Origin of the sequence: cf. Phormidesmis sp. LEGE 11477, assembly GCF_015207105.1 — a bacterium.
In the GTDB taxonomy this organism is placed as follows: domain Bacteria; phylum Cyanobacteriota; class Cyanobacteriia; order Phormidesmidales; family Phormidesmidaceae; genus Phormidesmis.
The window spans coordinates 1-57,671 of record NZ_JADEXO010000016.1 but is presented as its reverse complement, the minus strand read 5'-3'; the positions used below and the strand labels follow the sequence as shown (position 1 = coordinate 57,671).

The window sequence follows — 57,671 nt, the reverse complement described above, 5'->3', positions numbered from 1 at the left end:
AGAATCTCTGAGAGAATGGCCGCATTTTCTTAAGGAAAGCTAAATTCTCTGTTCTGTTCGCAGAAAAGCTGGAATATTTTCTGATAGCTGTGAACATGCCACACGATCTTTTCTGAGAACTGGGTATGTTCGTAGTCAAGAGCATCTGCCAACTATACTGTGTAACTACTATGAACTGTCCAATATGTCGTACAGATTCGCTTGAGGAAATTAGTCTAGACGTTGGTTTGCTAGCACGCAAGTGTAATCAGTGTTCTGGACACTGGCTCTCTTCTGAGCACTATTGGACGTGGCTAGATTCGCAGAAGTCTGATGCTTCTGGTGAAAGTCACAACTCAGGAAGTCATCATGCAGAAATTCATCATGCAGAAAGCTACAGCGCTAAGCCTACACTTGTCACATTAAACAGTGGGCTGTTGCCTGTTGCTGATAATGAGACGGCAAATTTCTGTGCTGACTGTGCTCGCCTGATGCGAAAAGCCAGAGTTGGTAAGGGTCTAAGCTTCTATATTGATCGCTGTAGCTACTGCCACGGCGTATGGCTAGACCAAAACGAGTGGGAAAATCTGAAAACGATGAATATGCATCATCGGATTCCATATGTCTTTTCAGATTCCTGGCAGTACAGCATTCGTCACGAGCAGCTTAGCCAGCATAAAGTTTCTCCTAACCTGCAAAATAGAACACCGGCCACAGTACAAACCAGGAAGCAAAAAGCATCTGCATAGCGATCGCTATCGGTTCAGTCTGTCTATCAAGTTGGCATCGCCTCTGAGGTCGGCGGTTCGCTTGGTTTGCTGCCAAATATCTGGGGTGCCGCGATAGATTTCTAAAGCCGCGATCGCATCTGTTGCATCTTGAGAATTGCCGCGCTCTAGCAAGGTTAGCAAAAACGCGATCGCCTCTTCTGTTCTAATTGTCGCGATCGCCAGTAAAAAGATACTACGCAGCTCAGCGGTACGAGTTCGTTGCCACTGACGTTTGATCGCGGCAAAAGCTTCGGGGATACGGGCTTCTCCTAATGCGATCGCTGCTAGCTCTTGTTCTGCTTCACTACCAGACTCCAATCTCTCTAAAACCATAGAAGACTGATCGCTCGAAAGCTGAAGCAGCGCCACAAAGCATTCAGACATTACCTGCGGCTCATGATCACCAACGTGAACCTTTAGCCGCAGCAATGGAATACCTGCTGGGTTTTGACTGTAGCCAATCGCACGAGCAGCTCCGGCTCTAGCATCATGTTCGTCATCGGCCAGTAAGTCCGCTAATTCATTAAGCACATAGGGATAGTTAGCTTGGACTAAACCCAATGCACACAGGCTGCGTAGCGGTGGGGCTGTATCGATAGTGCCACCATAGACGGGTTCTAGCTGAACATGGCGAATGCCGGATAAAAAGAGATCGGTATCGGGCCGTTCTAGCTGGTAAAGGGTGTTTGCGATCGCCCACTTTGCCCTACAGCCGGGGTCCGTCTTTGCACCTTTATCAAGCAGCTTTTGGAAGGCCGCGATCAGATCGGGGATGAGCTGGGTAAGACGGTGGCGGATGATGAGTTTGGTTGTCGGGGGGAATGCGATCGCCTGCTTTCCTTTCAGAATCCGCTGTAATGCAACAACATCACCTTCAGCCAACGTCTCTAATCTTTGAATTGTTCTAATCTGTTCTAAAGCAAGTTCTAACTTTTTTAACTTTGCCACCTACCTACCTCAAACCAGCACATATATTTTAGGAAGTAAGTTTGGCGATCGCTCATACCTTTGACACACTCGGATTACATCGAGTTGAAGCCAACCTAACCCAAGGAATGATATCAATGATATCGTTTTGATATCATTTTTCCATAGTCCATCTGTCTAAGAAATACTGCTATGGCTAATTTGATTGTCCGAAACATCGACGACGCTATTGTCAAAGCACTGAAGCAACGAGCTAGTCGCCACGGTGTTAGTGCAGAAGCCGAGCACCGCAAGATCCTAGAACAAGTCTTACTTCAACCTGCTAAAAAATCCTTTGCTGAAGTGCTCAGCTCGATTCCTAACGTAGGTAACGATTCAGACTTTGAACGAGTGCAAGATGACACAGTGCATGATGTACTTGCTTGACACCAATGTCGTCAGCGAATTACGCAAACGACGCAAAGCTAACTTTGGTGTTCAGCAGTTTTTTCACAACGCTATCGAACAAGATGCCCGACTCTACATCAGTGTGATTACCCTCGGTGAACTGTGCCGAGGCGTTGAACTCAAGTAGTGAAAACTAGCAGTTGTTTTCTATAACAGACTTTGTAGCTGTTCGGCTGTACATTGTCGAACGTTCTCGATCACGATGAGTGCGCCTGCGGTTTTCAACTTCTCTGCATAATTCGCTTTATATATCTCACTCTTTTGGGCATGAGGTGGCAAAATTCCAATGGCTAACCATTCTCTCTCTGGAAACTGTTGTTTTGCAGCTACGATAGTTTTCATATCTGCTGCGGTATCACCCGCGTAGATAACTGGTAAGTTCTCGCCTAGAGACTGTCTGGTCTCTACAGCTCGCACAGCCATCATCAGCCCAGTGGGATCTGGCTTGCTAGGGGCATCTTCCATCGCCACCAAGATAGGATCTTTCAGGCCAATTCGTCTTTGCAGCACAAAGTTTGCAGACCCTTGAGTGGCCCCACTGAAGAAAGCGTAGGGAACGCCAGATTGGGAGAGGGTGGCTAGATAGTTTTTGTCTACCAGCAGCGGCTCGCTAGAGATATATCCAGTCCACTGATCGGCATCTTCGGTATCGGGGCCGCGATAGCGTTTTTGAAAATAGTCAGTGATCTCTTCATAGCTAGCTGTCGGTTTTGGCTGCTGCTGCTGCGCGTAGTAGCGAGAGATCATCTCTTCTGACGCTTTCCAGTCGTTGTTCCAAATGCCTTCACTTTTGAGCTGGTCGATATCTTCTATGGTGGGGCGATAGTGACCGTTGGTGTAGTGTTCTACGGTATCTGCGATCGCCCGCCGATAAGATCCGCCGACATCTCTAATCACACCATCAATATCAAAAACAGCTATAGCAGTTGGCTTCATAGGATTCACCTAATGACGAAAAGCGTATGGGGGCAAAGCTTGTTAGCGATCCTGACCAGCTTACTATTTGCGGGTAGCTTTGTTGCTGGCAAGTATACAACTGATGAAATGGGTCCGCTGCTGATTACGCTGCTGCGCTATATCGTTGCCAGTGCATTTTTGGGCCTGTTGGTATGGCAAAGAAAAGATATTGGCCTACGGATCGGCGCGGCGTCTATTGCAGATAAGATCTGTTTGTTTTTGTTAGGGAGTACTGGCGTTGTCGGCTATCACTTCTTTTTCTTTTCTAGCTTGCGTTACACAGCGGTTGCAAACTCAGCCATTATCAACGCATTTAACCCGGTTGTGACTGGCTTTCTAGCAGCGGTAATTCTGCAAGAGACGCTGGCAATCAAAAACTATATAGGGGGTGCGATCGCCATCTTAGGTGTCCTCGTGTTGTTGACCGACGGCAACCTCAGTGCGCTACTACAGCTTCAGTTCAACAGTGGCGACTTGCTGATGCTGTGTGCAGTTCTGTGCTGGGCCTGCTATTCCATTTTGCTACGGCACTTGGGCCAGCGATACAGCGGGCTAGCGATGAGCTACTACGGCGCACTTTTTGGCGTGGCTCAGCTTACGCTTTTGGTGCTGCCAGAATTAAGCACAGCCGGGATGCCTACGCTCTCTGCGCCCGCTATCTGGGGTGTGGTGTATATGGGCATTGGCGCTTCTGGTATCGGCTATCTGTTATTTACTATCAGCACCAGACGCATCGGGCCGACCAAATCTACGAGTATTGTCTACAGCGGCGTACCTGTTTGGGTGGCTTTGCTAGCCTGGTTGTTCTTTGCTGAACCGGTTACGCCCTGGATGATCGTCAGTATGATATTGATCTTGCTGGGACTACGAACAGTTTTGCAGCCTGCTAAAGCTGAATAGCAAAGGTAAACAGCATAGGCTTTGACAGTAGAATCCGGCTTAGGATCGAGGATTAAATAAAAGGTACATCTATACGCTGGCAGGTTTTGACTTCGACTCCGCTCAGCCATCGGACAGGGCTGATACCGAACCTTGAGCGGAGTCGTTGGCGTAGCCTTCTCGCAGAGTAGGGTGGCTGGAAAGCTCAATCAGTTGTTAAATTCTCATTCCTTAGCCAGCGAGCCAGCAGGCCAGCGGAAAGATGAGATATTCTACGAAGAAAAGTTTCCAGATGAACTGGTAGAAGGCTGGATAAGAAATATCTTTTTGGACGGGGGTCGGATCGAGATCTACTCGGCGGCTGAGCCACCAAAAAGAGAGAATGCCGATGCTCTGAGCAGTGATTAGAAATAGCGCATTGATACCAGGCAGAAAAGGCGCGGCCACGATCAAGCCGCCGTAGCAGGCAGTGAGCACCCAGCGAGCGAGATTGAAGACTTTTTTCTGGCCTAGCTGCAAGGTATAGGTAGAGATATTGAACTGACGATCGCCTTCTAGATCGGGAATGTCTTTGAAGATGGCGATCGCAAAGCTAAAGACCAAGACAAACAAGGTGAGTGCCCATACCCGAGCAGGCACTGTCGCTCCTAACCCTAGCTGTGTGGCAAAGTAAAGATATAGCCCCAAATTCACAATCGCGCCTCGCACTACCAAGATGCAAAACGAGGCCCAAAAAGGGAAGCGTTTTAGCCGAATCGGGGGTAGGGAATAGCAAGTGCCAATCACTAGGCTAAGGCCAATCGTCAGCATCAGATAGATATTTTGTGAGATCAGGGCTAGGGCAATTGCGATCGCCCCAGTCAAACCCACTAGCTTCTGCGCGTGTCGCTTGGTAAATTCGCCCGACGCGATCGGCAAATGGGGTTTGTTGATCCGATCGATGGCGATATCTTCTACCTGGTTGAGCCCAACAATATAGACATTCCCACCCAGACAGGCGATCCAGGCGAGTAGCCAGCTAGTAATGATTGCGGCTGTTGATGGAAAAGACGAAGACGCAGAACTAGAGGGCGCGATCGCAATTAGCAACAGTGCGAGCGTGCTAAGACTAGTGCCAACGATGGTATGCGGACGAGAAAACTGCCAGAAAGCCCGCAGCCATGCCACCGGATTTTTCAGGGGATGCAGCGGCTGCTTGAGATCTGTTGGCGGGGCAGACACAGAAGATTTGACCATGATCAAAAAAATGTTCAAAAAAGCGGGTGAGTATTTGGCTGCAAATTTTTACAGCTAGCTGGTTTTACTGGCGGCGGCTGTGGCTGATCTGCCAGCTGAGGAAGACTACTGGCAGCAGGCCGACAAGGAGAATAGTCAGTGCTGGTGCGGCGGCTTCTCTTAGGCGTTCATCAGAAGCATACTGATACACTCGCACTGCCAACGTATCAAAGTTAAACGGACGCATGACCAGTGTCGCTGGCAGCTCTTTCATCACATCGACAAACACGAGCATGACCGCTGTTAGTAAGCTGCTAGTCATCAGCGGCGTATGTATTTTGATCAATGTCTTAGTCGGCGAGTAGCCTAAACTGCGAGCAGCGTTGTCTAAATTGGGCTGAATTTTGTCTAAGCCAGATTCGACCGAGCTGAGCGCGACAGCCAGAAAGCGAACAAGATAGGCGAAGACTAGCGCTGTGATAGTGCCACTAAGCAGCAGACCTGGAGAGATATTCAAAGCGGACTTTGCCCAGGCGGCGATCGCCTTATCCAAGCTCGTCACCGGAATCAAGATGCCTACCGCAATCACTGCCCCTGGAATGCCATAGCCCATAGCCGAAAGCCTCACGCCCAGACGAATAGGCCCACTACCGCCCAGCCGTTGACCATAGGCCAGCACCAACGAGAGCATCAGCGCGATCGCAGCGGTTAGACCCGACAGCATCAAGCTGTTGGCCGATAGCTCACCAAAGCGATTATCCAGCGCGCCTTCCCAGTTCTTCTGTACCAGCCGCACCAGCAGCCCCCCTGGCAGCAGCAGCCCCAGCCCAATCGGTAGAAAACAAGCCAGAAATGCCAGCGCCTCTCGCCCACCGGTCAGCCGATAGACCGTCGGCGTTTGCATACTATTGCTGGCCTGGTAATACTTTGCCTGTCTTCTAGACCACCGCTCTAACAAAATTAGCGCCAGCACGAACAGCATTAGCATCGCCGATAGCTGAGCGGCAGCGACCCGCTCTCCCATGCCAAACCAGGTGCGATAGATGCCCGTCGTAAAGGTCGGGACACTAAAATACTGCACCGTGCCAAAGTCGTTCAGGGTTTCCATCAGCGCTAGCGACAGTCCGGCCATAATTGCCGGGCGAGCTAACGGCATGGCCACTTTGAAGAAGCTGCGCCAGGGGCCACATCCGAGTGAGCGGCTAGCTTCGAGGGCGCAGACGGACTGCTCTAAAAAAGCGACGCGAGCCAACATATAGACATAGGGATAAAGCGTCAGGGTAAACATGATGATCGCCCCGCCGATAGAGCGGACGTTGGGAAACCAATAGTCTCCTGCTACCTGCCAGCCAAAAAGCGATCGCACCCCCGTTTGAACTGGGCCGTAATATTCCAGCCAGTCGGTATAGGTATAGGCTAATAAATAGGCTGGCGCAGCGAGGGGCAACAGCAGCGCCCACTCGAAAATTCGCCCTCCCCTGAACTGACACATCGTCACTAGCCAGGCAGTCCCAACCCCGACTGTCAGCACGCCAATCGCAACCCCGACCATCAGCATCAAAGAGTTTGTGATGTAGGTCGTCAGAACGGTTTCTGCTAGGTGAGCCCAGATATCGCCGGTATCGGCAAAGATACTGCCTAGCACCACGAGTATCGGCAAGAATACTAGCGTAGCGGTGATCCAAGTTGCGATCGCCCAGCCGCTAGGTAAGGCATCCTTCCATCGTCTGGATCGAAGTTTAGAGGGCAGGTTAGCTTTGGGTGAAGACAAAAATAAGCGCAAACGAGACATGCTTTAGGCAAAAGGCAGCTATTAACAGTCTAGGTCACAGCTATCCATCGGTCTGGCCCGATCGCGTCACCAATCTAGGAAAGCTAGCCTATGATTGCACTGTCCTTTCAGTACCGCCCCTTCAGTTGAAACAGGCTCCTATTAGATGGCCTACAAAGTGGCTATGTTAACAATCCTAAACAAATACTTAGTACTCCTTCCTAAGGGATCTTTTGTAGGAAAATCCTCTGGCTTCAGCGAAATCGAGGGGTCCTACAGTTATCTAAAGGTAATCGACGACAATCCTATTTAGGTGTATTTCTCAATAAGCTACTATTGTTGCAAATACGCCGTCGATTCGCTATTATTCTCATTAGTTAGACGTTATTGATTCTCTCTAAGGACGGTCTGAGTCATGGTTGCATACACACCAACTGCCTTAAAAGCCGAGCTGCACGAACGTGGGTGGCGCATGACCCCTCAGCGTGAAACCATTCTCAGAACGTTTCAGAATTTGCCGGAGGGGCGGCACCTGAGCGCTGAAGATTTGCGCGACCTACTCAGAGAAGAAGGTGATCCTATTGGCCTTTCGACGATATATCGCAATTTGAAGCTAATGGCTCGCATGGGCATTTTGCGAGAGCTAGAGCTGGCTGAAGATCAAAAGCGCTACGAAATCAATCGACCTGCCCCTCATCATCATCATCATTTGATCTGTGTGCGCTGCAACAAGACGATCGAATTCAAAAACGATTCTGTTCTAAAAGTAGGGGCTAAAACAGCTCAAAAATCTGGCTACCAGCTTTTGGACTGCCAGCTCTCTATTCATGCCGTCTGTCCTACCTGCCAGCGTTCTATTCTGCCAATCTAGCGATCGCCAAAGCACCACATCATAGAAACGCCTATTCACTTGGCCAAGAGAATCAATATCCGAAAGCAGCCCTGTACAGAGATCGCCTTCTGTCGCAGGGCCTTTTTATTAGCAAGAGTCTATTTTTGTGTCAGTTACCGATAGCTATTCTAATTTATCCTCTAATTTAGTTGCTAGTTTCCCTCGACTACGTATGGCATCTGATATCCATAAAATTATTAGAGGGTGACTGAAGCTTCTCATTGATATTTCAATGAAAATAGCTGAACACCTCTTATCAAGCGAGACTTAGCCGATAAAAGTACAGCTATTATTTGAAAGACTGGTGTCGGCAACAATGAAATGTGGCGATTTCATCGCCTAAATAACTATCAATGACTTGACCTTTTGCGTCATCCTAAATAAGAATGATTACTAGTTCAGGCGGATTGGTCATGCCTTTTTTGTCGGATGCAGCCCTCAAGGAAGAATTGAATGCAAGGGGGTATCGCTCAACCCCCCAAAGAAAAAAAGTTTTGAGCATATTTATGGAGCTGACGCAGGGTGAACATCTTAGCGCCGAGGACTTGCACACCCTTTTGGAAGAAGACGGAGAGCGCATCAGTCTCTCTACGGTCTATCGCACACTACACCTGATGGTTTATATGGGATTGCTACGCGAACTAGAACTAGCTGAAGGACACAAGCACTACGAACTCAACCGCCCTCTGCGAGACCACCACCACATTGTGTGCGTGCATTGCAATCAGACGATAGAGTTTGCCGAAAATTCGGTCTCGCAAATCGGCGAAAAAACGGCAAAGTCAGCAGGCTACCATGTGCTTGACTGTCAGTTAACGCTGTATGGAATCTGTGAAAACTGCACGACACAGCATCGAAGGTCATAATTCAGCCCCAAGAACGCGCATATGTTAGCTTATACAGCTTTTATCTCTTGCTGGCTGTTCGAACTGCCCTCGGAGATTGCTGATAGCTGGTATCAATAGTAAGAATTCATCCTTGGGCAAGCTGTAGCACTAGCGATCTTTTGCCTTTACGCTTTACTGAGACCAAAAGCCCTGATGCCAGGCGGAACGCAGAGAATATTCCGTCTAGCTAATGAGAACTTTTCTTGATAATTAAATAGTAAGCTATACTTCTTGTAATTGTTTATTGAGTATTACTCTCAACAAGGAGATAGACCCATGCATCGAAAGACCGAGGCGCTATGGTTGTCTGTGAGCCCACATCTCAAATGTTTTGATCAGCGGCTGTTGAGTCGACTGTCCAAGGGCAGAAATGTGCGGCGCTGGCAGTATTGCCAAACGATCGACGAGCCCTGTTCGGCGGCGGCTGTGGTCGAGTCGCTGCATGAGTATCTGCGATCGCGTCCGCTCCAATCAAACGGTCAGCCTGCGCCCAAAGTCCACTTAATGGGCCACGGAGTCAGTGGTGCAATCGGCTTACTCTATGCCCGGCAGTATCCGCAACATGTTGCTTCACTGACGCTGCTCTCGGTTGGTGCTGCGCCCGCCATCAACTGGCAGGCGCATTACTACGCACTTAGGCGGCTAATCCCCTGTAGTCGTGAAATCATCCTAGGTCAGCTCGTCCGACTGCTGTTTGGCGAGCAGGCCCCTAGATTTGCCACAGCGCTTACCCATCTACTGGCCAAAGACTTGGACAGTAATTTGACCCTCCATTCCTTGACCGATAGCATCCATATCGAATCGGGTGGAGCAGAGGTTCCTCTTTTGATCTGCAACGGGGCCGAAGACGAGATCACAGTTCCCTATCGAGCTCACCCTTGGCAAAAGTGGCTAAAGTCGGACGATTTGCTTTGGCGCTGCCCTGAAGGTCGATACTTCTTCCACTTTCATCACTGCCAGAGCGTTGCCAAAATCATCAGCAACTATTGGGCTCAGCTTCCTGATCAGCTGGCTACTCTAAGAGCCGATCAATCTGATAGTTCAAGAACTGATAGTTCAAGAACTGATAGTTCCACGACACAGGTAACGCGCCTCCGAGAACAGATTCCAGGAGATCTTGCCGCAGAAAGTTGTTCTATCACTCGTCACTCATGTACTCGCCAATAAGCCAAACGCTATTTAAAATGACCCGGTCAGCTACCTATGCTCAAAACCGCACCTCGACTACCTCACGGCCAAAAGATCTCATCTATTCATTCTCACTTTGGTTCGATCGATAACTCGGCTCAACTGCTTTCCCCACGCCTAGTTAGATTCAAACGTCAAGAGCAGCTAAACTTTGTAAACCATAGCCTGTGGAAGATTCATCGGGGATACATTCGCACGCTGACCTGCGACTCTCAAGGGGAGCCTGTACCCACTGGATTCTGGACCGTAGGAGACATCATTGGCTATCCAATTTCTCAAACTTATCCCTACATCGCCCAGTGCTTGACAACTGTAGAGGCTGAGTACCTAGATGTAGGCTATAGATTGTCTCGAGAGACGCTGCTGCTGCAAGTTCGACAGTCCCATACGCTACTGAGAATCGCCCACTGCAAGCAGGCCGAACAGCGCTTGCTACAGCTAATTTGCTGGCTAGCAGAACGCTTTGGCCATGCTGTAAAAAATAGTCGTCAGATCAGCCTGAAGCTGACTCATCAAGAAATTGCAGAGTCCATCGGGATCACTAGAGTAACAGTAACCCGACTGCTCAAGACCTTAGAGCGAAAACGTCATATTGTCTGGAATTCCCAGGAAAGGCTGGTGTCTCAAGCAACCTTCGAGCAGTGCTATGTTTCACTCAGCAGTCATTACAGATAAGCCCTATTCCCTAAACCGCGAGTAGACACCTACTAACAGAAAAATACTACCCGGCAAGGATAATCATTCTTTGCAGATCAAAATCTTTGTGACTATGCTTTGTGGCTTCACTCTGCGCTCTAATCTACTGGATTGGAATCAGATATCTATCGAATACAGGTAATGTAGGTTGCTGTCGCAGAGCGTAAAGATATCAAATAGGTCTTATATTTCCTGAATTATATTCTTGACATTGATTGTCAATTGATTGTATAACCATATCAATGGCAATATTCCATGATAAAGAGCGCTGTAACGTTGGGACTTCGCCCTTGTGGCAATCCCCTTACGAAGTTTTATCTGTGATTATGTTGTTGTTTTTTAGTTGCTCACTACGCTTTTGGAGATTTCTAAATTCCCTTTCATAGGAGCCTGTTTAAACCTAGAAATAAAAAAAGCAGAAGCCTTTTCCCAAGACCTCTGCTATGTTGTTTGATTCGATGATCTGTAGATTCGAGCTTTAGATTTTCAGAAGACTGTTCAAAGTGACTAATTAAAATGCTTTCAGCTCGGGTATGCCTACCTGGAAGAGCATTTGTAGTCAGATAACTTACAGTCAAGGAGATTCTCAAATCACTAGCACAAACTCGTGATTTCTGCCGTTCTAGTTTAAGAAGTTGATGAGTGTATCAGGCGCTAGGAAGTGATCGAGGTGGTAGGCACGCTCTTCTGTTTTTAGAAGAATGCCCTCGTAGAGGTAGCGAGTTGCTCTATCACCTAAGCTCTCAGCCTGAGCTGCATTGCGGCGCAGCACCTTAATGATCTCCTGCTCAGCTTTTAGGTCATTGACTACCATCTGACGGCAGCCAAAGATGCCATCGGGCTCTTGCTCAAAGCAGCAGATTTCAGCTAGTTTTGCGTAGCTGGCGACAGGAACGCCTCCTAATCCGTCTAACCGCTCGCCGATGTCATGCACATGCTCTCTAGTCGCAGTGTAGCCTTCTTCGAAGAAATTATGTAGCTGTAGAAACTCTGCGCCTTCTACAACAAAGTGATGCTTTTGATACTGAATGTAGAGCCCTTGAATACTAGCTAGCGCAACATTTAGCCCTTCACACACCGGTTCGGTGACAGACTTTTCTAGCAGAATTGGGTTGTCAGCAACTTGGCCGAATGGCGTAATAACGGCAGATGAAATTGCCATAGTGTCTTATCCTCTGAGGTTGATTCTGATGAAACAAAAAGATGCCGCTGACATTAGATGAAACGCTGCGGCATACGTCTTAGTTACTGAAGTATAGCTTATTCTCAATAACCTGAAACCCTTTATTTTACAGGGGTTTAGCCCAGATTGGTTGATATGCATTCTCAATAGAGCTGTAAAGGTGAAAACGCTTAAAACCTACTCATACGCTGTGTTAAGGCAGTGTCTTGAACGTTTCAATACTTGTTAGTTAATAATGTTTGCTACGTTGCTATTGAAAGTACCTTGCAGTTACTCTATTCAACTTGATAGCTATAAATTATTTATGGTTTCGAGTGCCTACTAAACTCGCTTATTAGAAGTTTTTCGCATCAATATGGTAGGCGAAGCGATATGACCAACCAATGCTAAGTACTTTAGCTTGATAGTGCTTAAGGCACCGATCTTTTAAAAACGTTGCCAAACAGCATCCTTTCCTATTTAAGAAAAGGCTTTTATTCCGACTTCTATTCGATAGCTAGTTATCGCGATACTTCTACAGGAGGTTTTTGTTCAATGCCACTACCTAGTTCTACAGAATCAGCCGATTCATTGATCAATTCGGCAGTAGATTCGAGCAGTTTGACAGATTCTGATCATGTATCAGTCACCTGTGAGGATCGCTGGCAGGTTTACCATCGCTTACAGGATCTAGGTATTACATGTCGTTGCGGTGGGTTTAAGCCGCTGCAAGTAGAGGTGAAAACGCCGACGGAGGCGCTACAGCTATGGAATATTCTCAGACGAGTTTCCTCTGCGCGCCCAGTGCTAATAGCGTCACTTGATCAGTGCTGGAAAATGCCAGGCTTTGAGAGATAGGCCCACTAGGCGACAGGCGGTAGCTTAGGCGGTAATACTGTCAGTGATACTAACGCTGTATAGATCAGGGCAAAATAAGTTTCAAACCGAGCAATGTGCTCGAACCTACAGGTTCGATACCAGTTTCGCCAGTAGGTGACAATGGCTATCTTTATCAATGCGATCGCAAACACCAAGGCCGTAAGCGAGGAAAGCCAGCCCAGCGCATAGAGTCCAATCACAAGCGCGATCGCACATCCATGATAGATAAACCCCGCCTGCAGCGAACTGGTCTTCACCTTTCGCAGCTTCACGCTGAAGACCGCCCCCGAGAAGAACAAGCTATTCAATATCCATAGGCCCACAGCCTGAGGCGTGATCGTTCCTGTTGTCGCGCCAAAGACAAACAGCGTAGATAGACAGATCGCGCTGAACATCACGATTTCGTTGACGACAGCCTTCTGATTGCGTCGAACAACAGATAGAACATCTATGGCCAGGGCCAAAACAGCCGCGCCACATATCCAGAAGAGAATAGGGTGCTGAAATGAAAGATAAAGCGCCAGCGCCAGCGCTGAGCCACCGTATAACCCAGCCCAGAACAGATAGCGCGGTCGCCACTGACGGCGGCGTTTGATCTGTACTACCAAAGGATGTTCTGACTGAAGCCCTAGAAAGCCAGCCAAACAAGCTAGGCTAGTGTCACCCGTCCAGGCTTGAGCTAGCGAAGCGCCAGTCAGCACAGCGCCTAGTAAAACCAACAGAACACCGTGCTCTGGGGAAAACGTCGGCTGGTACCAGCGCTTCTTTGAGGGACTATTGTCAAGTGGTAAAGCTGAAACTGTAGATAGCGTTTTGAGAGAAACCTGAGCCGTCACCATTGTGTCAATTGTTAGAGTGCCAATCGTTAGAACAATCCATTTTTCATAGCGACCACAAGCAGAGATAGGCTACATAGCACCACGGCTGTCGAAGTACAGCCGTGGTGTGACAGCGTCTAAAGACTCATCTCTTGCTTGATCTGCGTAGTCCACGCTTGGATGCGATCTGCTGATTGGTCGTCTTGGTTGTCGTCATCGAGCGCTAGTCCGCAGAATTTGCCGTCGCGAATGGCCATTGACTCATTGTGCTCATAGCCATCAATAGGCCAATAGCCGACGGTTTTACCTCCTAGCCCCGAAATCTTCTCCTCCAGCTGTCCCATCGCGTCCATGAAGTTGTCGGCATAGCCGATTTGGTCGCCCGTGCCAAAGTATGCGACGGTTTTGTCGCTGAAATCGACATCATCTAAGTCATCAAAGACAGCTTCCCAGTCATCTTGCAAGTCGCCAATATTCCAGGTAGGACAGGCGATGATTAGATAGTCGTACTCCGCTAGGCTCGCGGCCTCTGTATCTGCGATGTCCTGGAGATCTACAACAGATTCTCCCCCTAGGGCTGCTTGAACCTGTTCAGCGGCATCAGCCGTTTTTCCTGTGGTCGAACCGTAAAACAAACCTACTTTACTCATGATCTTCCTTCTAATTTCTATACTCTCTAGTCCAACTACGCCGACAGCACTCATCTCAACGTTGGTATTGTTCAACTCGACCGCCGGCTAGTAAATAGAAAAGGTTCACTGCTGACTCAAGCAGTGAACCATACTGTCTCGAGAGGACATCTTTGATAAACAACAACCAGTTGAATGAGTCAAACAATCTTATGTATAAACTTAGAGCAAATAGTCGCTAATGAAAACCATTCTTTATTAATAATCTGAGAGCTGACGTCGTCAAAAGGACGAGTTTAAGGCGAGAGCTAGCTTGCTAACTGAATTTCGGGCTTGATGAATATTCTTTTCGGTTGGTATAACCGATCACAAATGCTGCCTAGTTACAGCGGCAGTGCAGTATTTAGATGACTGCACTGCCCGATGGAGAAAGGTCTTCGCCAATGACGATCAGTTGGCGATCGTTTGACGAAGATAGCTTGGCTATTGAGTATCTTCTTGAGACTAGCTATAGGCAGACCATTGAGATATATGATAATTAGTCTCATCAGTCGCGCTATAACAGCGATTACACCTCTCAGCCACTCTATGGTTCGCACTTAGCTTAAGCCCTATCGAGAAGCTGTATCCCCGTCACATGTGGCGTTAGGCGCATAGAGGTCCGCATTATCAGCTAATGTCATCAGCGGCTTGCTATCTTTTCAGTGGGGTCGCTCCATCAAGGCTGCCTGCAGAGGAATGTGGCTATAGCAAAGAAGCAACAATCTTTTTGGCAGACTTCGGCGTTACTTTTCTATGTGTCTCTTTAGATGCCTTTTTGCTGCTGCTAGCTGGTAAAACAACGACGGTTGGCCCTGTTTTACAGCACTTGAGACAGCCAGTTGATTTAACGATCACGTTCTCAGCAGCTTCGGCCTTAGCGATCGCATCTTCTATGGCAGCGCTTACCTTCTGACTTCCCTTCTTACGGCAGCTAGACTTCTGGCAAACTAAAACTCTAGCAGGCTTGGCCTTAGCGCTTGCAAGCGACTTGGACGGTGCAGACTGCGATCGCGTCTCTACCTTTTCCTTGATTTTAGCTACCTTCCGAAGTGAAATCTTCTTTATGGTGTCAGCCTTCCATACGATCTTTCCGGTTTTTTTATCCGGTTTGCCTCGGCCAGCAATTTTGATCCAGTCCTGAGCTTCGATAGAGTCAGATGCTGCTTCTCGAATATCTTTATCCAGCCTGATCTGATAGCTTTTAGTCTTATTGACGGGTGCGCCTTTCTCAGCGGCGACTACCTGCACAAAAGCGGACTGGTAGGGGGACTTTTTCCCTGGCACAAAAGCTAGGAACTGCCCTACCCAAGAGAAACGAGTTTTTTTTGAAGCGGCCATACTTTCTGCGAAATACAACAGGCTAACGTTTGGTCAGTCCTTCGAGCTTACCAGCTACTTCCTCTGACTACCTCTACAGATAGAGATGCTTTTTAATTTGAAATCTTGAGTATTACTTATGCCTTGTATAGACTCTAAGGCTATCTATCCCGAGGCTGTCTATATGGGCTATATGGAGAGATCTCAAGCGTGTGAAGAGAAAGATTGGCTTCGTCTAATCAAGGACTGGCCTCTAATCAAAAGCGCCTCAACGCAGATTGCTACATAGGCTCTTGCTAAAGGCCAGCAGCAACTTCATAGATGGCTGATGTAACAGCGCTTAGCTCTTCTGGTCGAATAATGTAGGGTGGCATCGTGTAGAGTAACCTGCCAAAGGGCCGTAACCAGACCCCTCTATCTACAAACTGTGGTTGTACTGTCGCCATATCTACTGGCCTACGCAGCTCTACGGCTGCGATCGCACCCAAAACCCGCACATCCTTCACGGCCTCTAGCTCCCGGCATCCCTCTAGCTCTGCGGTTAACTGCGCCTCAATCGCTGCAATTTTTGATTGCCAGTCGTAGCTTTCTAACAGCTCCAAATTTGCTAGCGACACCGCACAAGCTAACGGATTGCCCATAAACGTTGGCCCGTGCATAAACACGCCTGCCTCCCCAGCCGCAAAAGTCTCGCTGATGTGCGGGGTCGTTAGCGTTGCTGCTAGTGACATAAACCCACCTGACAAGGCTTTGCCCACGCACATAATGTCTGGACAGATGGCTGCATATTCACAGGCAAATAGCTTGCCAGAGCGGCCAAATCCCGTGGCAATCTCATCTAGAATTAGCAGCACGTTATGCTGCTTGCACAGCTCGCTAGCTCTGCGTACATACTCAGGATGGTAAAAGCGGACGCCTCCCGCATTTTGAACAACGGGTTCAAAGATGGCTGCGGCGATGCGATCGCTATTTTCTTCTAAAAGCGCTGCAAAACTAGTAATATCTGCTTCTTGCCAGTCTTCGTGAAATCGAATCTGAGGCGCGTCGGCAAAATATTGCTGCGTCAGCATCCCGCTAAACAAATGATGCATCCCATTCACCGGATCGCAGGCTGACATCGCGGCAAACGTATCGCCATGGTAGCCATTGCGAATAGTCAGAAATCGATTTTTGTTAGCTTGACCTCGGCTGTGCCAGTACTGCACCGCCATCTTCATTGCTACCTCAACCGCTACAGAGCCAGAATCGCTAAAGAAAACATGCTGTAGGTCAGTAGGCGTAATCTCAATTAGCTTTTGCGCCAGATCTATGGCCGGGCGATGAGTTAAGCCACCAAACATGACGTGCGACATCCGCTCAATTTGAGTATGCGCGGCGGCGTTGAGCTGGGGGTGGTTATAGCCGTGGATACAGGTCCACCAAGAAGAAACGCCGTCGATCAGCGATTGCCCATCTTCTAATTCGATTCGCACGCCCTTCGCTGAGCGCACTGGAAACACTGGCAGCGGATTTGGCATCGCCGCATACGGATGCCATACATACTGACGGTCTATGGCGATAAGTTCTTCTATGTAACCTATGTCTTCTGGGGTTGTTGTTTTCAAGGAATTATGAAACAATTATGAAAATGAAACGATTATGAAAAGTCGGACATTGCAGGCTAAGGTGCCTTGGCTGGGTCTTCATGGTTCTTTCAGGCGTAACTTGTTTGGATTCTTTATGAAAAGATCTCTATCGCTATCAATAGGCAAAAAAGCTACTCGCCAGCTAGGTGCAGGCTCGCTGGCGGCTGCCTTGTTTTTAGTCGGCTGTAGTGCTGCTCAAAATGCTGCCACAAACGATGTAGTCGATAGTCAGACAACCAGTCAAGTGGATAGCCCGGCTGTCGGTCAAGACGATGGCAAAAAGGTCGTACTCACTACCTTTACTATCTTGGCAGATATGGCCCAGAACGTAGCAGGCGATGCTCTAAAAGTAGAGTCTATCACTCGTATCGGCGCAGAGATTCATGGCTACGAGCCGACACCTAGCGACATCGTTAAAGCGCAGGATGCTGACTTGCTTTTGTACAACGGTATGAACTTGGAGCGGTGGTTTGAGCAATTTCTAGGCAACGTGAAAGATGTGCCGTCGGCGGTGCTGACAGAAGGTATTGAGCCCATTCCTATTGCTATAGGCCCGTACGCTGACAAGCCCAATCCCCATGCCTGGATGTCACCGCAAAATGCGCTGGTCTACGTCGAAAATATTCGTCAGGCGTTTGTGGAGCTAGATCCTGAAAATGCAGAAATTTACAACGCCAATGCCGCTGCCTACAGTGAACAGATCGATGCTATCGGCAAAGCGCTAGAGAGCGATCTTGAGCAAGTGCCCGAAAGCCAGCGCTACCTAGTGAGCTGTGAAGGTGCATTTTCTTATCTCGCGCGCGACTACGACATGAGCGAGATCTATATGTGGCCGATTAACGCCGAACAGCAGTTTACCCCTAAGCAGGTGCAAGGTGTGATCGATGCCGTCAAAGAAAACGATGTGCCTACCATTTTTTGTGAAAGCACCGTCAATGACGAAGGCCAAAAGCAGGTCGCTCAGACGACAGGAGCACGATTTGGCGGTAATCTCTATGTCGACTCGCTCTCTACTGAAGAAGGGCCGGTGCCCACTTTCCTAGACTTATTGGAATACGACGCTCGCACTATTACCAACGGTCTATTAGCCGGTAGCAATGCCAACTAGCTATCTCTGGCTGAGCCGCTATTCCTAGCTCAACTAACTAGCTCAACTAATAAGCCAAGCCGCTAGCTGGTGAAAATGAATTAGGCAATGAGCTGGGAAACTGAAGTGCCAAAACCCAAGCGCCAAAACCCAAGCGCCAGAACCCAAGTGCCAGAACCCAAACGCCAAAAAAGTAGTTTAGCAGGACTGAAAGATTAATGACGATGACAGCTTCTTCGCTTGATATCACCGTAGATGACATCAGCGTGACTTACAGCAACGCCAAACTGGCGCTCTACAACGCAAGCTGTATGGTGATGCCGGGTACGATTACTGCCTTAGTCGGTCCTAACGGTAGCGGTAAGTCTACTTTGTTCAAGTCGATCATGGGTTTTTTGCAGCCCAGCCAGGGGAAAATTCGCGTGGGTGGATTTCCTGTTCAAAAAGTGCAAAAGCGGCAGCTCATGGCCTATGTCCCCCAGTCGGACGAGGTGGACTGGAATTTTCCGGTAAGCGTTTTTGAAGTGGTGATGATGGGCCGATACGGCTACATGAACATCTTTCGCACGCCCAGGCAGAAAGACCGCCGGATTGTGATGGAAAGCTTGGAGCGAGTTGGCTTAGTGGATTTTCGTAACCACCAGATCGGCGAGCTTTCGGGCGGGCAAAAGAAGCGGGCTTTTCTAGCGAGGGCGCTAGCTCAAGAGGGCAAGGTGATTCTTTTAGATGAGCCCTTTACTGGCGTAGATGTGAAAACCGAGAAACGGATCATTGATTTGCTGCTGCAGCTAAAGCAAGAGGGTCACACTATCTTGGTCTCTACTCACGATCTCGCTTCTGTGTCTACTTTTTGCGATCGCACCATCTTGCTCAACCAAACCATCCTAGCGAGCGGCACCACCCAGGAGGTCTTCACCGAAGACAACCTAACGATGGCCTTCGGCGGCTTACCGATCAGCAGCCTGCGCCAAATGACTGGCCAAATGACTGGCCAAAGCAGTCACATAGTCAATCGCCAAACTAGCCAAAATGCCGAGGTCGAGGCGTGATCGATGTACTCACAACGGCCTGGAATTGGATTGCTGAACCCTTACAGTATGGGTTTTTGCGGCAGGCGATTTGGGTCAGCGCTTTTGTCGGTCTAGTTTGCGCGGTGCTCTCTTGCTACGTGACGCTCAAGGGCTGGTCACTGATGGGCGATGCGGTCTCTCATGCAGTCGTTCCGGGGGTTGTAATCTCCTACGCACTGGGCATTCCGTTTGCAGTAGGCGCGTTTGCTTTTGGTTTTGGCGCAACGGTAGCGATCGGCTATATCAAATCAAAAACGCGATTAAAAGAGGACGCCGTGATTGGCGTTGTCTTTACCGGATTTTTTGCCTTTGGTCTAGTGCTAGTGACCAAGATTCCGAGCAATATCGATCTGTTTCATATTTTGTTTGGCAACGTGCTGGGGATTTCTCGACAAGACATTATTCAAACCCTGATAGCAGGCACCCTCACCCTGGCCGTGATTTTGTTACGCCGTAAAGATTTGCTGCTGTTCTGCTTTGACCCTAATCACGCGAAAGCCATCGGCCTCAACACCCAGATGATGTACTATACGCTGCTGTCGGTGCTGGCGCTGACTATCGTCACTGCTTTGCAGACCGCAGGCATCATTATGGTAGTGGCCATGCTAGTAACACCTGGTGCCACCGCCTACCTACTGACCGATAGATTTGATCGGATGCTGATGATTTCTGTGGCTGCTAGTGTCTCTGCCTGTGTCTTGGGTACCTACTTCAGCTATCACTTCGACGTTTCAACCGGCGGCAGCATTGTGGTGCTACTGACGGTTTTCTTTGTGCTAGCGATGGTCTTTGCGCCAAAGTACGGACTTTTTGCTCAAAGATTCCGACAGCGCGTCTATAAGAAGCAGTTGGACGAGATGTCATCACCCCCCTGACTCGCTATAGGCTAGCAAGACGATAGTTGGGCGGCATGTGTCGAAGTATAGAAGGCGTAGCCGCAGGCGACACAATATAATAGGCACACTTGTGGCTTTTGGTTAGAGGGTGGCTTTTGATCGAGGTACTTGTTGAGGAGTCGTAGGTGCGCGTTTATTTATTGCGTTGGCTCTAGAACTTGTGAATTTTTCTAATCGCTCGGAACGGAAGAAATCGGCTGTCAAATCGGCAGCAATTTTACAGGGAGCTAAGCAAGAGTTTTTAGCCAACGGCTATGCGGCGACCAGTATGGACCGGGTGGCGGCGGCGGCTGGCGTTTCAAAAGCAACGGTCTACAGCCATTTTCAAGATAAGACGGGGCTGTTTTCTGCGCTAATACAGCAGATGGCGGAAGAAAAGTTTCGCTCATCTTCTTTTGATATCCGCCGCGAAAACGCATTATCAGGTGAGCCAAGAAAGGTACTCACTCACTTGGCGAAGGATTTTTTAGATGAGGCGGCCTGTGATTCTCAATTTTGCGAGTTTATGCGGCTAATCATCGGTGAGTCGGGCCGATTCCCGGAGCTATCAGAACCCTATATTCAAAACGTTGCAAAACCAATTCTAGATGAGCTTACTCGCTATCTATCTTCTTGTTCGGAGTTAGGGCTAAGCGATCCGACTGCTTCGGCGCGAATGTTTGTAGGCACGCTGGTGTACTTCGTCATGCTGCAAAGGATGCTGGGTGCTGCCGCTACGATGCCGATAGAGAGCGATCGCATGATCAAAACCTTGGTAGATTCGATTGCCCCGCTGCCTAGCTGACGTTTGTTCATTTTCACACCACGACATTCACGTCAATATACGCCCCTGCATTTTTGGGCAACATTTCAGTAGCTCTGATATCTGCTGCTACAAGGGAATCGATGCAATGGGTGTGATGCCATTTGGAACACTATTCGATGGATTGACGGCGCTAGCCTGCTGGGGCTTAGCCGCAAGTACGTATCGAATCATCTTTAGTCGCATCAGCCTTGATACCCGGAGCTTATCTACCGCGCCAAGCTATCAGTCAGCTTCTCAATCGGTTTTGGCTGCTAAATCGACTCAAAAAACGGACATAAAACTAAGTCGTTCCAATCCGCCAACTGCAGCTACTTTTCGAGAGGCCATAGAGCACACTGCTAGTGGACTGCTCCTTTGCGACGCACAGCAAGAAGATCTGCCTGTCGTCTATGTGAGTCCTAGCTTTGAACTGCTTACTGACTATAGTGCAGCAGAGATATTGGACCGTAGCTATTGGTCTTTACCGACAAAGAAAGCGGAACAGGGCGGCCTAGATGCTATCCGCGAAGCGGTGTCTAGCAGTACCCGCTGCAAGGTCTTACTACAGGGTCTGCGTAAAGACGGCCAGTCTTTTTGGAGTGAAGTTGCGTTCTCACCTATTTTAAACATCGAAGGCCAGGTGACTCACTATGTCAGTACTCATGTTGACATTTCCCATTATCTAGACACCTTTAGAGCCCTTCAAAAAAGCGAAGCTCGGTATCAATATCTGTATGAAGAAACGCCAGCGATGCTGCATTCTATAGACGCGGATGGCCTCATTGTCGGCACTAGCAACTACTGGTTAGAAAAGCTGGGATACAGAAAAGAAGAGGTGATTGGTCAACCTTTACTAGCCTTTGTCGCAGACGGCTGCAAGCGCGAGGTTAGTCAAGTGGTCACGACAATGAAAAAAGACAGCTTAGATCGCGATCGCTTCTGTCAGTTCATTAAAAAGGACGGCACCTACCTAGATGTGTTGCTCTCTACTACCGCCGAGTGCGATGAAGGTCTTTGCAATGCTGGGAGTACGCTAGGTGTGCTAGTAGATATTACCGAACGCCGGAAAGCCCAGAACAAACTACATCGTAATAGTGCATTGCTGCGGGCTATCAACAATTTGCCACCTACCGGCATCTTTGTAATGGACTGTCATACCAATGAGGCGCTCTTCGTCAACTCCGAATTCTATCGGATCTGGCAGCTAGAGCACCTACAGCCAGAAGTGGCAAGCGGCAGCATCAATGGCGAACAGCTACTGACCGAGTGTCTGAGCAGTATAGATCTAGGTAGATTTGTTGCAGATTCTACCGAAAGAGACTTTACTAACGGCACTAAAATAATTGAAGACGAAGTGCCGCTATTGGATGGGCGAACGCTTAGACGTATCTATGGACCTGTACAGCAGGACAACGCTACGTTTGCTTATCTGTATATGTTCGAAGACATCACCGAACGCAAACAGGCTACACAGGCGCTCGCCCGCGCGACCCAAGCCGCAGAAGCCGCGAACCAAGCGAAGAGCGAGTTTCTGGCGAATATGAGTCACGAGCTGAGATCGCCGCTGAATGCCATACTGGGCTTTACTCACATTTTGCGAGAGTCTAATCCTAATCTAGATCAAGCAGAGAACCTAGATATTATCTATCGCAGTGGTGAACATCTGCTCGCTTTGATCAACGATATCTTAGATATCTCTAAGATTGAAGCTAGGCGAGTCGAGTTGAACAGCACTGAGTTCGATCTGTATCGTTTGCTAGATGAGCTTCAGCAGATGTTCAGTAGCGCTGTGGATAGGAAGGGTTTGCAGTTTTTGGTAGTGCGATCGCCCAATCTCCCTCATATTGTTATGAGCGATCGCCTCAAACTCAGACAGATCCTGATTAATTTGCTCAGTAACGCAGTCAAGTTCACTGCTGCTGGCACAATTACCCTATCCGTAGACAGCCAGCTCGAACAAAGCCAGGACCAACACAGTCAGAATCAACAAAGCCAAGACTATGGAAACTTAGAGAGTCGTAGCTATCTTCAAACTGCTGAGGGATCTTCAACCCTACTAACCTTCGCGCTCAAAGATACAGGACCTGGCATCGCGGCTGCCGATCAGGCTCATCTATTTGAGGCTTTTGTGCAAACCCAATCTGGACTAAGTGCGTCTGATGGTACTGGGCTAGGGCTAGCGATTTCGCATGAGTACATTCGACTGCTAGGTGGCAATTTAACTGTTGACTCTCAGCTAGGCAAAGGCTCTACTTTCTCATTTGATATCCCTGTGGCTGCTGTTAATAGCGAGCTTAGCCTGTCTACAGCCGAGCAGGCTTCTACCCAGGTGATTGGGCTAGCGCCCGGACAACCTGACTATAGAATTTTGGTTGTAGACGACGTTGCGGTTAACCGTAAGCTGCTATCTCATTTGCTGACGAATGTCGGCTTTGAAGTCCGTGAAGCAGAAAACGGAAAAGAGGCAGTTGTTCGCTGGGAATCATGGCAGCCTCATCTGATTTGGATGGATGTGCGGATGCCTGTGATGACTGGAGAGGAGGCTACAAGACGGATTAAGGCACTAGAAGAGGCGTCTAGCAGCCCTCAGCATCAGACTCGAATTGTTGCACTAACGGCCAATGCTTTTGCAGATGATCGAGCGGCTGCGATCGCCAGTGGCTGTGATGACTTTATTAGCAAACCTATTCGAGCTAGCGAAATCTTTGACAAATTGACTGAGCAGCTAGGCGTTCGCTACCTGTACGCTGACAGTGCTCCTCTAATCGGTCAGCCTGCTGCAGTGAAACTTACACCAGAACTTTTTGCTAATACCTCTAAGAGCTGGCGAGATGACCTCACTCAAGCTGTTCTAGATCTAGATAATGACACCATTCTTACGCTAACAACACAGCTATCAGGAGAACAGCGATCCCTAGCGCTGGCTATAGAACAAGCAGTCGCTGATTTTGCCTACAAAAAGCTGCTAGAAATGATTGAAGATAGCCAGCTAGCAGGTACTAAATCCTAACGTCTATCTAGCTTTGTAGCGGATGCCTCATAACTTTGATCATACTCAAGCCCTACCACCGTTCGAGGCTTGCTGGTTTAATCTTAAGATACGGATAGTCCTAGTCTGCTCGCGCTTTTGCTATCTATTACTCGATCTAGCAAAGATAAAAAGCTATCGGCGTCCTTAATTGACTTTGCACAAACCGAATCAGCCAGTGCATCTTTCATTAAGTGAGTTTTATCCACGTCTTCACTATTTGCTGTTAGCAATACAACGGGTATGTGCCGCGTCATAGGGTTGGATTTCAGTAGCCGAGAGAGCACAACTCCTGTCGTTTCTTTGTCCTGCCACAGTATCCCCGGTAGATTTACATCCATTAGTACTAATTCAACAATATCAGATTCACAATACTTAAAAATGTCTGTGGCTATGCGGGTTAGCCTAACTCTATGCCGCCCAGAGGCTTCTAACAAACGAACCATACTGCGACCTAGTAGATAGTCATCTTCAACCAACAATATGTTCACAGATGAAACGTCCCCAAATTTGGTCAGCGAGCACAGCCATTTCAGATTTAGTCAGCTTTCAAGTCTGAAGTGGCCTATCTGATTCTCGGTTATAAGCCTCAGGCTGCCCAGCATAGATATATTGACAGTCATTGATATTACTTGTAAGTCCGTTGATGTGGACACATCTATGCACTGAGGGAATAGTAGTCTTATCAGTTGCTTTACCACAGTCTTTTTGAGCTATGGATATTAATGTACTAGACGAGCGTTCTAAGATACTGGTCGTAGACGATCGGCTCGAAAATCTCCAGCTCTTAAAAAAGCTATTGACTGAAGAAGGCTACAACGTACGACAGTCCCCTGACGGTGCCTTGGCACTGAGTAACATTCCTCGTTTTCAGCCAGATCTGGTCTTGCTAGACATTATGATGCCAGAGATGGATGGCTACACGGTTTGTCAACAGATCAAGTCAAATCAGCAGAGTAAAAACATTCCAGTTATCTTCTTGAGTGCGTTAGATTTGACCTTTGATAAAGTCAGAGCATTTGAAGTGGGCGCAGTTGACTATATCAACAAACCTTTTCATCCATCAGAAGTTATTGCGCGGGTCAAAAATCAGCTACGCATGAGAGAACAGAGCTTACAGCTCGACGCGCAGCAGGCCATCATCCAAGATCAAAAGCAAAAACTAGAAGCGATAGAGCAAGCCTACCAGCGCTTACAAGATACTAGTCAAGGCGTTTAACAGCGACTTTACGCTAGCTAACTGAGGGTTTGAGACAGGAGATTAGGTGCGGTAGATGAACAGCGCTACTCTGAACTAGGATATTTTCTACAGCGGTCTAGTGCCAAAATACACCTGCCGTTAGAAGCCTGGCACTGAAAAGAAGAAAGGTGATAAGCTCAAAACGCCCATCTTCTAAGGTTCGAGTCGATGCTACTTCCCTCTGTTCCGACTATTAACGCTCTTGTTGTTGGTGCGACTCAGGGGATCGGCCTAGCTTTTACTCAGCAGCTATTAGCTGACGATCGGATTAGGCATTTGTTTGGAACCTATCGCTCAGAGCAGACTGCGGAAGAGTTGCGAAAACTAGCTAGTCAGTATCCTAGCCGTCTACATCTAATTAGGATGGACATCGCTCATGAAGAACAGATTGAAAAGGGCTTAGTAGCGGTAAAGGAGATTCTCCAGGGAGGCTCTGCCAACGCACCGAATCTTCACTTAGCAATTAACTGTGTTGGGCTGTTGCATAGTGAGCAGCAGCAGCCCGAAAAAGCGCTCAGGCAGCTTAATTCAGAGAACTTACTGACCTACTTTCAGATTAACAGCGTCGGTCCAGCGCTGCTTGCAAAGCATTTGCTAGGTTTGTTTAGGCACGCTGAGCCTAGCATCTTTGCTACTATTTCTGCGAAGATCGGCAGCATTGGCGATAATCGTATCGGTGGGTGGTATGGATACAGAGCCTCCAAAGCAGCGCTGAACATGTTTCTGAAAACGGCGGCTATTGAATACAGTCGGCGTAGCCCGAAGACAATCATCGTGATGCTACACCCTGGTACAACAGACACAAGACTCTCGAAGCCTTTTCAAAGAGGGGTTTCACCCGAAAAATTATTTTCTACCGAGAGAACTGTCACTCAGCTATTGAGCGTTTTAGAGAAGGTTACGATCAAAGAGAGCGGTGAGTTTTTCTCTTGGGACGGTAGTCGATTACCCTGGTAGTAGCTGACGCACTTTGCAAGATATTCGCTGACGTAAAGTGCCTTTGTCGGGGCGATCGTATCGAACCGCAGGTCCGACTAGCGCTGGTGCAGTTTCTTCTTTTAGATAGCGATAGTAGAGAAAGAGATCGCGATAGGGAAAAAGAATATTTTGCCCGCTGCAAACTTGCTGAAAGAACTTAGCGCCGATGCCGATATAGTGCAGGTACGTGAGCTGTTCTGCGCTGTCCAATAGAACGTGATCTTTCTCAAAAAAGTGATCGGATGTGACGCAGCATCCGGTTCTCTTTTCTGCTGGCAGATGCTGAGATAGATTGATTGCATCTATACCAGACTTCATCACCATGTAGTTCAAGATGGTCTGATCGGGTCCGTTAAAATATAAGATTTCTGAGTCTCCAGCTTCTAGCTGTTCTGCCAGCTCAGTCAGTAGCTCATCGGTGAACAGTCCCGCTTTGGCCGCATAGAGGCCCGCACAAAAAATTTCGGTTTCTAGGCGATCTGACTCAAAGACATCTGGCAATCTTCTAGAACTCACGTCGAAGACATGGCTTAAATCTTTGTACTGATAGTCGTAGGTGACAAAGTCGTGGTCATCTAAGCTATCGAACAGTCGATCAAACGAGTTCATTACCAAGATGTCTGCGTCTAGATAAACAAATCGCTCGAATGGGCCATCAAAGCAACAGAACCGACGGTGCATGCCCATACGGTTGACGCCTTCAATCCCTCTTTGGCTCCACACATCGAAAGCCATTGGATGCGATCGCCAAATTCGCTCTGCAAACTGTTCCCACTTGAGCAAAATCGCCTTATCTTCAAACCACTGAACCTGCTGATACTGTCGGGTTGCTAGCTTCGAGCGTTGAATCCTATCGTCATAGGGCACGATGCAGATAGGCATATCCCTACCAATGTTGCGCTCGATACTGTTGATCAGCGCAATCAGCTGATCGAACACAACATCATTTGCCAGTATATAGAGACCGCGAGCAATCCTGGTTTCAATCGTTTTATCCACGCCCTGTGCCATAGCTCGAAAAGACTCACTAAAAAACGCTAGATAGACCTTTTGAAGACAGTCGGTCTTCTAAAGTCCTGCTCGTAGAGTTCACAGTTACTGATCAAAACCTGCTGTCTTGCTGTGATTCCGCTGAAGTGTTGCTTGCAGATCGAACATAGTGTCTAGCCATCAACGAAAGCTTTACGGCAGTGAAACAGACTGCTGAAGCGGTGCTCGTAAATCCGGCCTCGTGTCTAGCTCGTGTCTAGAGGGATTGCGCCATTGCTATCAGCGGTCGGTAGAGCCTAGTAGAGCCTTTGGGAATTTTAAGCTCATGTTTGCGATCGCATTGCAACCGTATCGATCGCATTTCAAACACCGCTAGCGCCACATTACGTTTCGACGATTACACCTAGACCATCCAATTAAGAACATCACACTGAACATCACACTATGACTATGGCTCAGACTGTACCCCAGACAATGGCTCAACCTTGCTCCATCCAATTCTTTGGCCACAGATTGCAGTATCTACCCAGCTGCATAGCTGCCCTCGTAGCCACACTCTTACCCCTCGCTGCGCCATCCGCTCAGGCCGTCGAGCAGCCGCCTAGTCCCTGTGTTTACCAATGCAGCTCTAATCAGATTCGCTTTGTTCCCGGTCAACCGATCACCATCGAGTTCATCAACAAGACCAATGGACTGGTGCAGCTAGAGCGCATATTAGACCTACATTTGCCTCGGCTGATGCCGCAGACGGATTTTGTGATTGAGACGGTAGTTGGCGCTGATGACGAGATGTCACTAGTGTTTTGGGATGAGGAGAATAGGGCACTTCGCGCGGTGCTTCATCGCCCAGACGCGCAAACGCTGCAAGTGGAACTGCTGCCGAGCGGTCATGATAGCGATCGCGCTGTTCATGTCGCTAATGACGGCAGGGTCTTAGTGTATTAATCTGCATGACCTCTACGGTATTTTTGGAATCTCTCCTGGCCAGATGACACTTCTTTAAGGGCTCGTTAAACCTACTTTCGATCATCCGCTATATTAGAACAAACGATCTATAGCGTTGTCTTCTCTTGTGCAATCCCCCTCAAAGGTGTTGTAGAGTGCGAAGTCGACGCTATAGTGCTTTGGAGTAAATACTTTTTGACTCTGGTCTTTGTGGTCTAACGTGTCAGAACCGTCTATTGAAACGGCACTTGCTGGGGGAGAGGTGGCTCTGCCTAGCCCAACGCCGGCTTCTAAACCGCTTTTAAACTCGCCTGCTTCGGTCCCAGAGCAGCGGTGGCAAATTTTTCCTGCACAAAAATCGCAGGCTAGCAATATCGCCGAAGCGACGGCGCTTTCACCTCTGTTAGCTCAGGTTCTGATCAATCGCGGTATTTACACGCCAGAGCAAGCCTGGGAGTTTTTAGACCCTGAAACGATCCAATTGCCCTCGCCTCTAGATGAGTTTCCAGATCTAACGGGTGCCTTGGAGCTGCTGGTCGATGCGATCGCGATCAAGGAAAGGATCTTGATCTGCGGCGACTACGACGCTGATGGGATGACTAGCACAGCGCTATTGATGCGATCGCTCCGGTACCTGGGCGCGCAAGTAGACTATGCAATTCCAAGCCGCATGAGCGAAGGCTACGGTATCAATCAGCGCATCGTCGAAGACTTTCATGCCATCGGTGGCAGTATCATTCTTACTGTAGACAACGGTATCGCTGCCTACGCGCCTATTGCCCGTGCCAAAGAGCTGGGTCTCACGGTCATCCTGACAGACCACCACGATCTGCCCGAGCAGCTACCGCCAGCCGATGCCATTCTCAATCCCAAACTGATCCGCGAAGCCTCACCCTATCGAGGCGTTGCAGGCGTCGGCGTGGCCTATATTCTGGCTGTCTGTCTGGCTCAGCGCCTGGACAAAATGCAAGATCTCACTGCTACCTTACTGGCGCTATTTACCCTGGGCACGATAGCCGATCTAGCGCCGCTGACAGGCGTCAACCGCCGCTGGGTAAAAAGAGGCCTAAAGCTACTGCCCAAATCGCTTATTCCCGGTGTCCAGGCGCTGATTGAAGTCGCTGGCCTTAGTGAGGAAACGGCGCTGAGGCCAGAGGCTATCGGCTTTCGATTAGGCCCGAGGATTAATGCAGTTGGCCGGATCGCCGATCCGCAGATTGTGATTGACCTGCTGACCACAGATGATGTGGGCGTGGCCTTGCAGCGGGCGATGCAGTGTGAAGAAGCGAACTTGCTGCGCCGCGAAATGTGCCAAACCATTGAGACGCAAGCCGTAGAATGGTGCGACGCGCAGATTGAAGCGGGTCTACTAGATTTGCAAAAAGAGCGAGTGCTGATTGTCGTACAGCCTGAATGGCATCACGGCGTCATCGGCATCGTTGCTTCTAGGCTGGTAGAGCGCTACGGCGTGCCTGTTTTTATTGGTACGTACGAAGACAAAAACAGAAAAGAGATTCGCGGCTCTGCTCGGAGCATTCCAGAATTTAACGTATTTGAAGCGCTGAAGTTTTGCGATGACCTGATGGATAAATACGGCGGTCACCAGGCAGCCGGTGGCTTTTCTTTTCAGGCTAATCGGCTAAGGCAAATCAAGTCTCGCCTCAGCAATTTTGCCCGCAAGCACCTCCAGCTAGATCATCTAAAGCCGCTGATTGTCATAGATGCTCATGCGCCTTTAGCAGCGACGAATTTGGAACTGTATCAGCAGATCGATCAGGTTCATCCCTGCGGCATACAGAATCCAGACCCGGTGTTTTGGACTGCGGCTGCCTCAATCGTAGAGCAGAAGGTAATCGGAAAAAACAATGACCATCTCAAGCTGACCGTGGCCCATGCCGCGACCGACGATGCCAAAAAAGTGGTGATGAAGGCGATCGCCTGGCGCTGGGCCGAACACTATCCGCTTCCTAGGATCGTAGACATTGCCTACAAGCTACGTCTGAACGAATGGAAAGGTCGTCGCACCGTAGAACTAGAGTTAGTCGGCGTGCGTCCTGCCCGTCCTACTCCTCGCCCGGACGCAGGTATTCGTCCCTGGTCAGACAGTCAGTCGGCCCAGCAATCCAGCAGGCAGTCAGATAAACAGCCGGAGCTAAGTCTTACCCAAAATCTATCAAGCCCAACTATTGAAGAATCAGCTCCAAATTTTGAAGACTCACGAGAAGCGACCAAAGAAGTCGCCAAAGAGCTAATTGAAGCGCTACAGCCTAACCCACCCCTTATTGACCCATCCCCCTCTTCTAGCTACTCATCAACTGATTCTTCTGCTGACACTGATTCTTCTGCTGACACTGACTCTTCTACTTATAAAGAGGCAAAGCTTGCTACTCCATCAGCTCGCCTTACCGAACTCATCAGTCCAGATAAGCCTTCGATACCAGATGACGCTTCAACAAAGGAAGAGGAACCTCAAGACTCGTCTAGTTCCTTCTCGGTAGCTGAGCAGGATCTTTTGCAGTCGCAACATCAAGTCACAGGCGATCGCACCTCAGAAGGCGTCGGTTCTCTCCATGTCGAGTTCTACCACAGCAAGCGGCGCTACAAAGGCACCTTGGAAACCACTGGCAGTGAGAGACAGCTCACCATCGAGAATAGCGAAGGGCATCTGTTAGTAGTACTCATGAGTCAGCGGCAGGGATTTTTGTATCTGCCAGAAGCGGCACCACAGGCTGTAGATATCGCAGCGCTGACCTATTTCAACCTCATTCGTGCCGGACTTAGTGCGCTAGAGGTCAAGCAGAAAACGCAGTTACTAATTCAGCAGGAGGAGCTGCTAGCGCAAAAAGATGGTCAGATTGAGACGATGAAGGCTCAAATCGCCTTGCTAGAGGAAAAAATCACACAGCTCTCTGGCGAACAGCAGGCTCAGCTCTCGGTGCTCAAGTCTGAGATGGCGTCGCAAGAATCTACCATTCAAGGTCAAGAGGCCCATATCGAACGGCTGCAGGTGCAGGTAAGCCCGATGCCGATGCCGACAGCTGCTAACCTGCAAAAGCAAGTACGCAGCGCTCTCGGCGACGATGTCTGGTTTTGTCTGCAGGGCGCTAGTCAGCAGGATTTACTAGCTGCTTACAAAAACGATCAGCTCACCAGCACTAGCGGTTCTGATGCCAATATTGCTGACTACTCAGAAGCGGGTATCCGTCTGAGCTTCGCGGTAGAGCGTGAGGTCATCAAGCCGTTTTTTACTGACCTCTACAGCTTTTTGTTAGCGCAAGGGATAACAGAACTGGGGGGTATTTTACTAGGGCCGTCGCGCCAGTACACCATTGGCATGCTGCCACCGTTGCTAGCTGAGCGGTGGCGGTCTTTTCAGTCTGGCCAGCTGTCGGCGCGATCGCGTCCTGACTCAGGCATTTCTATGGTTAAGGTCAACGGCAGCAGGCAGGTGTCAGAGCGCGATCGCCGTCTGCTCACTCAATTTTTGGCTCAATGGGATCATCCGATGGCGGCCTGCCTTGTAAGCAAAGGAAAGCAAGCAGCTTCCAGCCTCGATCAAATCAGCAAGCTCCGTAACATCGCGGCCCACGGAGAAAGTTTTCTATACCGATGGCAGTACGAGCTTTTGCATCAGTTGATAGCTGGTAAGAATGGCAAGGGCGGACTCTTTCGACAAATCTTTGCGCTATGAACAACCTATTCTTTGGGTGTTCGTTTTTTCAGAGCGACTTTGCAGCTCTAAGCTGGCTAGAATCAAAACAGCCAGAGCCACCGTGCATCATCTAATAGTTCCCAGTAATTGCTAAGAACTAAGCACCGTTCTTGTAGAGAGTGCTGCAGATGCTACGAGACTTCGTAATAGCTTCAGACAGCCTGTGGAAAACTTTCAGCAAAAATTAGATAAGTATTTACACGGATCTGTATCTAAATTGACCGTATCTCAACTATTGCTGCTAGGGAATTACAGCCCTGTTCTCAGATTTTGTTTTTCATGAGATATCCATAGCGCTGAGCAACTTCTTACCAACATTCAAAGTTTTCCACAGAGTTTTCCACAGGTCTTTCCTCAGGCAAGTTAGTGCCTACCGGGGACGCTTGCATGAACTTTACAGGTAGCCTTCTATAGCTTCTAGCCGCGATTGGCTAACCGAACTCTTCTGACTATGACCGCCCCGCAGAGCAAAATTAGGATATACGGGCTGTAGACCAGTAGCCAAAGGCCAATCTGCAAAAGATCCGTCGTGAAACTGCCCATAGAATGGGTCGCTGAGCGCCAAGAATTAGCAAGCTGACGAGAGACCGCAGGTTGATCTGGTGTAGAGGCGATCGCGCTCTCCAAACTCAAGCTTATTGTTGAATAGCGCACCTGCGTCTGCAAATTCTGCTGCTGGGCCGCCATTTGTTCAATCGTTTGGCGGACATTACTCAGTTCTCTAGAGACCTCAAGCACGTCCGATATCTCACCAGAGCGCCCCATCAGCTCTTGCAGCGCTGCTTCTGACTTTCGCGCATTTTTTAGCCTCGCCTGCAAATCTACTAGCTGACTAGACACATCTTCGGTGCTGATTGATCGGCTGCGAACCTCACCTAGCTCAGTGAAAGCATCTAGCGTCAAGTCGAGTCTTTCTTGCGGCACCCGCATCTCAAAGCTAAGGGATCGCTGGCGATCGCCGCTGTCTTCCAGAGAAAGCAAATCGCCTTGCTGCTGCTGAATAATTTGGCGCACTTGCTCAAAGCTGTCTTCTACAGAAGTCACCCCTAACGATAGATAGGCTCGCTTGATCAACTGGGGTCTACTCGTTTGGGATCGCTCTGCTGATACATCGCTGGCCATATCTGCCTCTGGAGCGATCGGCGCAGCTTCATTACTGTCTACTTCTGCTGATTCTGCCAAATCTGCTTGGCTCTCGCTAGGGGCTTGAGCGCAGCTACCTAGGCTAAACGTTGCCAAAGCAGAACCAGTCAATAAAAGCGTCCAAAAGCGTTTCATAATCTGTCTGTCCCAGTGGTATCTGGGGATGTCTCTAGTCATAACACCACCAGCCTGACCTGCTTTCCAGACAAGTATTAGCTCGTTTCATGTTTGGAAACCTATAGAAGAAAAGCTCGTGCCTTAGCTTAGAGTGACCTGTACCTGTCAATTATCCGTTTTGAACACTTGTTTCAGCACGTCTAGCCGCGAACAGTTCCAATAGTCCACATGCGACTCAATTAACCCCTGTTCACTAATCTGTAGCTCAGTGCGTCCAGGGATGTGCAATCTCGAAGACCAGGGAACTGGCGGGTCCATATTCAGGGTCCACCGTAGCTCGATCAAAGAAGGCGCAGACGCTTCAATACTGTGCAGATCCATCTGCACATCGCCAAAAAACCAGTCAATAAAGCCAATCATTCGTCGAAAAAGCTCGACGCCTTTAAACGCATTCATCGGATCTTTGAACTTGACGTCTTCAGCGTAGAGACTGTAGGTCTGGTCTTTCGGAAATCTGGCGTAGTCTTGTCTCAACTGCTCGACGATTTGCTCAACTGTTAGTTTTTCCGCAGTTTTCATATCGCTATGTTTGGGTGCTATGCCCGGTCAATATCTACAGTAGGCCACAGGCGTTCTAGCTGCGATCGCCAAGCTGTCATGGCTTTTTCCTGATAGGCTTGCTCGCCCATATCGCCCATGATGCCTTCTGAATAGAAGCGATCTAGCGTTTTGATGGTGTCTTCTAGAGACTGGCCCTGAAGTTTGGCGGCGGTGATGATTTGAGTGATCTGCGATTCCATCAATCGAGAGAAGAAAACCTCTGCACCCTGCGATTTCATATCAGTTAGTTGATCGATGGCTCGCTTTAGTACTGGCAAGGTTAGGGTCTCAAAGTCGAACTGAGAAACGCCCCAAACGACATTTTGATGAAAAGCGTAGCGAGCTGCTTGGGTTTGGTCGAAGTTGGCTTCTAGCATCTGAGTGACGAATGACTGCGCCTCTGCAATTGGCATAATCGGCGTCATCAGCTTTAGTAGCGGGGAAGATGCGATCGCGATTAATCTCATCTTGTCCGTTTCTACCTGCCAGGCATCAGGGGGCGTGTGCTGAGCCGCCTCACCAAACCTATCGGTCAAAGCAGCTGTCAAATCATCGGGCGTCATATCAAAAGGAGAATGGCTATATATCTACAACCTAGCACCGACACCACAAAAGGCGGCCCATCAAAAGATAGACCGCCTAATTTCAGAGTTTTCAATTTTAGAGCTTGACTTGTCCAAGCCCATCGAAACTAGAAAGAGACTAGCTTAGTAGTCAAAGTCACCCATGCCAGCCCCTGCTGCCGCTTTATCGTCTTCAGCTTTATCGACGACGATGCACTCTGTAGTCAACACCATCGCTGCAATAGAAGCCGCGTTCTGTAAAGCAGAGCGAGTCACTTTCGCTGGGTCAACGATACCTGCCTCTAGCATATTGACGAACTCGTTAGTCGCCGCGTTGTAGCCAATGCTGGCATCTTTTTCTTTGACTCGCTCAGCAACTACCGCACCGTTTTGGCCAGCGTTCTCAGCAATTCGCTTCAGCGGCGAAGTCAACGCCCGAGTCACGATCATCGCACCGACTAGCTCTTCACCTGATAGGTTAGAAGTCGCCCAGGACTCCAATCCAGGAGAAAGGTGGGCTAGTGTTGTACCGCCACCAGGAACGATGCCTTCTTCAACCGCAGCTTTAGTCGCGTTGATCGCATCTTCTAAGCGAAGCTTGCGGTCTTTCATCTCAGTCTCAGTGGCCGCGCCGACCTTGATCACAGCCACACCGCCAGAGAGCTTAGCCAAGCGCTCCTGTAGCTTTTCGGTGTCGTAGCTAGACTCAGACTCATCAATCTGACGGCGAATTTGGTCGCAACGGCTTTTCACAGCGGCTTCGTTGCCTTCGGCCACCAGAGTTGTGCTGTCCTTGGTGATGGTGACGCGACGAGCAGAGCCAAGCTGTTCGAGCGTGACAGTATCAATCTTGAGGCCAGCGTCTTCAGTGATCAGCGTACCGCCTGTCAGAACGGCGATATCTTCAAGCATGGCCTTGCGGCGATCGCCAAAGCCAGGTGCTTTGACCGCAGCCACATTCAGCACACCGCGCAACCGGTTGACGACCAGAGTCGCCAGCGCTTCCTTCTCAATATCTTCAGAGATGATCAGTAGAGGGCGACCGCCGCGAGCAACTTGCTCAAGCACAGGTACCAGATCCTGCACAAGGGCGATTTTCTTGTCGGTAATCAGAATGAAGGGCTCATCGAAAGCGGCTTCCATCCGCTCAGGATCAGTGACAAAGTAAGGAGAGATATAGCCCTTGTCGAAGCGCATCCCTTCAGTAATTTCGAGTTCGGTGAACATCGACTTGCCTTCTTCTAGGGAGATAACGCCTTCGCGGCCTACTTTCTCCATCGCGTTGGCAATCATTTGACCGACTTCTTCGTCGTTACCCGCAGAGATAGAGCCGACCTGGGCGATCGCATTAGAATCACCCACTGGCTTGGCCTGCTCAGCAATTTTGTCTACGAGGTAAGCAGTCGCTTTATCGATACCGCGCTTGAGTGCGATCGCATTTGCACCCGCAGCCACGTTACGCAAGCCTTCTTTTACAATCGCATGAGCCAGTACGGTCGCAGTGGTTGTACCATCGCCAGCCGAATCATTGGTCTTAGAAGCCGCCTGACGAATCAGGGCAACCCCTGTATTCTCAACGTTATCTTCCAGCTCAATTTCCTTCGCAATGGTCACACCGTCATTGACGATCTGAGGAGAGCCAAATTTCTTTTCGAGAACGACGTTGCGTCCTTTGGGTCCGAGGGTGACTGCCACCGCTTCAGACAAAATGTCCATACCGCGCTCTAGCGCCCGGCGGGCATTTTCGTTATAGATGATGCGTTTTGCCATAGTTGTATAGGGAGAGTATTAGTGAAATGAACAAGATGAACCAATAGCTAGGAATCAGTCGCTATAAAAAGCTAAGAAAACAGCTGACTAGTGAAGTTGACTGGGAAGTCGCCGATTAATAAGAAACGGTTGCCAGAATGTCCTTTTCAGAAAGCAAAATGTACTCACCGCCTTCCATCTTGATCTCAGTACCCGCGTACTTGGAGTAGAGCACCTTGTCGCCGACGCTCACATCCATTGACTGACGGCTACCGCTCTCGTCTACCTTGCCAGGGCCAACAGCTGTGATTTCGCCAACCTGAGGCTTTTCCTTCGCTGCATCAGGCAGGATAATACCGCCAGCAGTCTGCTCTGCCGACTCACTGACTTTGACAAATACGCGATCGCCCAAGGGCTTGAGTGTTGCTTTACCTAAAGAGATAGCTGCCATTGTGACTTCTCCGCTGTGAATCCAAATAATGTTGTGCTTGTCCCGATCCAGTAAATGACACTGATATCGGCACGATTAAAGCCCAGCAAAGTGATCAGTTGCGATCTTCGCAGGGCTCTATAAAGAGGTTTAAAAGCAAGAGTTAGCACTCTCTGCTGTTGAGTGCTAATCTATCGAACCGCACGAGGCGAATGCAACGGGACAAGCGGTGCGGGTTACCGAACTAAGAGAACGATAAGGTTCATTCATCATTCCTACTTCATACTTTTTAAAGCTTGTCATCTAGTGATAATCTTGAATATGGCGCGAGCTGATCTTAATTAAGAAGTCACATTTGGCGTTGCTTTGGTTAGATCGCTCTTAGGCGCGGTATCAGCTAAAACGTAGGACAGGCGCACAGAATGGTCTCCACCGCAGAGAAAACAAACACTGGCTACATCACTCAGATTATTGGCCCAGTTTTAGACGTTAAGTTCCCCAACGGCGAACTTCCAAAGATTTATAACGCGATCAGAGTCACTGGCACAAATCCGGCTGGTCAAGAAGTTGCCGTTACTTGCGAAGTGCAGCAGCTACTGGGCGATTCTCAAGTTCGCGCGGTCTCGATGAGTTCTACCGATGGACTCGTGCGCGGCATGGAAGCCGAAGACTTAGGCGGTCCTATCAACGTTCCCGTCGGTAAAGCGACCCTAGGCCGAATCTTCAACGTACTAGGTGAGCCTGTAGATGAACAAGGCCCAGTCGAAGCAGAATCTTCGCTGCCTATTCATAGAGCCGCCCCCAAGCTTGTTGATCTGGAGACAAAGCCTGCTGTATTTGAAACCGGTATCAAGGTTGTAGACCTACTCGCTCCCTACCGACGCGGTGGTAAGGTTGGCCTCTTTGGCGGGGCTGGCGTAGGTAAGACCGTTCTGATTCAAGAGCTGATTAACAACATCGCCAAAGAGCACAGCGGCGTGTCTGTATTTGGTGGGGTCGGTGAGCGTACTCGTGAAGGCAACGACCTTTACAACGAATTTATTGAGTCTGGTGTGATCAACGCCGACGATCTTAGCCAGTCAAAAGTCGCTTTGGTGTACGGCCAAATGAACGAGCCGCCCGGCGCTCGTATGCGCGTCGCGCTATCTGCTTTGACCATGGCGGAGTACTTCCGTGATGTCAACAAGCAGGACGTACTGCTGTTCGTAGACAATATCTTCCGCTTTGTACAGGCAGGTTCTGAAGTATCAGCCCTGCTGGGCCGGATGCCTTCTGCGGTAGGCTATCAGCCAACGCTAGGTACCGACATGGGCGACTTGCAAGAGCGGATTGCCTCTACCACTGATGGATCGATTACCTCTATTCAAGCGGTATACGTCCCTGCGGACGACCTGACTGACCCTGCACCTGCTACCACATTTGCTCACCTAGATGCGACTACAACGCTTTCTAGGGCGCTGGCTTCAAAGGGCATTTATCCGGCTGTAGATCCTTTGGATTCTACCTCTACCATGCTTCAGCCAGACATTGTTGGCAGTGAGCACTATGGCACTGCTCGTGCAGTCCAATCCACCCTCCAACGCTACAAAGAATTGCAGGATATCATTGCAATTCTAGGTCTTGATGAGCTTTCTGAAGAAGACCGTCAGGTAGTTGCTCGGGCTCGCAAGATTGAGAAATTCCTTTCTCAGCCTTTCTTTGTGGCAGAAGTCTTTACGGGTATGTCTGGTAAATACGTCACGCTAGAAGAAACTATCAAGGGTTTCAACATGATTCTAGATGGTGAGCTAGACGATGTTCCTGAGCAAGCTTTCTACCTGAAAGGCGGTATCGAAGAAGTGATCGAAGCGGCCCAGAAGATGAAAGAAGACGCTGCTAAGTAACGTTCAAGTAACGTTCGCACACCCCTACTGAACTTCGTTTTGTAGGGGTACTCCTTTAACAACATTATTTCGAGAATGCTATGTCTTTAGTCGTGCGCGTGGTTGCGCCTGATAAAACAGTTTGGGACGACGAAGCTGAAGAGGTGATTTTGCCTAGCACTACTGGCCAGCTTGGCATCTTAGGGGGTCACGCACCTTTGCTGACTGCATTAGATACGGGTGTATTGCGGGTGCGCTCGGCTGAAGGCTCGAAAGAGTGGACTGCGATCGCACTCACTGGTGGATTTGCAGAAGTCGATGAAGACGAAGTCACTATCCTGGTCAACGGCGCAGAACGCGGTGACAGTATCGATCAAGCCGAAGCCGAGAAAGCTTACGCAGCCGCTCAAGAGAAAGCAAGTGGCCTAGCCGCAGAAGATCGCCAGGGCATATTCAAGGCGAATCAGGCTTTAAAAAAGGCTCGCGCTCGCTTGCAAGCAGCAGGCGGCAAAATCTAGCTAAGCCGCCCCAGTAGAAAGTATCAGCTAGAAAGTATCAACCTAATCGCTACGGATGCAACTTTGACGTCATTCGTAGCGATTTTGTGTTGTTTTGAGTGACTACTATTTAGGATGCAAACATGAAAGGTACCTATTGAGCACTGGACTATGGCCAAGCGACCCACGTTTCCAGGTATAAATCCGCCCTTATCCGTTCGTAGAATCAGCCAACGTGAGCGACTTAGCTGAGGAGATGAGAAATCCTACCTGCGGTGGACGAACGTACTTAGGGTTTCAAGGTTAACTGATATTGACTGGGTAAAAACCAAGACAAAAGTGTCATTGAAAGCATTTCATGGTCAGGATTAACCAACTAAAAACTCTGTTGCTGCTAGCGCTACTTAGCGGATTGATTGTAGCTGCTGGCTATCTGCTAGTGGGCAATGAGACGGGTCTGTACTACGGCCTAGCCTTTGCAGCCTTTAGCAGCTTTGGTTCTTGGTACTATTCTGACCAAGCTGCCCTGTCTGCGTTCAAGGCGCAGCCGACAGAGCGAGCAGACGCACCTGAGCTGTATGCGCGGATTGAGAGTTTGTGTGATCGCGCCGATCTTCCCCATCCTAAGCTATACATCGTCCCGTCTGAATCACCCAATGCCTTTGCTACGGGGCGCGATCCTGAACATGCTGCGATCGCCCTTACCCAAGGCATCATCGACTTGCTTTCTGCCGACGAACTAGACGCAGTTATCGCCCACGAACTCACCCACGTCCGTAACCGAGATACCCTCACTCAGGCAGTCGCTGGCACACTTTCAGGCGCACTGACTTATCTAGGCCGCATTCTTACGATCGGCGCTTTGTATTTTCCTGTCGCTAGAGGCATTGGCCGCAAAGCTAATAATCCGCTCGCCATTTTGTTCTTGCTAATCATTGGCCCTTTCAGTGCTGGGCTGCTACGTATGGCCATCTCTAGAACCCGAGAATACGCCGCAGACGAGGGAGCCGCAGAAATTACGGGCAATCCTCTTGCATTGGTTCGCGCCCTTCAAAAGCTAGAAGAGATGGGTCAAAAAGTTCCCATCCATGGCAATCCAGCCTTTGCGCCACTATTCATCGTCAACCCTCTTTCCAAAAAAGGTCTAATGAAGCTGTTTCTGACTCACCCACCTACTGAGGACAGAATCGAGCGGCTTGAGGAAATGGCGAAAGGAATAGAACCTTCTACCAAGGCTTCTAAAACGATGAGTCCTGCTGTCTAGAGAAAGTAGGCAGTAGGTGCCTGAATGCATTGCGCCGCGTTATATCTTTTATCTGTCACTTAGACCCATGCCCTTGAGGGTCAAAGTCAATAGACAAAGACGTTAGCAAATCGACAAACGCTCGATTCGAGATTAACAAAAGCATTCGACTGAGCTGCTGACAGAAGATCTTCGATACCTTAGCCGAAGTTCCCTCTGGATGAACGCTCATAAACCCATGAGCAACCGCATGCCTCAAAGCGGTAGCTACAATCAGAACGTTGTCGTGTTTGCCTTGCTGAAAGGCAATGAGCTTATCTCTCAGCTTGTTGTGACTTACCGTTTTGATCAAAAACTGAATGATCGCGTCTGATTCCCTAAGGCCAATAGCCGGAGACACGGCCCAGTCAGCCCATCGATCGCTCAAATGCTGCTTAGGATTAGTTGGCTTTACCGCTTTGTGAAATTGCTCAAGCGCACTGTAGGCCAGGAACACCTTTAATACTGCGCCATAGGCGTCCGTCGTATCTTTCGCATAGCCATCTGCATCAATACCGTTGAAAGCTTGTGCCAGCCGATACCTAGCAGCAAACTGATTCAGCTCGGATAGAGAAACGTTCTCTGGTAAGTTCAAAGGCTCGTTGCGGCGACACCACTGACAGAAGACCTTCCAATAAGACGGGTTTGACATCTATAGCGTTTTTCATTTGCTCACTACACTATGAAAGGCTACACCCCTGGTTCCATAACGCAAAGTGCCATAGCTGATTCAATCACATCATAAAAAACCCTCCGAGCAAATCTGTCAGAGGGTTCCTTCGTATCCATGATCGTCACTTTATCGAATAGGTACACGCTATAATCACGAGCTACCAGTGAAAGCAACTTCAGGGAATTTCTTTTGAGCTTCGGTCATTGGCTTTGTTTTGCCTTCTTCTTGCCAATAGTTGATAATCTCAGTGGCCTTGTTCAAGAGGCCGACACTCTCTTCATCGGTGATCCAAGATTTAGATTCAATTTCTGTTTTTAGCTGTTCCCAGGCATCATTGCGGGGCCAGAAAAAATAAGACGTTAGCGGACTAGTGCCTTTACCCACTACCTGATCGACTGCCAGGGCAACGTCTTTATCTAACCAAAGTACTTTCAATATGAATCGGGCATCCGATTCAGGCGTAGTAGCCGTAGACTCGACAGACTCCAAGCGAAAACCTCCAATTGCAATCCCCTAAAAGGATATAACTACAGTCTCTTACTTTAGCATAGGTTAGTTGGAGTATCTCTTTAAATTAGTATTCGCACGATGTCTATCACGCTCATCACTGGCCCTAGTCGCTCTGGTAAAAGCGAATGGGCTGAACGGCTAGCTGACCAAAGTGCCACACGCAACCAGCAGCAGGTTGTATATATCGCCACGGCCCAAACAAGCTCTAAGGATGCGGAGTGGCAGCGTCGGATTGAAAAGCACCGCACACGACGTCCTGTCGTTTGGCAAACCGAAGAGGTGCCGCTCGCACTGGCGGATGCCATTCTTTTATCTAGAGAGAGTGTCGATAGCAAAGTTCCTCCCTGCCTGCTTATAGATTCGCTGGGCACCTGGCTAGCGAACTTAATCGAGCAAGACGACGACAGTTGGGAAAGCTCGCAACAGGCGCTGATAGAGGCGTTGAAGCAGACAGAGGCAGATGTGATCTTGGTGGCAGAAGAGACGGGTTGGGGGGTGGTGCCTGCCTATGCGTCGGGTCGGCGGTTTCGCGATCGCCTAGGTGATCTTAGCCGCGCCATCGGTCAAATTTCTACCGAGGTCTATCTAGTTACCGGCGGCTATGCTATCAGCCTCAAGCAGCTAGGCATTCCTATCAATGGCTAGCGATCGCTATAGAGATAGCTTAGAAAATTCTTAATTATTCTGAGCGAAAATAGAAGCCAGACGATCACCAAAGCTAAAATCTACACAGTTCGATATTCACTTTAAGAATCTAAGTTTTCTACAGCAGCGCTTTATCAGGTTGTGTTATCAGGTTGTGAATTTATGGCCTCCTCGACCCAAGTCAAAAACTATTTAGCCTATTGGTTGCAGTTAGGCAAGCCAATTGTCACTGCCGACGGTCAGATCGTCTGTCAACCAAAGAAGGTGATTCATGGCGATCGCTTCAGCACCGAATTTGAAGACTGCTGGGCGAAAGTTATGAGTAGAGAAGGGACGGGCTACTACCTTAGAGGCACAGACCAAAGCATTGCAGATCTGCTTTCTCCAGGATGGGAAATGGCTAGCTGCGCTCGCTGCAACATGATTGTTCCTACGCCAGAGGTACTGATTAACACATTTCCTTGCCCTTGCCATGACTTGGCCGACTGGCCTAACGAAGAAGTTCCTCAGCCGCGACTGCCAATCAATAGTCAAAAGCGTCTTAGTCAGATTCAACAGCGCATGGCATCCAAATTTGACAGCGACTGAACTTGCTAGCGACTGAGAGATAGATGTGTAATTAGCAATCGATACCGGGCGTCTACTGTACTGGGCATCTACTGTACTAAGCGTTTGCCACTAGTATCTAACACCGATTGATAGCGCTTACTATGCACAGCAAGCAGCTTATCTGCAGACAACGCATCTAAACCGCCACCTTTTCTAGAACTTTCTCATCCTCTCGCACGATGTCATAAGTGAAGAAGTCTTTAGCCATTAGCGTGTTAGAGAAGATAGCCTTAGCTTCTGTGAGTAGATCCTCAAACTCTATAGCGTTTCCTGGCGCATATCGAGGGCTAAAGTGAGTCATAATCAGCTGCTTAACCTGGGCGGCTAGGGCAACTTGTGCCGCCATCGTGGACGTGGAATGCATACGCTGATAGGCCAATTCAGCATCCTGGTGGGCGAAAGTCGCTTCGTGAACTAGAACGTCTGCCTGGTCTGCGAGCTCAATAGCGCTCTCACAAAAGACAGTATCCGTGCAGTAGGCAAACTTGCGGCCCCGAATAGTCGGGCCACAAAGATCCGCGCCATTGATGATGCGCCCATCTGCGAGGGTAATCGCTTCACCTCGTTTGAGCTTTCCATAGAGGGGCCCAGGAGGGATGCCTAGCGCAGCGGCGCGTTTCACATCGAAGTGACCTGTACGATCCTTTTCCTCGATCCGATAGCCGTGCGCTGGGATACGGTGCTTGAGTCTTTGGCAAACGACTTTGTAGTCTTCGTCCTCGTAGACAGTGCCAGGTTGGGTGATATGAACCTTGATGGGATAAGAAGATTGCGTTTTGGAATAGCGGCGGCAGGCATCTAGGTATTTACCTAACTCAGGCGGACCGTAGATATCGATTTGCTGCTGTCCGGTCCCTGCCATACCACAGCTCGCGAGCAGCCCTGGCAACCCAAAGATATGGTCGCCATGCATGTGGGTGACAAAGATTCGGCGGATTTGGCTGGATTTAAAGTCGCTTCTTAGAAACTGATGTTGGGTACTTTCTCCGCAGTCAAATAACCAGATTTCGCCCCTTTGCGGCAGGCGCAAAGCGACACTAGATACGTTACGGGAGCGAGTTGGCACCCCTGAACTGGTTCCTAAAAAAGTAATCTGCAAAGCTCTGAAGCCTTTTAATACGCCTTATCTATATTGACAGAGATGTTGGTCATCAGGCTCGATTTGGATTTTCCTCTGTGTTTCTGGTCATTTAGTCATGAGCATGTCAGAGTTCACAGATATTTGAGCATTTTTCCTGGCGCGATCGCCCGCCACCATCTAGGGTCGTAAATCGCCTGAAATGACTTGTTTCAGGAAGTTTTGAGAAAAGTAGCCAGCCAAAGCCAATACTGTTATTTCATGAAGTCATCAGCGCTTATTTGAAATGATGAAGATTTATTACTAGAAAAATGGTAATTCTTGATACACTAATCCTCGGAGCACAGCAAGGTCTTTTATTTAGTCTTATTCAGCTAATCAGCTACGGCTAATTCCAAAGTTTTCTTGTCCGCACTGCTGTATGGGAGTACGCAGTCGAGCTTCCTCTTCTTGAAGAGAACATCAGCTAGAAATCGATCAAAAGCACTTAGAACTCTCTAGGTGCTTTTTTATAGCTAGCTAGCGGACGTATGCGCTTTGCTATATGACCAGGGTTTTACCATTAGCAGAGTGTGTGGAGCGGAATGGCGAATGCTATATCAGCGCTATTTTTTGTTGTCGCAGTGACGGAATAAAGACTGATAATAAATGAGTTGCTTTTCCTAACCATACTTTGAGTTCTTCTGCTGACAAGCCTCTAATCATGCTCGTAGATGGTCATTCACTGGCCTTTCGCTCTTACTATGCGTTTGCCCGCAGCCGTGACGGTGGCCTTAGAACCTCTACTGGGATTCCGACGAGTGTTTGCTTTGGCTTTTTGAAGTCGTTGATGGACAACTTAGAAGCGCAGCAGCCAGACTATGCAGCGATCACTTTCGACTTATCAGAACCGACATTTCGCCACGAGATCACTGACACCTATAAGGCCGGACGAGCTGAAACCCCAGAAGAATTTACTGAAGATGTGGAGAATCTGAAGGCGCTGCTGGGTGCGTTTCAGCTACCTATTTTCTCCCTTTCTGGCTACGAAGCCGACGATATGATCGGTACGCTAGCCGTGCGGGCAAAAGCAAAGGGCTATTGCGTCAAAATCCTCAGCGGTGACCAGGATCTGTTTCAGCTAATCGATCCAGAAGAAGCTATCAAGGTGATGTACTTGAGTACTACCTTTGGCAGTAAAACCAGCACTACTAAAGAGTATGGCAATGCCGAAGTGCTTGAAAAGCTCTCTATCCTGCCTTCTCAGGTTGTTGATTACAAGGCGCTCTGTGGTGATACCTCTGACAATATTCCAGGGGTTAAAGGTATTGGGAAAAAAACGGCAGTTAAGCTGCTAGATACCTACGGCGACTTGGAAACAATCTACGCTTCGATTGACGAGCTGAAAGGCGCGGTTAAAAAACGGTTGGAAACAGGCAAGGAAGATGCCGCCCAATCAAAGCGCCTAGCGAAGATTAAAACGGACGTGCCACTAGAAACAGATCTAGAGACTTGCAAGCTAGAAGGGTTCAACCCGGAGGATGTGATTCCGGCATTAAAGCGACTAGAGCTTCAGCATTTTGTAAATCGGCTGAGCAAGCTGCAGGCGTCTTTTGGCGGTGAGTCTGACTATCAGCCAAGACCTAAGACAGTCTCGATCGTAGAGGAGCTGCCAGAGGGTTTTGAAGATCCAGATCTGGCCTTTTTTAGCGCAGAAGAGACGGATGCTGTCGCCAGTATGGGTCTAGACTCTGTAGACATTCAGCCGCTAGTAGTGACAACTGAGCAGCAACTGAAGCAGCTAGTTAAAACGCTCAAAACGCAAACCAACGCTGAGCAGCCGGTGGCGTGGGATACAGAGACAAATTCGATCGATCCGCTAGAGGCTGATTTGGTCGGCATCGGCTGCTGCTGGGGTGAGGGATCGACGGATCTAGCCTATATTCCGATCGGGCATACGGTGGGAGAGCAGCTTGGCGCGGAAGCGGTACTCAATGCGCTAAAGCCGATACTAGAAGATGAGAAGTACCCAAAGGCGTTTCAAAATGCGAAGTATGATCGACTGGTACTGAGGCGAGCAGGTGTGACTTTAGCAGGTGTCGTGTTCGATCCGATGCTGGCTAGCTATGTGTTGAATCCTGAGAATAGTCATAATCTATCGGATCTAGCCCTGCGATATTTGGAGCTGACCACGGTTGGCTATACGGATCTGGTGCCGAAAGGCAAGACGATTGGAGAGATTGCGATCGCAAAAGTTGCTCAGTACTGCGGTAGCGACGTCCACACTACCTACCGTCTTGTGCCTCTACTAAAGGCTGAACTCAAAGAATCGACCGAGCTAGCGGCACTCTACGCAGATGTAGAGCTACCCGTTGAGCCGGTTCTAGCCACGATGGAGGCAACAGGCATTCGGATCGACAAAGACTACCTAGACAAATTCTCCAAACAGTTAGAAAGCGATCTGGCAACTATTGAAAAATCAGCTTATGAGGCGGCTGGAGAAGCGTTTAACCTAGGCTCACCAAAGCAGCTCAGCGAACTGTTCTTTGAAAAGCTCGGACTCGATAAGCGTAAGTCACGCAAGAATAAAACTGGCTATTCGACCGATGCAGCGACCCTAGAAAAGCTACAGGGCGATCATCCGGTCGTCGATAGCGTAGTGGAATATCGCACGCTATCAAAGCTGAAATCGACCTATGTAGATGCCTTACCGGCGCTGATCAGGCCGAACACAGGCCGCGTTCATACCGATTTCAACCAGGCCGTTACTACTACAGGTCGCCTGTCTTCTTCTAATCCCAACTTACAGAATATTCCAACGCGCACTGCCTTTAGCCGCCAGATTCGTCAGGCTTTCTTACCGAAAGAAGGCTGGCAGCTAGTTGCGGCAGACTATTCTCAAATCGAGCTGCGAATCTTGGCGCATCTAAGCGAAGAACCGATCTTGATCAAGACATATAGAGAAGATGAGGACGTTCACCGATTAACCGCAACGCTGCTGTTTGATAAAGACAAAGACGAGATTACGCCCGAGCAGCGGCGCATGGCCAAAGTCATCAACTTCGGCGTGATCTACGGCATGGGTGCGGCCCGGTTTGCACGCGAGATGGACATCCATCGCCTAGATGCCAAGACATTTATCGATCGCTTTAACCAACGCTATCCAAATGTGTTTGAGTATTTGCAGCAGATGCAGCGAGAGGCGATCGCGCACGGATACGTCAAAACCATCGCCGGACGCCGTCGCTACTTCAACTTCACTACCCGCAGTTTGCAGGCGCTTAGAGGTACAGATCCCCAAGAAATTGATCTGAGCAGTTTACGGACTAATGGCTACGACGCTGGTTCACTCAGAGCCGCCGCTAACGCTCCGATTCAAGGATCTAGCGCCGACATTATCAAAATTGCGATGATCCGTTTGCATGATCTGCTCAAAGACTATCAGGCAAACATGCTGCTGCAAGTCCATGACGAGTTGATATTTGAAGTACCGCCTGATGAGTGGGAAGTACTGCAGCCGAAGATTGAGCAGACTATGGAAAACGCAGTTCAGTTAGCTGTGCCGTTGAAGGTTGAAGCTCAGGCCGGTAAAAATTGGATGGATGCGAAGTGAGAGAACGCTACGCGCCCAGAGATTGCGCCCAGAGATCGCGCCTAAAAATGAAGACTTAGTTGAGCCAATCAACACAAACTGTTTCGATGTGAAAGGAATTCAACATATTTACTTAGAACTAGAAGCTCGAATCAAACAGTTATCTTGATAGATGCAAGAGACTCTCAGTATATGTACTGCTAACTTGCTTGTACTTGATGCAGTTATCTATAAATTTAGCTGTAATCTCGCATCTACTGAAGACGGCTAGAGAACTAACTTTCTACGCAATCTCACTATCCACTACCAGCTATGGGTTGGGTGATACTGAAAACGTCGAAGTAATAAATCTCACAAGTAACGCTCAGAAAATCTGATGCTTAAAAGGTGTTTATTACTCGAATATCGCTCTCCCATACATAAAGGACATCATTATGAAACGGCTCTCTTTGACTCTAACGGCTGCTACTGTTGCACTAGCTGCACCATTCGTTGACGCACCCCAGGCGCAGGCCGCTGCCTTCAACGACGCATCGTTGCCTGTCTTCAGCGAGCTCACGATCGACACCATTACGGCAAAAGTGACCAAAGGCATTAACCTAACCGATGATTCCACTGGATCTTTAGGTGCGTTCTCAGACTTTTACTACAGCGATGGTGTCACAACTCTCGACTTTAATAGCGCTCCGCAAGCGGTTGCAGGCCAAGAGAACGCCTACACCTTCGGAGATGATTCTATGGTGTTCACTTTTGATAAAGAAATGGGCAAAAACGGGTCCAAGGTTCGCAGTGACAGATGGGCACCGTCAGGCGCTAATGGCGAGAGAAACGAGTCTGATTATCTTAGTATCTTCCCTGGTAACGCGCTCACCATTGATCTCGAAAATAGCTTGAACTACTTCGGCATGAATTGGGGTGCTTTGAGTCGGAATAACACTTTCGAGTTCTTCCAGGTTGACGATAGCGGTAGTGAAACTAGCCTAGGCATGTTCAACTACGATAAGCTGTTCTCTCAATCAGGCGATTCTGTTCTACCAACGCTAGCAGAGCATCAAAACGAGTACAACGGATACGTTCACTTCTATGCTAACGATGCGGGTGGACTATTTAATCGCATTAGAGTTAGCCAGGTTGATCGGGATGGCGGCGGTTTTGAAACAGATAACTACTCCTTCCGCGTTAGCGATCGATCCTTCGACTTCGAGACAGGTCAAGATGCCACTGACGTTCCTGAGCCTTCTGTTCTGCTTGGATTAGGCGCAGTAGTTGCTGGTCTAGCAGCTCGTCGTCGTAAGTCACTTGCCGCTATGTAATAGCTGATCATCTTCTGAGATCTAAGCAGATAGAGTAGAACTAAAAAGCCTGGTCTTTTTGCGACCAGGCTTTTTCTTTTCTATGCAACGCTTTTCATTCAATACACGCATTTTCTCCTTGCGATCGCGCCAGCATCAGCCGGGCGAAAAGCACCATCTTTCAACATCACGTTCCTTCCATCATCGATAGCGAGCAAAGGGACTTTTCCCTAGGCTAGCCACAAAGCCTTTCCACTGCAGTCTAGAAGTGTTGCCGCCTACAGTAATCTGTTGATGTATTAGCGGATTGCTATGCGCTTAAGCCGCTGCACGTGATTAGGCGGGTATGTACGGAAGAGACATACGGAGAGACTTTATTTCTGTTGTGAAGCAAGCATAGATCGCTTGCCACTACGTACTTGCGAAGTATGTCTTGCGGCTGCATCCCTCTATACATAATGGTTTTAGAGATGCGTACGTGTATTATTCTCCACGGATTAAGCGCTATATTTCTCTGATGAATCTACTTAGCTAAGTCCTTATTAGCCTTGTCCCACCGCTGTTTATGAGCCAGTACTTACTCATATCTTTAATCGTAGTTCCGTAGGCTTCGGGAACGGAAAAGGGCAGGTAACAAATTAAATTTAGTATGTAAACTTTTATACCAGCTAGAACTACATCGCATGAAATCAACCTTACTAAAAACAGTCCTCGTAGGAACAAGCCTTGCATCTGTGTCTTTGACCGCAGCGGCTAGACCTGCTGATGCCTTTGTCATCACCAATACATCAGGAAGCTTTGACAACGTCACACTAACGGACGGCACTAAAGTAGGAACCTTTGGAGAAGCCGCTAGCGACAGTAACAAGGTCCTTTTTAGAAACGTGAATGGAGAGAATCAAGTCCGTTGGGGGCAGCCTGCTGACCGTTATGCAAAGGAGACTCAGTGGGATCTAGAGACAAAGGAAGTTGAGATAGGCGAATGGAAAAATGCATACCGCTGGAGGCGATCGCGTTTTGGAGGATGGTATAAGGAATGGTACAAGGAGTATGTTGTAACCGGCACGAAAACTGTTGAGCAATGGGTTGACAACAGCTATTGGAGAGAGACCGGTGATGACGATAAAAGTGGACTAGGTTTTGCTGGCGTCAGTAATCTTGATTTAGATATTGGTGAAGTATTTAATATTGGATCGCTCACGCATTACAACCAAACTATTAAGAGCAACGTTGCCTTTGGTGTGAGTACAGATTTTCAGCTAGAGCTGGACTTTGGTGATGTTATCGGTGCTCAAGAATTCAACTTCACCTTCTCTATTGATGAAACTTTAAACTCTCAAGAAGTCTGTCCTTATCTAACAGTTGATGGTGGTGGCTGCTCCGACCAAATCAAATGGGACTTTGCACTTGACCAATCAAATTCCTTCGACTACGAAGGAGAAGAGTATACGCTAGAGCTAGTCGGCTTCTCTGAGCAGGTTGCTGCCAACAGCATTGTTGATAATTTTGTTTCACAAGAGGACGGAAACAACTCAGCCAATCTATTCGCTCGACTAGTCAAAGTCGATACATCAAAAGAAATTCCTGAGCCAGCCTCTCTACTGGGCTTGGTTGGAATTGGACTTTTCGTCGCGCAGTCGCGGAAAAATCGTATTGCAGCGAAATAAGGATGCATTCTTACTTCGTCTTGGTAGGCGTCCCCTTAGCGCCGTAGAGCGATGTGGGTCCCTACCGCTGTCTTGGGTGAGCATTTCCTAGCGCCGTGTGACGATGCAGGGTTTCACCGCTGCAGGAAGAGTTGCTTGGTCCTGGGCTCAATTGATAGAGCAACTGCTTTCGGCCTGAAGACCTCATATCAGCCAAGCGATCAACGCTGTAGTCTCTCACAGTCGGCTGAAAGCTTGGCTTTTAGGCAACTGATTCCATCCAGTCGATGCAGGTTTTCATGCGATCGCGCATCTCTTCTGTCTCTGCCGAAAACCGCCTGCCATGCCCTGGTAATACCCATTCAAAAGCATAGCCTTGAGTATACTCTGCCAACTTCTTCATCGATTCGATCTGTTTTGTCCAAGAATCCCAGCAAAAGTTGCGAAATGCGTGGAGCTGCCCTAGCCTTGCAGACCAAGCGAGATGGTCACCGGTAAATAAGTACTTTTGTTTGTAGAGCAACACTGTATGGCCCGCAGAATGGCCGGGCTGAGGGATGACTAGCAGATCGTCATCGATCGCAAACGGTTCTGTTCCTGATGGCTGAATCTCTACGTCCTTTGTTCCTGCAGAAACATCATCGATATGAAGAATGCGCTGGGCACCAAAGCGATCGTGAAACTTTTGGTGGTCGGCCACATCATCGCGGTGGGTTAAATACATGTACTTTACACCGCCCAATTTCTCTAACTGCTTGACTAAAGGCGGTGTGAAGCGAGGAGAGTCAACTAGCACATTGCCTTCAGGCCGCTGAATAAAGTAGCTAGCCGCGCCAAAAGATTTTTGCGAATGATAGCCACAATAGAAAATATTGCCTTCTATCTGCAAAGGAAATTTCTGCTGGACCGTTCGGATATCGGTCGGTTTGTCCTGCGTTCCAATCGAGGCTGTTGGACAAGCCAATAGCGCTTCCAGCGCAGCGATACGCTCCGAATCGGTAGTCGGCTGATGGTGTACAACCGATTGAGAGTCAACTCTACTGTAGATCTGTGGAGCTACCCAGCGACAGGTATCACAGTCAATACAGCTACTGTCGACATAGAAATCGCCCGCTACATTTTGGTCGCGACGGTCTTTGAGATTAGCCATAGGTCTGCAGTGTTAGTCTGAAGATACCTATCAACTTTAGCGTATCTATCCATTAATGCGTACTCAATATGACTTCGCATAGTGACAAGAAAGACAATACCATGAAAGACAGTGCCGCCGATCGTATGCCCCGCTTCCTAATGTCAACTGGCTTTGCCTTATTAGTAGGGGTTGGGCTAGGAGTCCTACTACAATCGACTTTGGGCATAGGTAAGAACGCGATGCTTTTCTCAAGGTCTTCTAACGCTGAAGATCCAGACAGCTTGCCTGCGACTATTCCAGAACAGTTGCAAGGAAAGCTCGAGCTCTATGTCCTTATTGGTCAGTCGAATATGGTTGGCACTGCTGATATTCCTGCTGATATTGGAACTAGCGCTAATATCTATACCTTTGGTAACGACTATCGCTGGCAAATAGCCACCGCACCTGTCGATGATGCGACAAATCAAGTAGATACAGTCTCAATTGATGAGGAAGCTAAGTTTGGGCCTGCTCTGCCCTTCGCTCAAACGCTGATCGCTCAAGACAACAATCAGATTATCGGTCTGATTCCCTGTGCTAGAAGTGGATCGTCCATTTCTGACTGGCAAAAGAACCTCAGCGATCAAACGCTCTATGGTTCTTGCCTGAAGAGAGTTCGAGCGGCTTCGACAGTGGGCACTGTCAGCGGCATTTTATTTTTTCAAGGCGAAACGGATGCAGTGGACCCAGAACAATTTCCGAACCTCAATCCAGATCCATCTGCCTGGGCAGAGAAGTTTGCAACTTTTGCTTATAATTTCCGTGCTGATATCGGCAATTCTAACTTGCCTTTGATCTATGCTCAGCTAGGTCAGCCGAGTGACTTAGAGGAATTGCCTTACTGGGAAGCTGTACAGCAGCAGCAGGCCAGTTTGCAAATTCCTAATACCGTCGTGATTGCAACAGCGGACTTACCGATGGAAGGCGTACATTTCACTGCTGAGAGTTACCAAAAGATCGGGGAAAGGTTCGCGATCGCCATCAGCAGTCTGCCTTGACGCCAGAAAAAGAGCCCATCTAATTATCAGATGGGCCACACACACGTTTTGAGCTCGATAAGGATTACTTTGTAGACTTACCCATCGAAGCAATGTTCTTAGAAAGTCAGTAAGGTACTAGCTAGTCCAGCCATTTTCAGCCTGATCGTTAACATAGGCGGCAACATCATCAATCTGATCAGCCGTTAGACGACCACCAAACGCAGGCATTGCATTTTTACCATTCGTAACCTGATACACAATCGCACTGATGTTGTGCTCCGCGCCGTAGTTTTCTAGATAGCTTTCCAAGGCGTCTTGCTTCAGCGTTTTGCTTGCCTGTACGACATTTCGGCCCCCGGCATGACAGGCTACGCAGTTAGTTGCAAAGACCTGCTTACCCTGGGCAATATCACCTGCGTAGGCAGGCGGCGTGGCTAGTAGCATGGCTCCAAAAACAAAGCCGACTACTGCCGCGATAAAACCTTTCATTGAAATTGTCCTCTCTCGATTAGCGTCTTTACTTTAAGAAAGAGTTTGACGATGGGTCAAAAGACAGGCGGTCTTCTAGACAGTCTGTCTTCTAGGTAGAAAGAGCAGCGTAGTGGATGCAGTCGTCGCAGGGACCAGCGGGGTTGATAGCGCAGCGGACAAGTTCAGAGCGAGCGTTGTAAGCGCAGGAAATATCACCAATTACCCAAGTGCCATTTAGCAGCGTTCTCTCTTCTGGAATAGTGGCTTGCTTGACGTGGACGACGGCCTTATGAAGATAATATCGGCCAAGTTTGAGCTGGTACTGGTGGCGGCGCACTAGGATCTGGTAGGTCTGCCCATCGATATCTACAAAGGTTCCAGGATAAAGGCTGCGATCCATTTTGACGTGTCCTAGTACAGTCTTGGTATCACTTAAGACGATGTCGGTAGGGAGTGCTTTTTTCTCCATCAGCTTTTCAGATAGGGGAATAATCACGAGTCGTAAGAGTCAAAGACAAAGCGCATTCCTCGGCGACGACCAAGGAATGCGCTTGCGTCTAACTCAGTGGCCAAAGGCTCTGACGACTTACTTCTTCGCTTCCTGGCGCTCTTTGGCTTCTTTAATGACTTCTTCAGCCACGTTCTTGGGACATGGCGCGTAGTTGCCAAATTCCATGGAGAACTGACCACGACCAGAGGTCATCGTCCGCAGATCGCCGATGTAGCCAAACATTTCGCTCAACGGTACGTCTGCTTTGATGCGAACGCCCATTGGGTTGGAGTTTTGAGACTTGATCATGCCGCGACGGCGGTTGAGATCGCCAATCACATCGCCCATGTGATCGTCTGGGGTGAAGACGTCTACGTTCATGATTGGCTCTAGGATCTGCGGACCTGCTTTGGGGAAAGACTGGCGGTAGGCAGATTTGGCAGCGATTTCAAAGGCGATCGCACTAGAGTCAACCGCGTGGAAACCACCGTCTGTGAGCGTGACTTTCACATCCACCATCGGATAGCCAGCCAAAGGCCCTTTCTCTAGGCTAGTCGCGAAGCCTTTCTCTACAGCAGGCCAGAATTCACGAGGCACGTTACCGCCTGTGACCTTCGATTCAAACTCGAAGCCAACACCGGGTTCGCCGGGCTCGATGGTGTAGTCAATTTTGGCAAACTGACCCGAACCACCAGACTGCTTTTTGTGAACGTAGGTATCGGTAAGCAGCTTTGTGATCGACTCACGGTAGGCCACCTGGGGCTTGCCCACTTCAACTTCTACGCCGTGTGTGCGCTTAAGAATGTCCACCTTGATGTCTAGGTGAAGCTCGCCCATGCCCTTCAGAATGACTTCGCCGCTTTCCTGGTCAGTCTCTACATAGAAGGAAGGATCTTCCTGAACCATTTTGCTTATAGCCAGGCCCATTTTCTCAGAGCCGCCTTTATCCTTGGGCGCAACGGAGATAGAGATAACCGGATCAGGGAAGACCATCGGTTCAAGCGTGGCAGGGTTCTTCGGATCGCACAGGGTGTGGCCTGTCTGCACGTTTTTCATGCCGACGATAGCGACAATGTCACCCGCCTGGGCCGTGTCAATTTCCTCACGGGAATCAGCGTGCATAGAAACCAGTCGGCCTACGCGATCTGTTTTGCCAGTGAAGGTATTGAGGACAGTGTCGCCCTTACTGAGCGTACCGGAATAGATCCGGATAAAGGTGAGTGCGCCGTAGCGGTCGTCCATGATCTTGAAGGCGAGGGCGCGAAGCGGCGCGTCAGGTGTAACCTTGGCGACGCCGCCTGTCTCGTTACCATCGAGGTCAACCTCAGGCTGAGGGCGAACTTCGGTGGGGTTAGGCAGGTAGTCTACAACCGCATCGAGTACGTTTTGAACGCCTTTGTTCTTAAAGGAAGAGCCACAGAATGTGGGGAAGAAGGCTAGCTCGCGGGTGCCTTTGCGAATGCACTTTTTGAGGGTGTCGATATCAGGCTCGTTACCTTCGAGGTAGGCTTCCATCACATCGTCATCCATCTCCACGGCAGACTCGACCAGCATTTCACGGTATTCTGCGACCTTTTCCACCATGTCTTTAGGAACATCGGTGATTTCGTAGTTCATGGGATCGCCAGAGTTATCCCAGACCCATGCCTTCTCAGTTAGCAAATCTACGACGCCAACAAAGTCGTCTTCAATCCCGATGGGCAGCACCATGACGAGGGGCTTGGCTGCTAGAATTTCTTCGACCTGCTTGATGACGCTGTAGAAGTCGCCGCCTGTACGGTCAAGCTTATTGACATAGATGATGCGCGCCACTTTGGAATCGTTTGCATAGCGCCAGTTAGTTTCAGACTGAGGCTCTACGCCACCGGACGCGCAGAATACGCCAACGCCACCATCTAGCACTTTGAGGGAGCGGTAGACTTCGATGGTGAAGTCTACGTGTCCGGGCGTGTCGATGATATTGAGCTGGTGATCGTTCCAGAAACAGGTAGTGGCCGCGGACTGGATAGTGATACCGCGCTCTTGCTCTTGGTCCATGAAGTCTGTAGTTGCCGCACCATCATGAACTTCACCGATTTTATGGATCTTACCGGTGAGCTTCAAAATTCTTTCGGTGGTGGTCGTTTTGCCCGCATCGACGTGGGCAAAGATACCAATATTGCGGTAGCGGGTCAGGTCTTTCATGGTGATTCTTTAGTGAGTAATCTGGAAATGATGTACTGCAGTGGCAAGGCCCCTTTCAAGGAGAATCGCGCTATACAAAGCAGTGCTTACAAAACAAACGCTGCCCCCCTTTCATAAATAGGGAAGGCAGCAATAGCAGCCAATTTTCATCTTATATAAGGTGGCTTATAAAGATCTAGCAGCTTGCTAACAAATGATGGCCTCGCCAAATATAAGGCTGCCAACTGTTAAACATTGTAAATTATTTTGGGTGTCTCGTGGCGATCGTTTGTCTTTCAATAGGTGCGGATTCTACGACTTTCTGGGCCGTTCCTTCTGAATTTGCACGTATGGACAGGAGAATTTGGTGACGGGCTCACTGCGAAGCAACTAGTCCACACAGCATCAGGCAGAATAGAGATAGGCAACAGAGGCGAAGTGATGCTCAAAAACATTAAGCTGCCGATGGTTGAGATAGCGCAGTTCTGTCAGAGGTGGAATTTGACGGAGTTTGCGCTGTTCGGTTCTGTTCTACGCGATGATTTCTGTTCTGACAGCAGCGATATTGATGTGATGATACAGTTTCATCCAGATGCGTATGCTGCCTTCAAAGGATTAGATTACTTTGGAGCGCTAGATCAAATGGAAGCAGAGCTCAAATCGCTTTTTGCTAGAGATGTAGATATAATCGTGCGTTCTAGTATCGAGAAAAGTCCTAACTATCTCCGCCGTCGTGAAATTTTATCCACAGCCAAGGTGATCTATGATTCCTCGGGATCTTCACGCTCTGTTTGATATCGTTCGTTCAGCAGAGTTAGTCGTCAGGTATACCGATGGTGTTTCGGAAGAAGCTTTTGCAGTAGACGAGCAGCTTCAGGACGCGGTGATTAGAAGGCTATCGGTGATAGGAGAAGCTGCGGGGCGCATCTCAGAACTGGGGCGAGGTGAACTATCTACTATTGACTGGCCAAAAATTCGAGGTTTACGAAATCGGCTTGTGCATGAGTATGACAACATTAGTCTTCGGATCGTTTGGGCTATTTCTCAAAATGAAATGGCAGATTTAGTATCGAAGATAAAGCCGATGCTGCCGACGGAGGAGCAGTTGTCCATACCGGAAGAATAGATCTTGTTTTAGATCCGATCATTACAGGCTTTGTAGAACTGCGCTGTGTGATCGGAATGCGCGGTGGCAAGCCTAGAGGATTACGTTGAGTCGCCGTGTGAGGCAGTGTTTGGCGATCGCTACAGCCAAGCGAGCACTTACTGTGGACTAGGTGTGATTGCAGAACAGTTAGAAGACTATGAACAGGCAAGACACAACTATCAACAGTCGCTAGAGATCTATCTCGAATTCAATGATGCTCATAATTCGACGTTTGCCTTGCGAGGATTTGCTCGATCCTATCAAACGACTGAAGACAAATCTCTCCTAACTGAAGTCGCCCAGTATCTGAACTCAACTGTTGAAGAAGTCGCTCAAAAGTTCGACGTGCTAAACAACAATTCTGCCTAACTTGAACCCGCTACAGCCAGGAATCATGCAGTCGCTCATCGGAATCGCTCAGTCACGCTCGGGAAACCTTCCGCATCGGTCGGGAACCGTTCAGCCATCAACTGCACTTTGTCAGTCGCACCCTGGAAGCGTTCAGTCACCAACGGGAGTTGTTCAGTCGCACTCTGGAACCGTTCAGTCATCAACGGGACTTTATCAGTCGCATGCGGCATCAATTCCGCTTCATATCGTATCAGCCAGTCAGAAAGTCAAAAATAATCGCCTAAACTAGAAAGACACCGACTATCCCAAGAATGTTATGACGCAAGCAATTGAAGCTACTGGAATTATTGATAGTCAAAGACATCTTCAGCTCGACTAGCCACTCAGCAGTGCTAAAGACAAAAGAGTACGGGTCATCGTATTACTAGAAGAGGTCGAGGATAGCATCGAAGAACAAGATTGGCTTAAAGCCGCTGCAACCAATCCATCTTTTGCATTTCTGTACGACGCTGAAGAAGATATCTACACTCTCAACGATGGGCAACCAGTGAGATATGAAGGGTAAAGTCGTTCTGATTCAGTTTCCGGCATCGCTTGCTTTTTTTTTCGCCTCCTCTCCGTACTTGACTCAGCGCAAAAATCAGCCTATCTTCAATAGCTAAGGTCGTGATGTCTATCACACCTGTTTTTCAGAACTCATTTGACTAAAGCGCTATCGGCAGGTGCGGTCAACACCTACCGACAGCTAGCTCACAAACTGTCTACGCCAGTCTGGAGCTAAGGGCACTGTACCTTAGCCACCCCGATTAGCACCACATTTT

Annotated in this window: 55 protein-coding genes (1 of these 55 running past the window's edge); 31 read left to right on the top strand and 24 right to left on the bottom strand. The window is 48.9% G+C overall.

The window, feature by feature from the left end; all coding sequences use genetic code 11:
- Both IQ256_RS07580 and IQ256_RS07575 read left to right on the top strand, forming a co-directional pair.
- Positions 1-43: the end of an isochorismatase gene (locus IQ256_RS07580; protein WP_193854930.1), read on the top strand. Its footprint begins 1,016 nt before the window's first position; 43 of the gene's 1,059 nt are visible here — the last part of the coding sequence; its start codon lies off the left edge, out of view; the stop codon is at positions 41-43.
- A gap of 127 nt (positions 44-170) precedes the next feature.
- Positions 171-728 carry a zf-TFIIB domain-containing protein gene (locus IQ256_RS07575; RefSeq protein ID WP_193854929.1) on the top strand — a complete coding sequence of 186 codons (558 nt, stop codon included), beginning with the start codon at positions 171-173 and terminating at the stop codon, positions 726-728.
- Positions 729-734: 6 nt separating this feature from the next.
- On the opposite strand, the gene IQ256_RS07570 is transcribed toward IQ256_RS07575, so the two are convergent.
- Positions 735-1,697 carry a hypothetical protein gene (locus IQ256_RS07570; protein ID WP_193854928.1) on the bottom strand — a complete coding sequence of 321 codons (963 nt, stop codon included), beginning with the start codon at positions 1,695-1,697 and terminating at the stop codon, positions 735-737.
- Positions 1,698-1,868: 171 nt separating this feature from the next.
- Here IQ256_RS07570 and IQ256_RS07565 point away from each other — a divergent pair, with 171 nt between their 5' ends.
- Together IQ256_RS07565 and IQ256_RS07560 are read left to right on the top strand one after the other, a co-directional pair.
- Complete coding sequence (locus IQ256_RS07565) at positions 1,869-2,102, top strand: DNA-binding protein (protein ID WP_193854927.1); 234 nt, start codon at positions 1,869-1,871, stop codon at positions 2,100-2,102.
- Entirely contained in the window at positions 2,086-2,250 is a 165-nt protein-coding gene (locus tag IQ256_RS07560) for a hypothetical protein (RefSeq protein ID WP_193854926.1), read from the top strand. Before IQ256_RS07565 ends, IQ256_RS07560 begins: the two co-directional genes overlap by 17 nt.
- Positions 2,251-2,270: 20 nt before the next feature.
- Here IQ256_RS07560 and IQ256_RS07555 read toward each other — a convergent pair whose 3' ends face one another.
- A complete protein-coding gene (locus IQ256_RS07555; RefSeq protein WP_193854925.1) occupies positions 2,271-3,059 on the bottom strand; it encodes a TIGR01548 family HAD-type hydrolase in 789 nt (262 codons plus the stop codon).
- Positions 3,060-3,071: 12 nt separating this feature from the next.
- Between IQ256_RS07555 and IQ256_RS07550 the strand changes: the two genes are divergently transcribed.
- Positions 3,072-3,980, top strand: coding sequence for a DMT family transporter (locus tag IQ256_RS07550; RefSeq protein ID WP_193854924.1), 909 nt, complete (start codon positions 3,072-3,074; stop codon positions 3,978-3,980).
- A 210-nt stretch (positions 3,981-4,190) separates the two neighbouring features.
- Here IQ256_RS07550 and IQ256_RS07545 read toward each other — a convergent pair whose 3' ends face one another.
- Together IQ256_RS07545 and IQ256_RS07540 are read right to left on the bottom strand one after the other, a co-directional pair.
- Complete coding sequence (locus IQ256_RS07545; protein ID WP_193854923.1) at positions 4,191-5,195, bottom strand: homogentisate phytyltransferase; 1,005 nt, start codon at positions 5,193-5,195, stop codon at positions 4,191-4,193.
- A gap of 64 nt (positions 5,196-5,259) precedes the next feature.
- Positions 5,260-6,966, bottom strand: a complete 1,707-nt coding sequence (locus IQ256_RS07540; protein ID WP_193854922.1) for an iron ABC transporter permease — start codon at positions 6,964-6,966, stop codon at positions 5,260-5,262.
- Positions 6,967-7,360: 394 nt separating this feature from the next.
- Here IQ256_RS07540 and IQ256_RS07535 point away from each other — a divergent pair, with 394 nt between their 5' ends.
- The 4 genes from IQ256_RS07535 (at position 7,361) to IQ256_RS07520 (ending at position 10,587) form a co-directional block, all read left to right on the top strand.
- Complete coding sequence (locus IQ256_RS07535; RefSeq protein WP_193854921.1) at positions 7,361-7,816, top strand: Fur family transcriptional regulator; 456 nt, start codon at positions 7,361-7,363, stop codon at positions 7,814-7,816.
- A gap of 407 nt (positions 7,817-8,223) precedes the next feature.
- The gene (locus IQ256_RS07530) at positions 8,224-8,703 is read left to right on the top strand and encodes a Fur family transcriptional regulator (RefSeq protein ID WP_228024663.1); all 480 of its coding nucleotides are present in this window, start codon (positions 8,224-8,226) and stop codon (positions 8,701-8,703) included.
- A 297-nt stretch (positions 8,704-9,000) separates the two neighbouring features.
- Entirely contained in the window at positions 9,001-9,891 is an 891-nt protein-coding gene (locus tag IQ256_RS07525) for an alpha/beta fold hydrolase (RefSeq protein ID WP_193854920.1), read from the top strand.
- Positions 9,892-9,927: 36 nt separating this feature from the next.
- Positions 9,928-10,587 carry a Crp/Fnr family transcriptional regulator gene (locus IQ256_RS07520; protein WP_193854919.1) on the top strand — a complete coding sequence of 220 codons (660 nt, stop codon included), beginning with the start codon at positions 9,928-9,930 and terminating at the stop codon, positions 10,585-10,587.
- 643 nt (positions 10,588-11,230) lie between these two features.
- Here IQ256_RS07520 and IQ256_RS07515 read toward each other — a convergent pair.
- Complete coding sequence (locus IQ256_RS07515) at positions 11,231-11,770, bottom strand: Dps family protein (RefSeq protein ID WP_193854918.1); 540 nt, start codon at positions 11,768-11,770, stop codon at positions 11,231-11,233.
- Positions 11,771-12,325: 555 nt separating this feature from the next.
- Here IQ256_RS07515 and IQ256_RS07510 point away from each other — a divergent pair.
- Positions 12,326-12,628, top strand: coding sequence for an Asr1405/Asl0597 family protein (locus IQ256_RS07510; protein ID WP_228024662.1), 303 nt, complete (start codon positions 12,326-12,328; stop codon positions 12,626-12,628).
- Positions 12,629-12,633: 5 nt separating this feature from the next.
- Here IQ256_RS07510 and IQ256_RS07505 read toward each other — a convergent pair whose 3' ends face one another.
- The 4 genes from IQ256_RS07505 to bioA all read right to left on the bottom strand — a co-directional run bounded on the left by IQ256_RS07505 (position 12,634) and on the right by bioA (position 17,059).
- On the bottom strand, positions 12,634-13,488 hold the full coding sequence (locus tag IQ256_RS07505) for a YwiC-like family protein (protein WP_193854917.1): 855 nt from the start codon (positions 13,486-13,488) through the stop codon (positions 12,634-12,636).
- Positions 13,489-13,604: 116 nt separating this feature from the next.
- Entirely contained in the window at positions 13,605-14,117 is a 513-nt protein-coding gene (gene fldA / locus IQ256_RS07500) for a flavodoxin FldA (protein WP_193854916.1), read from the bottom strand.
- Positions 14,118-14,840: 723 nt separating this feature from the next.
- Positions 14,841-15,476: a (2Fe-2S) ferredoxin domain-containing protein gene (locus tag IQ256_RS07495; protein ID WP_193854915.1), complete on the bottom strand. Its 636-nt coding sequence runs from the start codon at positions 15,474-15,476 to the stop codon at positions 14,841-14,843.
- A gap of 275 nt (positions 15,477-15,751) precedes the next feature.
- Complete coding sequence (bioA, locus tag IQ256_RS07490; RefSeq protein WP_228024661.1) at positions 15,752-17,059, bottom strand: adenosylmethionine--8-amino-7-oxononanoate transaminase; 1,308 nt, start codon at positions 17,057-17,059, stop codon at positions 15,752-15,754.
- Positions 17,060-17,174: 115 nt separating this feature from the next.
- Between bioA and IQ256_RS07485 the strand changes: the two genes are divergently transcribed.
- The 5 genes from IQ256_RS07485 (at position 17,175) to IQ256_RS07465 (ending at position 23,927) form a co-directional block, all read left to right on the top strand.
- Positions 17,175-18,188 (top strand): metal ABC transporter substrate-binding protein, encoded by a 1,014-nt coding sequence (locus tag IQ256_RS07485; protein ID WP_193854914.1) that lies wholly within the window; start codon positions 17,175-17,177, stop codon positions 18,186-18,188.
- Positions 18,189-18,391: 203 nt separating this feature from the next.
- Positions 18,392-19,216: a metal ABC transporter ATP-binding protein gene (locus IQ256_RS07480; protein WP_193854913.1), complete on the top strand. Its 825-nt coding sequence runs from the start codon at positions 18,392-18,394 to the stop codon at positions 19,214-19,216.
- Complete coding sequence (locus IQ256_RS07475; protein WP_370623370.1) at positions 19,213-20,112, top strand: metal ABC transporter permease; 900 nt, start codon at positions 19,213-19,215, stop codon at positions 20,110-20,112. The genes IQ256_RS07480 and IQ256_RS07475 overlap by 4 nt, the downstream gene beginning before the upstream one ends.
- A 181-nt stretch (positions 20,113-20,293) precedes the next feature.
- On the top strand, positions 20,294-20,917 hold the full coding sequence (locus tag IQ256_RS07470) for a TetR/AcrR family transcriptional regulator (RefSeq protein WP_193854912.1): 624 nt from the start codon (positions 20,294-20,296) through the stop codon (positions 20,915-20,917).
- A gap of 106 nt (positions 20,918-21,023) precedes the next feature.
- Positions 21,024-23,927 (top strand): PAS domain S-box protein, encoded by a 2,904-nt coding sequence (locus IQ256_RS07465; protein ID WP_193854911.1) that lies wholly within the window; start codon positions 21,024-21,026, stop codon positions 23,925-23,927.
- A gap of 83 nt (positions 23,928-24,010) precedes the next feature.
- Here the strand turns inward: IQ256_RS07465 and IQ256_RS07460 are convergent, their stop codons facing one another.
- Positions 24,011-24,436, bottom strand: a complete 426-nt coding sequence (locus IQ256_RS07460; protein WP_193854910.1) for a response regulator — start codon at positions 24,434-24,436, stop codon at positions 24,011-24,013.
- Between the two features lie 224 nt (positions 24,437-24,660).
- Between IQ256_RS07460 and IQ256_RS07455 the strand changes: the two genes are divergently transcribed.
- Both IQ256_RS07455 and IQ256_RS07450 read left to right on the top strand, forming a co-directional pair.
- Positions 24,661-25,164: a response regulator gene (locus IQ256_RS07455; protein ID WP_193854909.1), complete on the top strand. Its 504-nt coding sequence runs from the start codon at positions 24,661-24,663 to the stop codon at positions 25,162-25,164.
- Between the two features lie 189 nt (positions 25,165-25,353).
- Positions 25,354-26,142 (top strand): SDR family NAD(P)-dependent oxidoreductase, encoded by a 789-nt coding sequence (locus IQ256_RS07450; RefSeq protein WP_193854908.1) that lies wholly within the window; start codon positions 25,354-25,356, stop codon positions 26,140-26,142.
- Here IQ256_RS07450 and IQ256_RS07445 read toward each other — a convergent pair.
- Positions 26,131-27,174: an Npun_R2821/Npun_R2822 family protein gene (locus tag IQ256_RS07445; protein ID WP_228024659.1), complete on the bottom strand. Its 1,044-nt coding sequence runs from the start codon at positions 27,172-27,174 to the stop codon at positions 26,131-26,133. The genes IQ256_RS07450 and IQ256_RS07445 overlap by 12 nt on opposite strands.
- Positions 27,175-27,597: 423 nt before the next feature.
- On the opposite strand from IQ256_RS07445, the gene IQ256_RS07440 reads away from it, so the two are divergent.
- Together IQ256_RS07440 and recJ are read left to right on the top strand one after the other, a co-directional pair.
- Entirely contained in the window at positions 27,598-28,098 is a 501-nt protein-coding gene (locus tag IQ256_RS07440; RefSeq protein WP_228024658.1) for a hypothetical protein, read from the top strand.
- Positions 28,099-28,306: 208 nt separating this feature from the next.
- Positions 28,307-31,789: a single-stranded-DNA-specific exonuclease RecJ gene (gene recJ / locus IQ256_RS29495; protein ID WP_370623369.1), complete on the top strand. Its 3,483-nt coding sequence runs from the start codon at positions 28,307-28,309 to the stop codon at positions 31,787-31,789.
- Between the two features lie 438 nt (positions 31,790-32,227).
- On the opposite strand, the gene IQ256_RS07430 is transcribed toward recJ, so the two are convergent.
- The 5 genes from IQ256_RS07430 to groES form a co-directional block, all read right to left on the bottom strand.
- Positions 32,228-33,088: a DUF4349 domain-containing protein gene (locus IQ256_RS07430; protein WP_193854906.1), complete on the bottom strand. Its 861-nt coding sequence runs from the start codon at positions 33,086-33,088 to the stop codon at positions 32,228-32,230.
- Between the two features lie 147 nt (positions 33,089-33,235).
- The gene (locus IQ256_RS07425) at positions 33,236-33,649 is read right to left on the bottom strand and encodes a DUF2358 domain-containing protein (RefSeq protein ID WP_193854905.1); all 414 of its coding nucleotides are present in this window, start codon (positions 33,647-33,649) and stop codon (positions 33,236-33,238) included.
- Between the two features lie 17 nt (positions 33,650-33,666).
- Complete coding sequence (locus IQ256_RS07420) at positions 33,667-34,233, bottom strand: hypothetical protein (RefSeq protein WP_193854904.1); 567 nt, start codon at positions 34,231-34,233, stop codon at positions 33,667-33,669.
- Between the two features lie 144 nt (positions 34,234-34,377).
- Positions 34,378-36,003, bottom strand: coding sequence for a chaperonin GroEL (groL, locus tag IQ256_RS07415; protein ID WP_193854903.1), 1,626 nt, complete (start codon positions 36,001-36,003; stop codon positions 34,378-34,380).
- 115 nt (positions 36,004-36,118) lie between these two features.
- Positions 36,119-36,433 (bottom strand): co-chaperone GroES, encoded by a 315-nt coding sequence (groES, locus tag IQ256_RS07410; protein WP_193854902.1) that lies wholly within the window; start codon positions 36,431-36,433, stop codon positions 36,119-36,121.
- A gap of 401 nt (positions 36,434-36,834) precedes the next feature.
- Here groES and atpD point away from each other — a divergent pair, with 401 nt between their 5' ends.
- From atpD to IQ256_RS07395, 3 genes are all read left to right on the top strand, one after another.
- On the top strand, positions 36,835-38,295 hold the full coding sequence (gene atpD, locus IQ256_RS07405; protein WP_193854901.1) for a F0F1 ATP synthase subunit beta: 1,461 nt from the start codon (positions 36,835-36,837) through the stop codon (positions 38,293-38,295).
- An 80-nt stretch (positions 38,296-38,375) separates the two neighbouring features.
- Positions 38,376-38,792 (top strand): ATP synthase F1 subunit epsilon, encoded by a 417-nt coding sequence (gene atpC, locus IQ256_RS07400; RefSeq protein ID WP_193854900.1) that lies wholly within the window; start codon positions 38,376-38,378, stop codon positions 38,790-38,792.
- 337 nt (positions 38,793-39,129) lie between these two features.
- Positions 39,130-40,035, top strand: coding sequence for a M48 family metalloprotease (locus IQ256_RS07395; protein ID WP_193854899.1), 906 nt, complete (start codon positions 39,130-39,132; stop codon positions 40,033-40,035).
- Between the two features lie 55 nt (positions 40,036-40,090).
- Here the strand turns inward: IQ256_RS07395 and IQ256_RS07390 are convergent, their stop codons facing one another.
- The gene (locus IQ256_RS07390) at positions 40,091-40,705 is read right to left on the bottom strand and encodes a hypothetical protein (protein ID WP_193854898.1); all 615 of its coding nucleotides are present in this window, start codon (positions 40,703-40,705) and stop codon (positions 40,091-40,093) included.
- 171 nt (positions 40,706-40,876) lie between these two features.
- Positions 40,877-41,215, bottom strand: a complete 339-nt coding sequence (locus IQ256_RS07385) for a 30S ribosomal protein PSRP-3 (RefSeq protein WP_193854897.1) — start codon at positions 41,213-41,215, stop codon at positions 40,877-40,879.
- A gap of 99 nt (positions 41,216-41,314) precedes the next feature.
- On the opposite strand from IQ256_RS07385, the gene cobU reads away from it, so the two are divergent.
- Together cobU and IQ256_RS07375 are read left to right on the top strand one after the other, a co-directional pair.
- Positions 41,315-41,881 carry a bifunctional adenosylcobinamide kinase/adenosylcobinamide-phosphate guanylyltransferase gene (gene cobU, locus IQ256_RS07380; protein WP_193854896.1) on the top strand — a complete coding sequence of 189 codons (567 nt, stop codon included), beginning with the start codon at positions 41,315-41,317 and terminating at the stop codon, positions 41,879-41,881.
- A gap of 162 nt (positions 41,882-42,043) precedes the next feature.
- Positions 42,044-42,469: a hypothetical protein gene (locus IQ256_RS07375; protein WP_193854895.1), complete on the top strand. Its 426-nt coding sequence runs from the start codon at positions 42,044-42,046 to the stop codon at positions 42,467-42,469.
- Positions 42,470-42,626: 157 nt separating this feature from the next.
- On the opposite strand, the gene IQ256_RS07370 is transcribed toward IQ256_RS07375, so the two are convergent.
- On the bottom strand, positions 42,627-43,589 hold the full coding sequence (locus IQ256_RS07370; protein WP_193854894.1) for a ribonuclease Z: 963 nt from the start codon (positions 43,587-43,589) through the stop codon (positions 42,627-42,629).
- A 652-nt stretch (positions 43,590-44,241) separates the two neighbouring features.
- Here IQ256_RS07370 and polA point away from each other — a divergent pair.
- From polA to IQ256_RS07355, 3 genes are all read left to right on the top strand, one after another.
- Positions 44,242-47,160: a DNA polymerase I gene (gene polA, locus IQ256_RS07365; protein WP_370623368.1), complete on the top strand. Its 2,919-nt coding sequence runs from the start codon at positions 44,242-44,244 to the stop codon at positions 47,158-47,160.
- A 413-nt stretch (positions 47,161-47,573) separates the two neighbouring features.
- Positions 47,574-48,452, top strand: coding sequence for a PEP-CTERM sorting domain-containing protein (locus IQ256_RS07360; RefSeq protein ID WP_193854893.1), 879 nt, complete (start codon positions 47,574-47,576; stop codon positions 48,450-48,452).
- A gap of 662 nt (positions 48,453-49,114) precedes the next feature.
- Positions 49,115-50,098 carry a THxN family PEP-CTERM protein gene (locus tag IQ256_RS07355; protein ID WP_193854892.1) on the top strand — a complete coding sequence of 328 codons (984 nt, stop codon included), beginning with the start codon at positions 49,115-49,117 and terminating at the stop codon, positions 50,096-50,098.
- A 241-nt stretch (positions 50,099-50,339) separates the two neighbouring features.
- Here the strand turns inward: IQ256_RS07355 and IQ256_RS07350 are convergent, their stop codons facing one another.
- Positions 50,340-51,227: an MBL fold metallo-hydrolase gene (locus IQ256_RS07350; protein ID WP_193854891.1), complete on the bottom strand. Its 888-nt coding sequence runs from the start codon at positions 51,225-51,227 to the stop codon at positions 50,340-50,342.
- A 68-nt stretch (positions 51,228-51,295) separates the two neighbouring features.
- On the opposite strand from IQ256_RS07350, the gene IQ256_RS07345 reads away from it, so the two are divergent.
- Positions 51,296-52,246 carry a sialate O-acetylesterase gene (locus tag IQ256_RS07345; RefSeq protein ID WP_193854890.1) on the top strand — a complete coding sequence of 317 codons (951 nt, stop codon included), beginning with the start codon at positions 51,296-51,298 and terminating at the stop codon, positions 52,244-52,246.
- A 117-nt stretch (positions 52,247-52,363) separates the two neighbouring features.
- On the opposite strand, the gene petJ is transcribed toward IQ256_RS07345, so the two are convergent.
- The 3 genes from petJ to fusA all read right to left on the bottom strand — a co-directional run bounded on the left by petJ (position 52,364) and on the right by fusA (position 55,373).
- On the bottom strand, positions 52,364-52,717 hold the full coding sequence (gene petJ, locus IQ256_RS07340) for a cytochrome c6 PetJ (RefSeq protein ID WP_193854889.1): 354 nt from the start codon (positions 52,715-52,717) through the stop codon (positions 52,364-52,366).
- A gap of 91 nt (positions 52,718-52,808) precedes the next feature.
- Positions 52,809-53,195: a DUF6464 family protein gene (locus IQ256_RS07335; RefSeq protein ID WP_370623366.1), complete on the bottom strand. Its 387-nt coding sequence runs from the start codon at positions 53,193-53,195 to the stop codon at positions 52,809-52,811.
- Between the two features lie 90 nt (positions 53,196-53,285).
- Positions 53,286-55,373, bottom strand: a complete 2,088-nt coding sequence (fusA, locus tag IQ256_RS07330; RefSeq protein ID WP_193854888.1) for an elongation factor G — start codon at positions 55,371-55,373, stop codon at positions 53,286-53,288.
- A 420-nt stretch (positions 55,374-55,793) separates the two neighbouring features.
- On the opposite strand from fusA, the gene IQ256_RS07325 reads away from it, so the two are divergent.
- From IQ256_RS07325 to IQ256_RS07315, 3 genes are all read left to right on the top strand, one after another.
- Positions 55,794-56,147 (top strand): nucleotidyltransferase family protein, encoded by a 354-nt coding sequence (locus tag IQ256_RS07325; RefSeq protein WP_193854887.1) that lies wholly within the window; start codon positions 55,794-55,796, stop codon positions 56,145-56,147.
- Positions 56,116-56,478 carry a DUF86 domain-containing protein gene (locus IQ256_RS07320; RefSeq protein ID WP_228024657.1) on the top strand — a complete coding sequence of 121 codons (363 nt, stop codon included), beginning with the start codon at positions 56,116-56,118 and terminating at the stop codon, positions 56,476-56,478. Before IQ256_RS07325 ends, IQ256_RS07320 begins: the two co-directional genes overlap by 32 nt.
- A 63-nt stretch (positions 56,479-56,541) precedes the next feature.
- Positions 56,542-56,868, top strand: a complete 327-nt coding sequence (locus IQ256_RS07315; RefSeq protein ID WP_193854886.1) for a tetratricopeptide repeat protein — start codon at positions 56,542-56,544, stop codon at positions 56,866-56,868.
- A gap of 35 nt (positions 56,869-56,903) precedes the next feature.
- Here the strand turns inward: IQ256_RS07315 and IQ256_RS07310 are convergent, their stop codons facing one another.
- Positions 56,904-57,050, bottom strand: a complete 147-nt coding sequence (locus IQ256_RS07310) for a hypothetical protein (RefSeq protein WP_193854885.1) — start codon at positions 57,048-57,050, stop codon at positions 56,904-56,906.
- Positions 57,051-57,671 lie beyond the last annotated feature (621 nt).

Bases quoted from the DNA above. Each gene is read 5' to 3' on its own strand.
- IQ256_RS07575 (WP_193854929.1), top strand. From the start codon at position 171: ATGAACTGTCCAATATGTCGTACAGATTCGCTTGAGGAAATTAGTCTA.
- IQ256_RS07565 (WP_193854927.1), top strand. From the start codon at position 1,869: ATGGCTAATTTGATTGTCCGAAACATCGACGACGCTATTGTCAAAGCA.
- IQ256_RS07560 (WP_193854926.1), top strand. From the start codon at position 2,086: ATGATGTACTTGCTTGACACCAATGTCGTCAGCGAATTACGCAAACGA.
- IQ256_RS07555 (WP_193854925.1), bottom strand. From the start codon at position 3,059: ATGAAGCCAACTGCTATAGCTGTTTTTGATATTGATGGTGTGATTAGA.
- IQ256_RS07550 (WP_193854924.1), top strand. From the start codon at position 3,072: ATGACGAAAAGCGTATGGGGGCAAAGCTTGTTAGCGATCCTGACCAGC.
- IQ256_RS07545 (WP_193854923.1), bottom strand. From the start codon at position 5,195: ATGGTCAAATCTTCTGTGTCTGCCCCGCCAACAGATCTCAAGCAGCCG.
- IQ256_RS07540 (WP_193854922.1), bottom strand. From the start codon at position 6,966: ATGTCTCGTTTGCGCTTATTTTTGTCTTCACCCAAAGCTAACCTGCCC.
- IQ256_RS07535 (WP_193854921.1), top strand. From the start codon at position 7,361: ATGGTTGCATACACACCAACTGCCTTAAAAGCCGAGCTGCACGAACGT.
- IQ256_RS07530 (WP_228024663.1), top strand. From the start codon at position 8,224: ATGATTACTAGTTCAGGCGGATTGGTCATGCCTTTTTTGTCGGATGCA.
- IQ256_RS07525 (WP_193854920.1), top strand. From the start codon at position 9,001: ATGCATCGAAAGACCGAGGCGCTATGGTTGTCTGTGAGCCCACATCTC.
- IQ256_RS07520 (WP_193854919.1), top strand. From the start codon at position 9,928: ATGCTCAAAACCGCACCTCGACTACCTCACGGCCAAAAGATCTCATCT.
- IQ256_RS07515 (WP_193854918.1), bottom strand. From the start codon at position 11,770: ATGGCAATTTCATCTGCCGTTATTACGCCATTCGGCCAAGTTGCTGAC.
- IQ256_RS07510 (WP_228024662.1), top strand. From the start codon at position 12,326: ATGCCACTACCTAGTTCTACAGAATCAGCCGATTCATTGATCAATTCG.
- IQ256_RS07505 (WP_193854917.1), bottom strand. From the start codon at position 13,488: ATGGTGACGGCTCAGGTTTCTCTCAAAACGCTATCTACAGTTTCAGCT.
- fldA (WP_193854916.1), bottom strand. From the start codon at position 14,117: ATGAGTAAAGTAGGTTTGTTTTACGGTTCGACCACAGGAAAAACGGCT.
- IQ256_RS07495 (WP_193854915.1), bottom strand. From the start codon at position 15,476: ATGGCCGCTTCAAAAAAAACTCGTTTCTCTTGGGTAGGGCAGTTCCTA.
- IQ256_RS07485 (WP_193854914.1), top strand. From the start codon at position 17,175: ATGAAAAGATCTCTATCGCTATCAATAGGCAAAAAAGCTACTCGCCAG.
- IQ256_RS07480 (WP_193854913.1), top strand. From the start codon at position 18,392: ATGACAGCTTCTTCGCTTGATATCACCGTAGATGACATCAGCGTGACT.
- IQ256_RS07465 (WP_193854911.1), top strand. From the start codon at position 21,024: ATGGGTGTGATGCCATTTGGAACACTATTCGATGGATTGACGGCGCTA.
- IQ256_RS07455 (WP_193854909.1), top strand. From the start codon at position 24,661: ATGGATATTAATGTACTAGACGAGCGTTCTAAGATACTGGTCGTAGAC.
- IQ256_RS07450 (WP_193854908.1), top strand. From the start codon at position 25,354: ATGCTACTTCCCTCTGTTCCGACTATTAACGCTCTTGTTGTTGGTGCG.
- IQ256_RS07445 (WP_228024659.1), bottom strand. From the start codon at position 27,174: ATGGCACAGGGCGTGGATAAAACGATTGAAACCAGGATTGCTCGCGGT.
- IQ256_RS07440 (WP_228024658.1), top strand. From the start codon at position 27,598: ATGACTATGGCTCAGACTGTACCCCAGACAATGGCTCAACCTTGCTCC.
- IQ256_RS07430 (WP_193854906.1), bottom strand. From the start codon at position 33,088: ATGAAACGCTTTTGGACGCTTTTATTGACTGGTTCTGCTTTGGCAACG.
- IQ256_RS07425 (WP_193854905.1), bottom strand. From the start codon at position 33,649: ATGAAAACTGCGGAAAAACTAACAGTTGAGCAAATCGTCGAGCAGTTG.
- IQ256_RS07420 (WP_193854904.1), bottom strand. From the start codon at position 34,233: ATGACGCCCGATGATTTGACAGCTGCTTTGACCGATAGGTTTGGTGAG.
- groL (WP_193854903.1), bottom strand. From the start codon at position 36,003: ATGGCAAAACGCATCATCTATAACGAAAATGCCCGCCGGGCGCTAGAG.
- groES (WP_193854902.1), bottom strand. From the start codon at position 36,433: ATGGCAGCTATCTCTTTAGGTAAAGCAACACTCAAGCCCTTGGGCGAT.
- atpD (WP_193854901.1), top strand. From the start codon at position 36,835: ATGGTCTCCACCGCAGAGAAAACAAACACTGGCTACATCACTCAGATT.
- atpC (WP_193854900.1), top strand. From the start codon at position 38,376: ATGTCTTTAGTCGTGCGCGTGGTTGCGCCTGATAAAACAGTTTGGGAC.
- IQ256_RS07395 (WP_193854899.1), top strand. From the start codon at position 39,130: ATGGTCAGGATTAACCAACTAAAAACTCTGTTGCTGCTAGCGCTACTT.
- IQ256_RS07390 (WP_193854898.1), bottom strand. From the start codon at position 40,705: ATGTCAAACCCGTCTTATTGGAAGGTCTTCTGTCAGTGGTGTCGCCGC.
- cobU (WP_193854896.1), top strand. From the start codon at position 41,315: ATGTCTATCACGCTCATCACTGGCCCTAGTCGCTCTGGTAAAAGCGAA.
- IQ256_RS07375 (WP_193854895.1), top strand. From the start codon at position 42,044: ATGGCCTCCTCGACCCAAGTCAAAAACTATTTAGCCTATTGGTTGCAG.
- IQ256_RS07360 (WP_193854893.1), top strand. From the start codon at position 47,574: ATGAAACGGCTCTCTTTGACTCTAACGGCTGCTACTGTTGCACTAGCT.
- IQ256_RS07355 (WP_193854892.1), top strand. From the start codon at position 49,115: ATGAAATCAACCTTACTAAAAACAGTCCTCGTAGGAACAAGCCTTGCA.
- IQ256_RS07350 (WP_193854891.1), bottom strand. From the start codon at position 51,227: ATGGCTAATCTCAAAGACCGTCGCGACCAAAATGTAGCGGGCGATTTC.
- IQ256_RS07345 (WP_193854890.1), top strand. From the start codon at position 51,296: ATGACTTCGCATAGTGACAAGAAAGACAATACCATGAAAGACAGTGCC.
- petJ (WP_193854889.1), bottom strand. From the start codon at position 52,717: ATGAAAGGTTTTATCGCGGCAGTAGTCGGCTTTGTTTTTGGAGCCATG.
- fusA (WP_193854888.1), bottom strand. From the start codon at position 55,373: ATGAAAGACCTGACCCGCTACCGCAATATTGGTATCTTTGCCCACGTC.
- IQ256_RS07325 (WP_193854887.1), top strand. From the start codon at position 55,794: ATGCTCAAAAACATTAAGCTGCCGATGGTTGAGATAGCGCAGTTCTGT.
- IQ256_RS07320 (WP_228024657.1), top strand. From the start codon at position 56,116: ATGATTCCTCGGGATCTTCACGCTCTGTTTGATATCGTTCGTTCAGCA.
- IQ256_RS07310 (WP_193854885.1), bottom strand. From the start codon at position 57,050: ATGACTGAACGGTTCCAGAGTGCGACTGAACAACTCCCGTTGGTGACT.